Source organism: Kitasatospora sp. NPDC018619, from assembly GCF_044391605.1.
Lineage (GTDB): Bacteria > Actinomycetota > Actinomycetes > Streptomycetales > Streptomycetaceae > Kitasatospora.
In genome coordinates this window covers 418,995-474,886 of the sequence record NZ_JBISAI010000003.1, presented here as the reverse complement: position 1 = coordinate 474,886, position 55,892 = coordinate 418,995, and the positions used below count along the sequence as shown (strand labels likewise).

Annotated in this window: 49 protein-coding genes and 1 pseudogene (1 of these 50 only partly in view); 18 read left to right on the top strand and 32 right to left on the bottom strand. The window is 74.9% G+C overall.

The features are described 5' to 3' along the window. Positions 1-63 precede the first annotated feature (63 nt). Positions 64-516 carry a metallopeptidase family protein gene (locus ACH5AR_RS07170; protein WP_396300349.1) on the top strand — a complete coding sequence of 151 codons (453 nt, stop codon included), beginning with the start codon at positions 64-66 and terminating at the stop codon, positions 514-516. Positions 517-560: 44 nt separating this feature from the next. Here ACH5AR_RS07170 and ACH5AR_RS07165 read toward each other — a convergent pair whose 3' ends face one another. The 3 genes from ACH5AR_RS07165 to ACH5AR_RS07155 all read right to left on the bottom strand — a co-directional run bounded on the left by ACH5AR_RS07165 (position 561) and on the right by ACH5AR_RS07155 (position 6,654). Continuing rightward, entirely contained in the window at positions 561-2,294 is a 1,734-nt protein-coding gene (locus ACH5AR_RS07165) for a DUF5719 family protein (RefSeq protein ID WP_396300348.1), read from the bottom strand. Positions 2,295-2,300: 6 nt separating this feature from the next. Continuing rightward, positions 2,301-6,158: a glycosyltransferase gene (locus ACH5AR_RS07160; protein WP_396300347.1), complete on the bottom strand. Its 3,858-nt coding sequence runs from the start codon at positions 6,156-6,158 to the stop codon at positions 2,301-2,303. 223 nt (positions 6,159-6,381) lie between these two features. Then, complete coding sequence (locus tag ACH5AR_RS07155; protein ID WP_030062195.1) at positions 6,382-6,654, bottom strand: WhiB family transcriptional regulator; 273 nt, start codon at positions 6,652-6,654, stop codon at positions 6,382-6,384. A gap of 621 nt (positions 6,655-7,275) precedes the next feature. Between ACH5AR_RS07155 and ACH5AR_RS07150 the strand changes: the two genes are divergently transcribed. Genes ACH5AR_RS07150 through ACH5AR_RS07140 form a run of 3 tightly spaced genes read left to right on the top strand, consistent with a single transcriptional unit; the run spans position 7,276 to position 10,208 of the window. Beyond that, positions 7,276-7,917: a cysteine dioxygenase gene (locus tag ACH5AR_RS07150; RefSeq protein WP_396300346.1), complete on the top strand. Its 642-nt coding sequence runs from the start codon at positions 7,276-7,278 to the stop codon at positions 7,915-7,917. A 42-nt stretch (positions 7,918-7,959) separates the two neighbouring features. Further along, complete coding sequence (gene cofD / locus ACH5AR_RS07145; protein ID WP_396300345.1) at positions 7,960-8,919, top strand: 2-phospho-L-lactate transferase; 960 nt, start codon at positions 7,960-7,962, stop codon at positions 8,917-8,919. Next, positions 8,916-10,208: a coenzyme F420-0:L-glutamate ligase gene (locus ACH5AR_RS07140; RefSeq protein ID WP_396300344.1), complete on the top strand. Its 1,293-nt coding sequence runs from the start codon at positions 8,916-8,918 to the stop codon at positions 10,206-10,208. Before cofD ends, ACH5AR_RS07140 begins: the two co-directional genes overlap by 4 nt. A gap of 87 nt (positions 10,209-10,295) precedes the next feature. Here ACH5AR_RS07140 and ACH5AR_RS07135 read toward each other — a convergent pair whose 3' ends face one another. Beyond that, positions 10,296-11,240: a DNA-3-methyladenine glycosylase family protein gene (locus ACH5AR_RS07135; protein WP_396300375.1), complete on the bottom strand. Its 945-nt coding sequence runs from the start codon at positions 11,238-11,240 to the stop codon at positions 10,296-10,298. Positions 11,241-11,294: 54 nt separating this feature from the next. Beyond that, positions 11,295-12,431 (bottom strand): peptidoglycan recognition protein, encoded by a 1,137-nt coding sequence (locus ACH5AR_RS07130; protein WP_396300343.1) that lies wholly within the window; start codon positions 12,429-12,431, stop codon positions 11,295-11,297. A gap of 104 nt (positions 12,432-12,535) precedes the next feature. On the opposite strand from ACH5AR_RS07130, the gene ACH5AR_RS07125 reads away from it, so the two are divergent. The 3 genes from ACH5AR_RS07125 (at position 12,536) to ACH5AR_RS07115 (ending at position 16,493) form a co-directional block, all read left to right on the top strand. Further along, positions 12,536-13,327, top strand: coding sequence for a TIGR03089 family protein (locus ACH5AR_RS07125; protein ID WP_396300342.1), 792 nt, complete (start codon positions 12,536-12,538; stop codon positions 13,325-13,327). A gap of 36 nt (positions 13,328-13,363) precedes the next feature. Then, the gene (locus ACH5AR_RS07120) at positions 13,364-14,638 is read left to right on the top strand and encodes an LCP family protein (protein ID WP_396300341.1); all 1,275 of its coding nucleotides are present in this window, start codon (positions 13,364-13,366) and stop codon (positions 14,636-14,638) included. A 217-nt stretch (positions 14,639-14,855) separates the two neighbouring features. Continuing rightward, entirely contained in the window at positions 14,856-16,493 is a 1,638-nt protein-coding gene (locus ACH5AR_RS07115; protein ID WP_396300340.1) for an LCP family protein, read from the top strand. Between the two features lie 19 nt (positions 16,494-16,512). Here the strand turns inward: ACH5AR_RS07115 and ACH5AR_RS07110 are convergent, their stop codons facing one another. The 6 genes from ACH5AR_RS07110 to ssuE all read right to left on the bottom strand — a co-directional run bounded on the left by ACH5AR_RS07110 (position 16,513) and on the right by ssuE (position 23,377). Continuing rightward, on the bottom strand, positions 16,513-17,127 hold the full coding sequence (locus tag ACH5AR_RS07110; RefSeq protein ID WP_396300339.1) for an acyltransferase: 615 nt from the start codon (positions 17,125-17,127) through the stop codon (positions 16,513-16,515). A 103-nt stretch (positions 17,128-17,230) separates the two neighbouring features. After that, positions 17,231-18,271, bottom strand: a complete 1,041-nt coding sequence (locus ACH5AR_RS07105) for a glycosyltransferase family 2 protein (protein WP_396300338.1) — start codon at positions 18,269-18,271, stop codon at positions 17,231-17,233. Between the two features lie 161 nt (positions 18,272-18,432). After that, positions 18,433-20,481, bottom strand: a complete 2,049-nt coding sequence (locus tag ACH5AR_RS07100) for a hypothetical protein (RefSeq protein ID WP_396300337.1) — start codon at positions 20,479-20,481, stop codon at positions 18,433-18,435. Positions 20,482-20,710: 229 nt separating this feature from the next. Continuing rightward, on the bottom strand, positions 20,711-21,685 hold the full coding sequence (locus tag ACH5AR_RS07095; protein ID WP_396300336.1) for an ABC transporter permease: 975 nt from the start codon (positions 21,683-21,685) through the stop codon (positions 20,711-20,713). A 24-nt stretch (positions 21,686-21,709) separates the two neighbouring features. Then, positions 21,710-22,477, bottom strand: coding sequence for an ABC transporter ATP-binding protein (locus ACH5AR_RS07090; protein WP_396300374.1), 768 nt, complete (start codon positions 22,475-22,477; stop codon positions 21,710-21,712). 345 nt (positions 22,478-22,822) lie between these two features. After that, positions 22,823-23,377: an NADPH-dependent FMN reductase gene (gene ssuE / locus ACH5AR_RS07085; protein WP_396300335.1), complete on the bottom strand. Its 555-nt coding sequence runs from the start codon at positions 23,375-23,377 to the stop codon at positions 22,823-22,825. A gap of 415 nt (positions 23,378-23,792) precedes the next feature. On the opposite strand from ssuE, the gene ACH5AR_RS07080 reads away from it, so the two are divergent. Further along, positions 23,793-25,088 carry an LCP family protein gene (locus tag ACH5AR_RS07080; RefSeq protein ID WP_396300334.1) on the top strand — a complete coding sequence of 432 codons (1,296 nt, stop codon included), beginning with the start codon at positions 23,793-23,795 and terminating at the stop codon, positions 25,086-25,088. A gap of 37 nt (positions 25,089-25,125) precedes the next feature. Beyond that, positions 25,126-25,596, top strand: a complete 471-nt coding sequence (locus ACH5AR_RS07075; protein ID WP_396300333.1) for a hypothetical protein — start codon at positions 25,126-25,128, stop codon at positions 25,594-25,596. A gap of 21 nt (positions 25,597-25,617) precedes the next feature. Here the strand turns inward: ACH5AR_RS07075 and ACH5AR_RS07070 are convergent, their stop codons facing one another. Together ACH5AR_RS07070 and ACH5AR_RS07065 are read right to left on the bottom strand one after the other, a co-directional pair. After that, positions 25,618-26,202, bottom strand: a complete 585-nt coding sequence (locus tag ACH5AR_RS07070) for a hypothetical protein (protein WP_396300332.1) — start codon at positions 26,200-26,202, stop codon at positions 25,618-25,620. Between the two features lie 280 nt (positions 26,203-26,482). Continuing rightward, positions 26,483-26,977 carry a peptidylprolyl isomerase gene (locus ACH5AR_RS07065; RefSeq protein WP_396300331.1) on the bottom strand — a complete coding sequence of 165 codons (495 nt, stop codon included), beginning with the start codon at positions 26,975-26,977 and terminating at the stop codon, positions 26,483-26,485. A gap of 231 nt (positions 26,978-27,208) precedes the next feature. Between ACH5AR_RS07065 and ACH5AR_RS07060 the strand changes: the two genes are divergently transcribed. After that, the gene (locus tag ACH5AR_RS07060; RefSeq protein WP_396300373.1) at positions 27,209-27,592 is read left to right on the top strand and encodes a MerR family transcriptional regulator; all 384 of its coding nucleotides are present in this window, start codon (positions 27,209-27,211) and stop codon (positions 27,590-27,592) included. An 89-nt stretch (positions 27,593-27,681) separates the two neighbouring features. Here the strand turns inward: ACH5AR_RS07060 and ACH5AR_RS07055 are convergent, their stop codons facing one another. The 3 genes from ACH5AR_RS07055 to ACH5AR_RS07045 all read right to left on the bottom strand — a co-directional run bounded on the left by ACH5AR_RS07055 (position 27,682) and on the right by ACH5AR_RS07045 (position 30,219). Then, complete coding sequence (locus ACH5AR_RS07055; protein ID WP_396300330.1) at positions 27,682-28,338, bottom strand: class I SAM-dependent DNA methyltransferase; 657 nt, start codon at positions 28,336-28,338, stop codon at positions 27,682-27,684. Positions 28,339-28,443: 105 nt separating this feature from the next. After that, the gene (locus ACH5AR_RS07050) at positions 28,444-28,989 is read right to left on the bottom strand and encodes a GNAT family N-acetyltransferase (protein WP_396300329.1); all 546 of its coding nucleotides are present in this window, start codon (positions 28,987-28,989) and stop codon (positions 28,444-28,446) included. Between the two features lie 63 nt (positions 28,990-29,052). Continuing rightward, a complete protein-coding gene (locus ACH5AR_RS07045) occupies positions 29,053-30,219 on the bottom strand; it encodes an acyl-CoA dehydrogenase family protein (protein ID WP_396300328.1) in 1,167 nt (388 codons plus the stop codon). A 229-nt stretch (positions 30,220-30,448) separates the two neighbouring features. On the opposite strand from ACH5AR_RS07045, the gene ACH5AR_RS07040 reads away from it, so the two are divergent. The 3 genes from ACH5AR_RS07040 to ACH5AR_RS07030 all read left to right on the top strand — a co-directional run bounded on the left by ACH5AR_RS07040 (position 30,449) and on the right by ACH5AR_RS07030 (position 33,443). Then, a complete protein-coding gene (locus tag ACH5AR_RS07040) occupies positions 30,449-31,786 on the top strand; it encodes a UDP-glucose dehydrogenase family protein (protein WP_396300327.1) in 1,338 nt (445 codons plus the stop codon). 106 nt (positions 31,787-31,892) lie between these two features. Further along, positions 31,893-32,918, top strand: coding sequence for an HNH endonuclease (locus ACH5AR_RS07035; RefSeq protein ID WP_396300326.1), 1,026 nt, complete (start codon positions 31,893-31,895; stop codon positions 32,916-32,918). A gap of 57 nt (positions 32,919-32,975) precedes the next feature. Next, complete coding sequence (locus tag ACH5AR_RS07030) at positions 32,976-33,443, top strand: CoA-binding protein (protein ID WP_396300325.1); 468 nt, start codon at positions 32,976-32,978, stop codon at positions 33,441-33,443. Here ACH5AR_RS07030 and ACH5AR_RS07025 read toward each other — a convergent pair whose 3' ends face one another. From ACH5AR_RS07025 to ACH5AR_RS07015, 3 genes are read right to left on the bottom strand one after another with little or no spacing between them, the layout of a single operon-like run. Further along, entirely contained in the window at positions 33,444-34,658 is a 1,215-nt protein-coding gene (locus tag ACH5AR_RS07025; protein ID WP_396300324.1) for a dipeptidase, read from the bottom strand. 33 nt (positions 34,659-34,691) lie between these two features. Continuing rightward, positions 34,692-35,267, bottom strand: a complete 576-nt coding sequence (gene purE, locus ACH5AR_RS07020) for a 5-(carboxyamino)imidazole ribonucleotide mutase (RefSeq protein ID WP_396300323.1) — start codon at positions 35,265-35,267, stop codon at positions 34,692-34,694. Then, entirely contained in the window at positions 35,264-36,403 is a 1,140-nt protein-coding gene (locus ACH5AR_RS07015; RefSeq protein WP_396300322.1) for a 5-(carboxyamino)imidazole ribonucleotide synthase, read from the bottom strand. The genes purE and ACH5AR_RS07015 overlap by 4 nt, the downstream gene beginning before the upstream one ends. Positions 36,404-36,704: 301 nt before the next feature. Between ACH5AR_RS07015 and ACH5AR_RS07010 the strand changes: the two genes are divergently transcribed. Further along, a complete protein-coding gene (locus ACH5AR_RS07010; RefSeq protein WP_396300321.1) occupies positions 36,705-37,223 on the top strand; it encodes a GtrA family protein in 519 nt (172 codons plus the stop codon). Positions 37,224-37,353: 130 nt separating this feature from the next. Here the strand turns inward: ACH5AR_RS07010 and ACH5AR_RS07005 are convergent, their stop codons facing one another. Together ACH5AR_RS07005 and ACH5AR_RS07000 are read right to left on the bottom strand one after the other, a co-directional pair. Continuing rightward, positions 37,354-38,598: an ATP-binding protein gene (locus ACH5AR_RS07005; protein WP_396300320.1), complete on the bottom strand. Its 1,245-nt coding sequence runs from the start codon at positions 38,596-38,598 to the stop codon at positions 37,354-37,356. Between the two features lie 59 nt (positions 38,599-38,657). Then, the gene (locus tag ACH5AR_RS07000) at positions 38,658-39,332 is read right to left on the bottom strand and encodes a response regulator transcription factor (protein ID WP_030058577.1); all 675 of its coding nucleotides are present in this window, start codon (positions 39,330-39,332) and stop codon (positions 38,658-38,660) included. 329 nt (positions 39,333-39,661) lie between these two features. On the opposite strand from ACH5AR_RS07000, the gene ACH5AR_RS06995 reads away from it, so the two are divergent. Beyond that, positions 39,662-41,185, top strand: coding sequence for a peptide MFS transporter (locus ACH5AR_RS06995; protein ID WP_396300319.1), 1,524 nt, complete (start codon positions 39,662-39,664; stop codon positions 41,183-41,185). A gap of 118 nt (positions 41,186-41,303) precedes the next feature. Here the strand turns inward: ACH5AR_RS06995 and hutI are convergent, their stop codons facing one another. From hutI to hutU, 4 genes are read right to left on the bottom strand one after another with little or no spacing between them, the layout of a single operon-like run. Further along, complete coding sequence (gene hutI / locus ACH5AR_RS06990; RefSeq protein ID WP_396300318.1) at positions 41,304-42,470, bottom strand: imidazolonepropionase; 1,167 nt, start codon at positions 42,468-42,470, stop codon at positions 41,304-41,306. Positions 42,471-42,504: 34 nt separating this feature from the next. Further along, a complete protein-coding gene (locus tag ACH5AR_RS06985; RefSeq protein ID WP_396300317.1) occupies positions 42,505-43,863 on the bottom strand; it encodes a formimidoylglutamate deiminase in 1,359 nt (452 codons plus the stop codon). Then, complete coding sequence (locus ACH5AR_RS06980) at positions 43,854-45,035, bottom strand: allantoate amidohydrolase (protein WP_396300372.1); 1,182 nt, start codon at positions 45,033-45,035, stop codon at positions 43,854-43,856. Before ACH5AR_RS06980 ends, ACH5AR_RS06985 begins: the two co-directional genes overlap by 10 nt. Positions 45,036-45,055: 20 nt before the next feature. After that, positions 45,056-46,723 (bottom strand): urocanate hydratase, encoded by a 1,668-nt coding sequence (gene hutU / locus ACH5AR_RS06975; protein WP_396300316.1) that lies wholly within the window; start codon positions 46,721-46,723, stop codon positions 45,056-45,058. Positions 46,724-46,812: 89 nt separating this feature from the next. Between hutU and ACH5AR_RS06970 the strand changes: the two genes are divergently transcribed. After that, the gene (locus ACH5AR_RS06970; RefSeq protein WP_396300315.1) at positions 46,813-46,971 is read left to right on the top strand and encodes a hypothetical protein; all 159 of its coding nucleotides are present in this window, start codon (positions 46,813-46,815) and stop codon (positions 46,969-46,971) included. Between the two features lie 142 nt (positions 46,972-47,113). Here ACH5AR_RS06970 and ACH5AR_RS06965 read toward each other — a convergent pair whose 3' ends face one another. Further along, entirely contained in the window at positions 47,114-47,437 is a 324-nt protein-coding gene (locus ACH5AR_RS06965) for a hypothetical protein (RefSeq protein ID WP_396300314.1), read from the bottom strand. A gap of 88 nt (positions 47,438-47,525) precedes the next feature. Then, positions 47,526-48,395, bottom strand: a complete 870-nt coding sequence (locus ACH5AR_RS06960) for a MurR/RpiR family transcriptional regulator (RefSeq protein WP_396300313.1) — start codon at positions 48,393-48,395, stop codon at positions 47,526-47,528. Positions 48,396-48,634: 239 nt separating this feature from the next. Between ACH5AR_RS06960 and ACH5AR_RS06955 the strand changes: the two genes are divergently transcribed. Further along, positions 48,635-49,051 carry a hypothetical protein gene (locus tag ACH5AR_RS06955; protein WP_396300312.1) on the top strand — a complete coding sequence of 139 codons (417 nt, stop codon included), beginning with the start codon at positions 48,635-48,637 and terminating at the stop codon, positions 49,049-49,051. A 31-nt stretch (positions 49,052-49,082) separates the two neighbouring features. Here the strand turns inward: ACH5AR_RS06955 and hutH are convergent, their stop codons facing one another. Together hutH and ACH5AR_RS06945 are read right to left on the bottom strand one after the other, a co-directional pair. Beyond that, positions 49,083-50,660, bottom strand: coding sequence for a histidine ammonia-lyase (gene hutH, locus ACH5AR_RS06950; RefSeq protein ID WP_396300311.1), 1,578 nt, complete (start codon positions 50,658-50,660; stop codon positions 49,083-49,085). Positions 50,661-50,774: 114 nt separating this feature from the next. Further along, positions 50,775-51,941 (bottom strand): macrolide family glycosyltransferase, encoded by a 1,167-nt coding sequence (locus ACH5AR_RS06945; protein WP_396300371.1) that lies wholly within the window; start codon positions 51,939-51,941, stop codon positions 50,775-50,777. 139 nt (positions 51,942-52,080) lie between these two features. On the opposite strand from ACH5AR_RS06945, the gene ACH5AR_RS06940 reads away from it, so the two are divergent. Continuing rightward, entirely contained in the window at positions 52,081-52,692 is a 612-nt protein-coding gene (locus ACH5AR_RS06940; RefSeq protein ID WP_396300310.1) for a TetR/AcrR family transcriptional regulator, read from the top strand. On the opposite strand, the gene ACH5AR_RS06935 is transcribed toward ACH5AR_RS06940, so the two are convergent. The 3 genes and pseudogenes from ACH5AR_RS06935 to ACH5AR_RS06925 form a co-directional block, all read right to left on the bottom strand. After that, the gene (locus ACH5AR_RS06935) at positions 52,664-52,909 is read right to left on the bottom strand and encodes a hypothetical protein (protein WP_396300309.1); all 246 of its coding nucleotides are present in this window, start codon (positions 52,907-52,909) and stop codon (positions 52,664-52,666) included. The genes ACH5AR_RS06940 and ACH5AR_RS06935 overlap by 29 nt on opposite strands. 899 nt (positions 52,910-53,808) lie before the next feature. Then, positions 53,809-54,942: pseudogene (locus tag ACH5AR_RS06930) on the bottom strand (diguanylate cyclase domain-containing protein); the annotation flags it as partial. Between the two features lie 385 nt (positions 54,943-55,327). Next, positions 55,328-55,892: the 3' portion of an adenylate/guanylate cyclase domain-containing protein gene (locus tag ACH5AR_RS06925; RefSeq protein WP_396300308.1), read on the bottom strand. The gene runs 560 nt beyond the window's last position; 565 of the gene's 1,125 nt are visible here — the last part of the coding sequence; its start codon lies beyond the right edge, outside the window; its stop codon occupies positions 55,328-55,330.

Here is a 55,892-nt window from a genome sequence, read left to right as displayed (position 1 = left end):
CCGCGCGATTCCCCGTCGGAGTGGTCCACTTCCGACCGTCCAAGGACTACCCTCGGCAGTGATATGGACAGCTCCGCACCGCAGTCATCGACAGGCCCGGCGCGCCGCCCCCGGCACCGCGACCGGCACGGGCGGGGCCTGCGCGGCCCGCTGGCGCCGCCCCAGGTGCCGATCTCGCTCACCCGATCCGAACTGTTCGACGACTACGTCCGCGAGTCGGTGGAGCGCCTCGAACGGCGCTGGCCGCAGTTGATCGAGGTGGAGTTCGCCGTCCAGGAGGTGCCGCTGCACGAGCCGGACGGCGCCGCCGCCGACGACGGCGTGCCGCTGGGGCGGGTGTCGCCGGGCGCGCAGGGGCGCAAGAGCCAGATCGTGGTCTACCGGCGGCCGGTGGAGATCCGGGCGAAGACCCGGGAGGACCGCGCGGCGCTGGTGCACGAGATCCTGATCGAGCAGGTCGCCGAGCTGCTCGGGCTGTCCCCGGACGCCATCGACCCGCGCTACGACGAGGACTGAGCCCGCCGGGGCGCCACCACCGGGGTGGCGCCCAGGCCGGCCGCTCAGCGCAGGACCACGCCCGGGTCCTGCCCGGCCTGCGGGACCTTCACGGTGCTGCGGTCGTCGCGCAGCGCCTGGACGGTGAACATCGGCACGTCCTTGGCCGGCAGCGAGAGCATCCGGGCGGCGACCACCGGGCCGCCGGAGAGGGTCTCCACGGTGAGCGCGAAGACGCCGTTCAGCCCGGCGGGCTCCGGCGCCGGCAGGGCGACCGTGCCGCCGGCCGGGAGCTGGACCTCCTTGGTGGCCGGGGTGCCGCCGCCGCTGCCGGCCGAGGCGGTGACCCGGACGGTGGCCGCCTCGCCGGCGGAGGTCAGGTAGAGGGTGGAGGCCCCGGCCCGGTTGTCGGCGACGGTGGCGCGGGCGCCGACCGGGTCGCTGCCGGTCAGCCAGGCCGCGTCGGTCTTGCCGTTGGCCGCCGCCCGGTCGACCCGCAGGCCGGCCACGACCGGGGTGCGGTGCTTGTCGTCGCTGGGCGACAGCCGCAGCCCGGCGACCTCGTCCCGGGTGACCTTGCCGAGGTCGACGGCGGCCACCATGCCCGCCTTGACGTGGATCGACTCGTTGCCGGCCGGGCTGAACCAGCCGTTCTTGCCGGACAGCTGGATCTTGAGGTCGGCGTCGTCCTCCGGCGGCGCCCAGACCACCAGGCGGGCGGAGGCGGTGTCGGCGGGCAGGCCGGGCATCACCTGGACGGGGGCCGGGGCGGCCGAGGCCGGGACCCAGTCGGCGCCCTTGCCGGCGTCGGCGGCGTGCAGCGCGGCGCCGACCCGCCCGGAGCGCACCACCACGTGCACCGCGAGGTCGGTGACCGCGCCCTTGCTGAGGGTGGAGAGCAGGACGGCCTGCGAGCTGCCGGGCGAGACGGTGATGCCGTTGGCGGCGTCGTTGTCGATCAGGCCCTTGTCGCCGTACAGCTTGATGTCCACCACCGCGGCGGAGGACTCGGTGTTGACCAGGCTGAGGTAGTCGACCCGGTCGGCGGCAGTACTGGCCCCGGCGAACCAGAAGCTCGTCCCGGCCGGGGTGCAGGTGAGGCCGGACAGGCCGATGCCGCGCTGCTCGGTGACCACCGTGGTCTGGGTGACGGTGAAGCCGGGGGCGAGGGCGCCGGTGGCGACGCCCCCGGTGCCGGGTGCGGCGTCGCCGTTGCCGGCCGGGCCGGTGGCCGGGGTGCCGGGCTTGGGCACGGTCAGCCGGGCGTCGGCGGGCGCCGCGTTCCTGTCCTGGACGGGCGTGCTCGGGGCGGCCGGGCCGGTCGGGGCCGGGGGGGCGGGCGCCGCCGGGGCGGTGGCCGGCTGGGCGGCGGGGGCCGCGGGCGCGGCCGCGTCGGAGAGCCAGCCGGCCCCGCCGGTGGCGGAACCCGTCCCGGGCGGGGTGTAGGCGGTGAGCGTGGTCGAGCCGGTGAGGCCCTGGATCGGCTGCGGGCAGACCGCCGAGGTCCGCTCGACCTGCGCGGTGGTCGGGGCGGCTGCGGCCCCGGCCCTGGCCGGAGCGGCCGGCGGGCGCAGCTCGGCGATCCCGAACACCGCCGCGAGCACCACGGCCGCGGCGAGCAGGGACGGGGTGGTCTTCGCGGCTCCGCCGCCCCCGGCCCCGGCGGCCTTCCCGGCGAACCGGCCGCGGCCGGCGCGGGCGGCCGGGGCAGGCCCGGACGGCTGCGCCGCGGCGGCGGGCACGGTCGGCTCGGCGGCCTCGCCGGCGCCGGACTTCTTCCTGAATGCGGGCTTCTTCATCGCGGGTCAGCTCCCCGATCCGTGCTGGTGCGGGTACCGGCCGGGGCCGTTGGGGTCGTTCGGGTCGTCGTACGGCTCGCCCTGCGGCCGGCCCGGCAGCCACGGCTGCTGCTGCCCGCCGTCGTACCCGTGGGCGTCGTAGCCGTACGGCTGCTGCCCGGTCTGGTACGGCTGCTCGTAGCCCTGGTGCTGCTGCTGGTGGCCGTCGTACCCGTGAGCGTCGTACCCCTGGCCGCCGTACGGCGCGGCGACCGGCTGCTGGGCCGGGTACTGGTCGTAGCTGTACGGGTCGGCCTGCTGGTACGCCTGGTACGGGTCGGTGTACTGCTCGGCCTCCTGGATCGCGGCGGCCGCCTGGACGGCACCGGTGGCCGGCTCGCCGGTCTGCTGCGCCGGGATCGCGCCCGCCCGGTCGTACACCCCGGTCTCGTCGGCACCGGCACCGGTGCCGTCCGCGCCCTCGGCGCCCTCGCCGCGCTCGGCCATCCTGCGGGCCCGGCGGCTGCCGGGGGCGGGGGCCTGCGCCTGGGCGGCGGCGGCCAGCGCGGCGGCGGCGACGGCCTCCTCGGGCAGGTCGTCGTCCTTGTGGCTGCGGCGGCCGGGCAGGGCCAGCACCAGGACGGTGAGGCCGAGCAGCACCTGGGCCCAGATCCAGCCGGTGTGGGCGGCGCTGCCCTCGCGGGTGACGGCCAGCCTGCCGCCGGCGGCGGGGAGCTTGAAGCCCTGCGCCCAGCCGTCGACGGTGGTGGGCTCCAGCGCGGTGCCGTCCACGGTGGCCTTCCACTCCGGGGCGGCGGACTCGGCGAGCCGCAGCACCCGGCCCTCCGGACCGGCCGGGACGGTGGCGGACAGGTCGCGCACCCCGGACGGGACGGCCACCGGGTTGGCGCCCGGGGCGGTGATCACCGCGCGGACGGCGGGGGCGCCGTTGACCTGCCAGAGCGCGGCGGCGCCGTCCTGGTTGGCCTTGACCAGGCCGGGGGTGGTGTCGAGGACGTCCTTGAAGGCGTCGATCACCGGCTGCTGGACCAGCACGTAGGCGATGCCGTAGCCGGCCAGGGCACTGGCCTGGTCGGCGCCGGAGCCGGCCAGCAGGCTGCCGACCGCCTTGTTGAGCCCGTCCTGGGTGCCGGTCGCCGGGTCGACGGTGGACTCGGCCTGGCCGAGCGTCAGACCGGCGCCGCGCAGCACGGTGTAGCGGACCGCGCCGCCGCCCTTCTCCCCGGTGACGACCAGGGTGCGGGAGCGGTCGGTGGTCCCGGCCTCCTCGGCGATGAACGCGGGGACCTGGTCGGCCTGGCCGCGGTGCAACGGCTTGCCCGCGCCGGTCAGCGCCCACCACAGGCCGGTGCCCAGCGGGGCCAGCACGGCGGCGGCCACCACCAGGGCGGCCACCGGCTGGCGCCAGCCGAAGGCGATCCCGGCGACGCGGGCGTTGGCGCCGTCGGCACCGATCGCTGCGGCGGCCAGCAGGGCGATCCCGGCGATCAGGGTGGCCGGGCCGGCCCAGGCGGGCACCGCCGGCCCGCCGGAGGCCGGGGTGACGGAGGTGCCCGCGACCACGACCGCGAAGACCAGGCTCGCGCCGGCCGCGCCCCAGGCGACGAGCACCGCGCGGCGGCGGTCGGCGCGCAGCAGGGCGGCCAGGGCGGCCAGCACGACGCCGGCCGAGAGCCAGACCGGCGGCACCCCGGCGCCGCCCGGGTTGACCAGCAGCAGGCCGGCCGCGCTCGCGCCGCTGCCGTGCAGACCGGGCAACCCGGCCTCCAGCAGCAGCCACTGCGGATGCGACAGCACCGTGAGCGACCACGGGGCGAGCACCGCGACCGGCACCGCCAGGATCACCAGGACGCGCAGGCCGAGCGGCCGCAGCGCCGCGCCGCCGGAGCCGAAGGCGCTGCCGCGCAGCACCCCGACGACCAGCATCGCCAGGCAGAGCGGCACCGCGAGGGCCCACGTTATCGGGACGAAGGCGGTGGCCAGGGTGAGCAGCAGGACGGTCATCCAGACCGGGCGCCAGCCCGGGCGGGCGCCCTTGGCGGCGCTCTCGGCGCGGATGCCGAGGCCGGCCGCGATGGCGGCGGCGCGGGCCAGCGGCGGCAGCAGCACGGCGAGCACGGCGGTGCCGATCCGGCCCTGGGCGAGGGCGCCGGTCGCGGCGGGCAGCAGGGCGTAGGTGGCACTCGCCCACGCGCGGACCAGCTTGGAGTCCAGCAGCGGGCGGGACACCAGGTAGGCGCTGACCGCGGACAGCGGGACGGCGAGCACCACGATCAGGGTGAGCGCGAGGTCGGCGTGGTCGAACAGCAGCCAGGAGAGCACCGCGAGCACGCCGAGGTACGGCGGTGCGGCGGCGGTGGAGCCGGTGCCGACCGGGTGCCAGGCGTCCGCGTACATCGACCAGAGGCCGCCGGCCCCGTCGGCCGCGGGCAGCAGGGCGCCGCCGAACAGGCCGCCGCTGCCGAGCAGGGCGCGGCAGGCGACCAGGGCGAACACCAGCAGGGCCGCGAACAGCACCGGCGCCGGGCGCCGGGCGAGCTTCCTGATCAGCGCGAACTGCTCGACGACCAGGTCCTCGGCGTCCTCGTCGCCGCCGGCCTCGACCGAGCCGTGCCGGCCGCCGGTGTCGTCGCCGCCCCCTATCCCGAGCGAGCCGATGACGCCCTCGACCGCCAGCCGGGTGGTGGCGCCGGGGGCCGGGAAGAGCGTGCGGTCGTCCAGGGCGTCCGCCGACCGGGACCGGGCACGGCGCTTGCGCGCGGCCAACAGCCGTGGGAAGCGGACGAGTTCCTGGCCGAGGCCGGCGAGTTCGTCGAAGGCCTGGCGCGGGTCCTTGCCGAGCAGGTTGGTGACGGCCCGCACCAGGGTGCCGAGCACCAGCCGCAGCAGCACGTAGGGGAAGAGCGCGCCCCGGCAGTTGGCGAGCAGGGTGTAGACGGCGCCGGCCTTGTCCACCCGGTGGGGGTGGGAGGGGCCGCAGTCGATCGCGCGGCGCTCGCGGGCGGACGCCTCGGCGTGCCGCAGCACGGCGTCGGGGGCGACCACCACGCGGTGCCCGGCGGCGTTGACCCGCCAGCAGAAGTCGGTGTCGTCCCGCATCAGCGGCAGGGCCCGGTCGAAGCCGCCGAGCTCCTCGAAGACGTCGCGGCGCACCAGCATGCCGGCGCTGGAGACGGCGAGCACCGGGCGGACCTGGTCGTGCTGGCCCTGGTCCTGCTCGCGGCGGTCGAGGCCGGTCCAGCGCCGCCCGGAGCGGGCGATGGTCACGCCGACCTCCAGGAGCTGGCGGCGGTCGTACCAGCTGCGCAGCTTGGGGCCGACCACGGCGGCGCTGGGGGTGGAGTCGGCGACCTGCAGCAGCCGGCGCAGCGCGTCGGTCTGCGGCTCGCAGTCGTCGTGCAGCAGCCAGAGCCACTCGACCGGCTGGGTCTCGCGCGGGCCGCCGCGGCCGAGGTCGTCCTCCTGGGCGAGGGGGTCGCCGAAGTCGTCCCAGCCGCCGGTGACCGGGTCGTAGCCGGAGGGGTCGAGCCGGTACGGGAGGTCCTCGGGGCGCAGCGGGGCGCTGCCCGCCACGGCCTCGGCGACGGCGGTGCCGAAGCCGGCCCGGCGGCCGAGGACCAGCGGTCCGCTGTCGGGCAGCCAGTCGCCGAGGGTGTCCGCGAGCAGGCGCGGGGAGTTGTCGGTGGAGCCGGTGTCGACCGCGAGGATCCGCTGGACCTGGCGGTCCTGACCGAGCAGGCCGGCCAGGGCCTGCGGGAGCCATCGGGCGCCGTCGTGCGAGACGACCACGGCGGTGACCAGGTGGCGCGGGTAGGCGGGCGGCCGGGAAGCGGTGAGGCCGCTCTGGTGGCTGTAGACGGTCATCGCGTGCGCGGGCCCCAGTTCTCGGTGGACACAGCCGGTGAACGGCAACCGGATGGCGCACCACACTAACGGCTCCGGGTGGCCGGTTCGTCCGGGGTGTGCGTGCGGAGACGGTGAAGGGGGCTCCGGGAACACGAAAGCGCCCCACCACCACGGTGAGGCGCCCGTACGGCTGTGCGGTTGTCCGTCGCTGTCGAAGGGTCAGCCGCGGGGGCCCGCCCGGTCAGACCGCGCTCTTCTTGAGCCGGCGGCGCTCGCGCTCGGAGAGGCCGCCCCAGATGCCGAAGCGCTCGTCATTGGCGAGGGCGTACTCCAGGCACTCCGAGCGGACCTCGCAGGCGAGGCAGACCTTCTTGGCCTCGCGCGTCGAGCCGCCTTTCTCGGGGAAGAAGGACTCGGGGTCGGTCTGGGCACACAACGCGCGCTCCTGCCAACCGAGTTCCTCCTCATCCTCCGCGATGCCGTCCCCGATCAACAGCTCAAAGAGCTCGCTCATGTGGCGCGCCTCCTCTGCCCCTACTTGGCGTCCCCGTGGTTGCCGTTGCCTCGTGCGGCTGACGACACGAGTGAAATTACAGTTGCGTCACTCTGGCTCAGTCAAGCCGAGCTCTGGTATTGGGGCCGGGATTCACTCCCTGGCACCAAGCCGTTACGAATAGTGTACATATCCGGACACATCGGACCTTCTGCCTCAAGGTCCCGAACGGCGACGAACCCTCCGCAACCCAGCACCGGATGACACTCGGTCACCGCCACAGGCCGGTCATCGGCCTCCCTTCCCGGCGATCTTCCCATCGAAACATAGAGAGTGATGAATCACCCCATCAGGGAAAGATCCGGACCTAACCCACTCGAATGCCGCATCCTTCCGTTTGACACCGCCGCTGCGGATGCGGTCTCCTTTCTCCTATGTCAGAGTTCGCCAGCCCCCGGAGCGGTTCCGCCCTCCGCCGTGCCGTGAACTTCTGTTGTCGCCTCTGTTCCTGCTGTATCTAGGCGCCCGCGTCCCACCGCGCGCCGCCCCCAGGAAGCACAGAGGCCGCCCGCGATTCCCGCCCCAGGACATCCCGGATCCGGCTGATCCCGACGCCAGCCGACTCCTCCGAGGACGACTCCCGTGCGCATGATCCGCATCCGCAAGCGGAACCGCGACCGCAACAAGGCCTCCCGCCGTGGCCCCGCCGCCGTCCGCCCCGCCACCCCCGCCGACGCCCGGACCCACCCGTGGGCCGACGGCCTCAGCGACGTCTCCATCGCGGGGGACCCGCTCGCCTTCCCGCACCTGGCGCGCACCGACCTGCCCGCCCACCCCACCACCGTCGCCGGGTACGCCCGACTGGTGCGCGAGATCGCCGACGACCGCGCCCGCTGGGAGCCGCTGGTCCGCTACGACGCGCTGACCCGCTGGTACGCCCGGCTGGAGACCGGCCCCGGCTACGAGGTCTGGCTGCTCAGCTGGCTGCCCGGGCAGTCCAGCGGCTTCCACGACCACGGCGAGTCCTCCGGCGTGATGAGCGTCGTCCGGGGCGAGCTGATCGAGCGCTCCCTCACCCGCGCCGGCGAGGGCGCCCGCACCCTGCGGCCCGGCGGGCAGCGGGTGTTCTCCCCCGGCTACCTGCACGAGGTCGTCAACGGCGCGCTCGAACCCGCCGTCTCCATCCACCTCTACGCCCCCGGGTTGACCGAGATGAACCAGTACGGCGCGGCCGCCGTCCCCGAGCAGCACCCGGAGCAGCAGGCCCAGGCCGGATCGCACTGATCCCGGGCTGACGGCCGGTCCGACCGTGGCAGGATGAGGCCCATGCGCATCGTGGCACTGGCAGGCGGAATCGGCGGAGCGCGCTTCCTGCGCGGGCTCCGCGCGGCGGTCGGACCGCAGGACGAGATCACCGTCATCGGCAACACCGGCGACGACATCCACCTCTACGGCCTCAAGGTCTGTCCCGACCTCGACACCGTGATGTACACCCTCGGCGGCGGCATCCACGAGGAACAGGGCTGGGGCCGGACCGACGAGACGTGGTCCATCAAGGCCGAGATGAAGGAGTACGGCGTCGGCCCCGAGTGGTTCGGGCTCGGCGACCGGGACTTCGCCACCCACCTGGTGCGCAGCCAGATGCTCACCGCCGGGTACAGCCTCAGCCAGGTCACCGAGGCGCTGTGCGCGCGCTGGCAGCCCGGCGTGCGGCTGCTGCCGATGAGCGACGACCGGGTCGAGACCCACGTGCGGATCACCGACGAGCAGGGCAGCCGGGCGGTCCACTTCCAGGAGTACTGGGTCAGGCTGCGCGCCTCGGTGGACGCGGAGGCGGTCGTCCCGGTCGGCGCGGACACCGCCAAGCCCGCGCCCGGCGTGCTGGAGGCGATCGCCGAGGCGGACGTCATCCTCTTCCCGCCGTCCAACCCGGTGGTCTCGATCGGCACCATCCTCGCCGTCCCCGGCATCCGGGAGGCCGTCGCCGCCGCGTCCGCGCCGGTGGTCGGGCTCTCCCCGATCATCGGCGGGGCGCCGGTGCGCGGCATGGCCGACAAGGTGCTCGCCGCCGTCGGCGTCGAGACCGCGGCGGACGCCGTCGCGCTGCACTACGGCCCCGACCTCCTGGACGGCTGGCTGGTGGACACCGCGGACGAGGGCGCCGTGGCCGCCGTCGAGGCCGCCGGGATCGCCTGCCGGGCCGTCCCGCTGCTGATGACCGACGTCGAGGCCACCGCGCGGATGGCGCGCACGGCGCTGGCGCTCGCGGAGCAGGTGCGGAAGTGACGCTGGAGATCCTCGGAGTCGAGGGGCTGCCGGAGGTCGGGGCCGGGGCGGACCTGGGCGAGCTCCTCGCCAAGGCCGGCAGCTACCGGGACGGCGACATCCTGCTGGTCACCTCGAAGGTCGTCAGCAAGGCCGAGGGCCGGCTGCTGCACGCCGCCGACCGCGAGGCCGCGATCGACGCCGAGACCGTCCGGGTGGTCGCCCGGCGCGGCCCCGTCCGGATCGTGGAGAACCGCAACGGCCTGGTGATGGCCGCCGCCGGGGTGGACGCCTCCAACACCGCCCCCGGCACCGTGCTGCTGCTGCCCGAGGACCCGGACGCCTCGGCCCGCGCGCTGCGGGCCCGGCTCCAGCAGCTCACCGGGCGCCGGCTCGCCGTCGTCCTCACCGACACCTTCGGCCGGCCCTGGCGCAACGGGCTGACCGACGTCGCGATCGGCGCCGCGGGCCTGTCCGTCCTGGAGGACCACCGGGGCCGCACCGACAGCCACGGCAACGAGCTCCAGCAGACCGTCACCGCGACGGCCGACGAACTCGCCGCCGCCGCCGACCTGGTGAAGGGCAAGGCCACCGGCGTCCCGGTGGCGGTGGTGCGCGGCCTCGGGCACCTCGTCACCGCCGAGGACGGCGAGGGCGTCCGGCCGCTGGTCCGGCCGGCCGTGGACGACATGTTCCGGCTCGGCACCTCCGAGGCGCTGCGGCAGGCCGTCACCCTGCGGCGCACCGTCCGCTCCTTCACCGCCGAGCCGGTCGACCCGGCCGCCGTCCGGCGCGCCGTCGCCGCCGCCGTCACCGCGCCCGCCCCGCACCACACCACGCCCTGGCGGTTCGTGCTGCTGGAGTCCGCGGACACCCGGGTGCGGCTGCTCGACGCGATGCTCGCCGCCTGGCAGCGCGACCTGCGCGAGCTCGACGGCTGGGACGAGGAGCGGATCGCCCGGCGCACGGCCCGCGGCGACGTCCTGCGCGACGCCCCGTACCTGGTGGTGCCCTGCCTGGTGGCGGAGGGCGCGCACGGCTACCCCGATGCGCGCCGGGCCGCGGCCGAACGGGAGATGTTCACCGTCGCCGCCGGCGCCGCCGTGCAGAACCTGCTGGTCGCGCTCACCGGCGAGGGCTACGGCTCCGCCTGGGTCTCGTCCACCATGTTCTGCCGCGACACGGTGCGCGAGGTGCTGGACCTTCCGGCCGGGTGGGACCCGATGGGGGCCGTCGCCGTCGGGCGGCCCGCGCAGCCGCCGCGCGAACGGCCGGAACGGAGCGCCGACGCCTTCGTCGAGGTGCGCTAGGACGTCCTCCTGGGCCCGGTACGCCACGCGGTGGGCGCCGCCTCGACGAGCGTGCGCGGCGGGGTGCGCCCGGCGCGGGGTTGCGGCTCAGCGGTGGCGGTGGTCGTTGGGGGCCAGGCGGGGGCCGTAGCGGGGGGCGTGGGTGCCGGTGGCCAGCAGGAGGCGGCAGAGGCGGTGGCGCTGGGGGCGGTAGGGCTCCAGCAGCGCGAGCATCTGGGCGTCGTCGCTGCGGGGGCGGCCGGCCAGCGCCCAGCCGACCAGGTTCGGCAGGTGGTAGTCGCCGACGGAGACCGCGTCCGGGTCGCCGTTGCTGCGCTGGAGGGTCTCGGCGGCCGTCCAGACGCCGATGCCCGGCACGGCGGTGAGGCGGGCGAAGGCCTCCTGGTGGCCCATCGCGGACGCCTCCTCCAGGCGGGGCGCCAGCCGGACGGCCCGCATGACGGTGGCGGAGCGCTTCGGGTCCACGCCGGCCCGGTGCCACTCCCAGCTGGGGACCAGGGCCCACTCGCGGGCGGACGGCGCCACCCGCATGCCCTCGGCCGGGCCCGGCGCCGGGGTGCCGAAGTCCCGCAGCAGGGTGCGCCAGGCACGGTAGGCCTCGTCGGTGGTGACCTTCTGCTCCAGGATCGCCGGGACGAGCGACTCCAGCACCAGGCCCGTCCTGGTCAGCCGGACCCCGGCGGTACGGCGCTGGGCGTCCCGCAGCGGGCCGGGCGGCAGGACCAGCGCCTCCGGGGCGTCCTCGGCGCCGAGCAGGGCCGGCAGGCGGTCGAGGAGCCACTGGGCGCCCGGGCCCCAGGCGCTCGCCTCGACCTCGCCGGCGGCGGGACGCGGCAGCACCCGCAGGGTGCCGACGCCGGCCGGGGTGCGGGAGGCGCGCCAGACGGCGCCGTCGCCGGTGCGGCGGTAGGCCGGGTCGGCGGGGCCGCGGCGCAGCGGGAGCAGGGTGCGGGCGACGTCCAGCGGGACGCCCGGGCGCCAGCGCCGTACTGCCTCCACTGCCGTCGCCTCCCGGATCGTGCTTCCGCTTATGAACGATACGCGGCGGGTCGGACAGGCCCGGGGGGCGACGGCGGCGGACGGCGGTCAGCGGGCCTGGAGGCGGGCCGCGGCGGCGCGCAGGGCGGGCAGGCGGGCGTACAGGGCGTTGCCGGGGCACTCGGTGTCGACGGCGTCGCGGTGGCCGGAGACGGCGTCGAACGGGACGGCGCTGCCCGCGGGGTAGCGGCTGCCGCCCGAGGTGGAGGTGAGCACGGTGCGGCCGTCGGCGGGCTGGGAGGCCAGGCCGAGCTTCCAGGCGGCGAGGGCGGCCAGGCCGTCCAGCAGTGGGCCGGGCGGCTGGTCCTCGACGTAGGTGCCGATCGCGGCCACACCGGCGGAGTCGGTGTTGAAGCCGAGGGTGTGGGCGCCGTGGACGGGCCGCTCGACGCCGCCGGCCCGGCCCTCGTAGACGGTGCCGCAGCGGTCGACCAGGAAGTTGTAGCCGATGTCCCGCCAGCCGTTGGACCGCACGTGGTACTGGTAGATCGCCCGGATCACCCGGGGCGCGTCCGCGCAGGCGTAGTCGGTGGCGGTGGCGGTGTGGTGGACGAAGACCGCGCGGACCGGGCCGGTGTACTCGACGTCCCCGTCGCGCAGCGACTCGTCGGCTCCCCAGCCGGCCCGGGTGACGACGGCCGGGCGCGGGGCCTGGCCCTGGACCGGGCCGAGGGGCTGAGCGGGCGGCTGAGCGGGCGGCTCCGCGGGCAGGGTCCGGGCGCCCGCCGCGGGGGTGCCGCGCCCCGGGTCGACCAGGTCGAGCCGCAGCCCGGGCGGCGCCCCGGCGGGCCCGGGGCGGAGCTCGACCGCGACGCCGTCGCTGCGGCCGGTCCAGAGCGGGGCGGTGGCGCCGTGCGCCGGGTGGTCGGGGCCGTCCCCGTCCTCGGCCTCCAGCCGGTGCCAGCCGCTCCAGCGGCCGGTGCCCGCGTCCCGGGTGCGGACCCGGACCACGGCGCCGGCGAGGGCGTCCGCCGGGCCGTCCCAGCCCAGGCCGAGGAGTTCGAACGGTGCGGTGCCGCGCGGGGCGAGGCCGGCCCCGGCGGGCAGCCGGAGCGTGGTGGTCGAAGCGCCGCCGGCGAAGTCGCGGCGCTGCGGGGCGGGTGCGGAGGTGGCGTCGGCGGCGGACTGGAGCAGGAGGGCGGCGGTGCAGCCGGCCAGCAGGGCGGCCGGGAGTGAGAGGCGCATGGAACGGATCGTCGCCGCTGGCCGGGCCCCCCGCCACGCCACCCCGCGCCCGTTCGGCCACCCCTCCCGACCTGCCACCCGAAGGCCGTAGGCTGGGGCGCACCATGACTGCGCCTTTCGCTGCCGATGCCCGCACCCCCGTCGAGCTGCTGCACGCATTCCTGCGCGGCGGCACCCCTTCGGTCGATCCCGCGGCCCCGCTGGTCACCTTCTACGACGACGCCACCGGCGAACGGGTGGAGCTGTCCGCCCGCACCTTCGACAACTGGGTGGCCAAGACGGCCAACCTCCTCCAGGACGAGCTGAACGCCGGCCCCGACGACCGGGCGGCGCTGCTGCTGCCCGCCCACTGGCAGAGCGCCGTCTGGCTGCTGGCCTGCTGGTCGGTCGGGGTCACGGCGGTGCCGGGCGGCGACCCGGCCGCCGCCGACCTGGTGGTCAGCGGCCCGGACGGGCTGGAGGCCGCCCAGGCCTGCGAGGGCGAGCGGGTCGCGCTCGCCCTGCGCCCGCTCGGCGGCCGCTTCCCCCAGCGGCCGGACGGCTTCCTCGACTACGCCGCCGAGGTGCCCGGCCAGGGCGACCGCTTCGCGCCGTACTCCCCCGTCGCCCCGGACGGGCCGGCCCTGGAGACCGCGGTGGACGGGCTGCCGCTGAAGCTGACGGGCGAGCAGACCGTGGCGCTGGCCCGGGAGGGAGCGGTGCGGCTCGGCCTGAAGCCCGGCGACCGCGTGCTCTCCACCCTCTCCTTCGACGACTGGGCCGGCCTGGAGGCCGGTCTGCTGGCCCCGCTGGCGGCCGGCGCCTCGGTGGTGCTGTGCCGCAACTCGCAGGCGCTGGACGCCGGGCAGTGGCAGAAGCGGATGGAATCCGAACGGGTGACACTGCGCCTCGGCTAACCCCCGGCCCGGGCCCGGCGGGTAGGGATCGCTGCCATGGCCGAGGACGACACCGAGCACCCCCCGACCGCCCCTCCCCCGACGAACGGCGCCCCGCCGGACGGTCCGCCGACGGACACCCCGGCGGCCGGGAGCGGACGCCCGCGCAGGCGCCGGCGGTGGCTGATGGTCACCGCCGGCGCCGTCGCGTTCCTGCTGGTCGCCACCGGGGCGGTGCTCTGGATCGCCTACCGCGCGCTGGACCGCAACATCCGCACCGACTCGGCCACCGACCGGCTGCTCGCCGAGCTGGAGGCCGAGCGGCCGAGCCGCACCGCCGGGGCGCGCGGCGCCGAGAACATCCTGCTGATCGGCAGCGACGACCGCTCCGGCGCGAACGGCTCGTACGGCGGCGAGGCCGGCACCGAGCGCTCGGACAGCACGATCCTGCTGCACCTGGCCGCCGACCGGAAGCACGCGACGGCGGTCTCCGTGCCGCGGGACGTCATGGTCGCCGTCCCGGCCTGCGAGAAGCCGGACGGCACCCGCAGCAGGCCCGGGGTGACGCAGTTCAACCGGGCCTTCGAGACGGGCGGTGCGGCCTGCTCGATCCGGACCGTCGAGCAGCTGAGCGGCATCCGGATCGACCACTACGTGATCCTGGACTTCAGCGGCTTCAAGACGGTCGTGGACGCGGTCGGCGGGGTCGAGGTGTGCGTGCCGCAGCCGATCCACGACAAGGACGCCAGGCTGGACCTGCCCTCCGGCCGGCAGACCCTGCACGGCGAGCAGGCGCTCGGCTACGTCCGGGCCCGGGAGAGCCTGGGGGACGGCAGCGACACCCAGCGCATGGGCCGTCAGCAGCAGTTCCTGGCCGCGCTGATCCGCAAGGTGCAGTCGCAGGGCGTGCTGCTCAACCCGGCGAAGCTGTGGCCGGTGCTGGACGCCGCGACCTCCTCCGTCCGGGCGGACGGCGGGCTGTCCTCACTCGGCGCCCTGTACGACCTGACCCAGGACCTGCGCGGCATCCCCTCGGCGGACGTGGTCTTCCTGACCGCGCCGCGCCGCCCGTACCGCTACGACTCGGACCGGGACGAGTTCGTGCAGCCGCAGACCGGCCAGCTGTTCGCGGCGCTGCGGGACGACCGGCCGGTCGCCGTCCGGGCGCCCGGGTCCGCGCCCTCCCCGGGGGCCGGCCCCACCCGGGCGGCGGGCCCGGGAGCCGGGCCGGGGGCGGCGGTGGAGGCGGCGGCCGAGGCGTCACCCTCGGCGGGCGCCTCGCCCACCTTCGAGGGACGCACCGCCGACGTGGACACCTGCGCCCAGCGCTGAGCGCCGCGCTCCCGCGCCCGGCCCGGGCCCGGGCCCCGGCGTTCGGACGGTTCCGCAATTGCTCGGGCACGTACGGTATTTACCTCCGCATTGCCGGAACATGGCAGGGATCACACCGGGAACGACTGCCCCGTCAGGCTCGTCTAGTGTGTCCGGATCGGCCCGTCCGTACGGGCGGTCCTCCACAGCCGTGACCGGTCGAAGGTAGGGAACCCCCGTGCACGAGGAGCAACCGGACACCGGCCGGTACCGGGTGGATCCGGCCCCCGGCGTCCCCCGGCAGCGCCACCGGGCCGCCGAGGGCCCCGCCGCACCGGACGGGCCCGCCGCACCCGCCGCCGCACCGGCCGGGGAGGGGCGCCGGGAGAGCCGGCGCCGGGCCGCCGCGCTCGCCAAGCGCAGCCGGCGCCGACGGGTCCTCAAGTGGACGGCCGGGGCGGGCGCCCTGGTGATGGTGGCGGGCTGCGGCGGGGCGTACTACCTGTACCGGCACTTCAACGACAACCTGACCTCCGTCAAGGTCCGGCTGGGCGACGACTCCGAGCGCCCCGCGGCCGCCGGGGACGCGCTGAACATCCTGGTGATCGGCACGGACAGCCGGGAGGGCCTGGGCCGGGAGTACGGCGACGAGGGCAGTTCCGGGCACGCCGACACCACGCTGCTGTTCCACGTCGCCAAGGACCGCTCCAACGCGACGGTGATCAGCCTCCCGCGCGACCTGATGGTGCCCGTCCCCGAGTGCCAGAACGCCCAGGGGAAGCGGATCCCCGGGGCGGCACGGACCGAGTTCAACAACAGCCTCGGCCAGGAGGGGCGCGACGCGGGCTGCACCTGGAAGACCGTCGAGAAGACCACCGGCATCCGGGTCGACCACTTCGTGCAGGTCAACTTCGAGGCGGTGAAGACCCTCTCCACCGCCGTCGGCGGGGTCGAGGTCTGCGCGGCCAAGGACATCAACGACTCCGGCTCCCACCTCAGGATGGCCAAGGGCCGGCACGTGGTGCAGGGCGACGAGGCGCTGGCCTTCGTGCGCACCCGGCACGCCGTCGGCCAGGGCGGCGACCTCACCCGGATCCCGCTCCAGCAGCAGTTCGTCAGCTCGATGATCCGCAAGATCAAGAGCGACGACACCCTGACCAGCCCCACCAAGCTCTACCGGCTCGCGGACGCCGCCACCAAGGCGCTCACCGTGGACTCCGGCATCGGCAGCGTGGACAAGCTGAAGGACCTCGCGCTGGACATCAGCAAGGTGGACACCAAGAACATCACCTTCACCACCGCGCCCGTCCTGGACGACCCCAGGAACGAGAACCGGGTGATCCTCAAGCAGCCGGACGCCGGGCAGCTGTTCGCGATGGTCGCGGCCGACCGCTCGCTGACCGAGACCGCCGCCCCGCCCGCCCCCGAGGCCCCGGCCACCGGGGAGGCGGCCGCACCGGCCGCGCCGTCCGGCACGCCTGCGGCCGCCACCGCGCCCCCCGTCCGGACCAGGACCGTCCCGCTGACGGTGCGCAACGGCAGCGGCACCCGCGGGCAGTCCGGGCCGACCGTGGAGAAGCTCCGGGCGAAGGGCTTCGACCGGGCCGCGGTGGGCAGTGACGCCCCGCTCGCCGAGACCACCACGGTGACCCACCCGGCCGGCCTGGAGGCGGAGGCCGCCGCCCTGGCCGCCGCCCTCGGGCTGCCCGCCGACGCCGTCCGGCCGGCCGCGAAGAACGATCCGAAGAGCGGGCTGCTGCTGGTGCTCGGCAAGGACGCGCTGGCCGCCTCCGCCGCCCCGGCGGCGGTGCCCACCGAGGCGCCCGAGGACCTCCAGCGGGTGCAGGCGGACGACACCGACGTCTGCGCCAAGTAGCGTCCTCCGCGCCGGGCGGTCAGAGCGGCCGCAGGGCCCCGTCCTCCTCGCGGTACCGCTCGGCGGTCCGGGGGCACTGCCAGCCGCCGTCCCCGGCGGGCCGCAGCGGCTCGCCGGCCCGTCCCACCCAGCCGATCCGGCGGGCCGGGACACCGGCGACCAGGGCGAAGTCCGGCACGTCCCGGTGCACCACCGCACCGGCCGCGACCAGCGCCCAGCGGCCGACCGTCACCCCGGCGACCAGCACCGCCCGGCCGCCGACCGAGCAGCCCTGACGGAGCGTCACACCCTCGGCGTGCCAGTCGAGTCGGCCCTTGGGGCGCCCCTCGGGGGTGACCGCCCGCGGGTACCGGTCATTGGTCAGGACGGCGGCCGGGCCGATGAACACCCCGTCCTCGACCACCGCCGGCTCGTACACCAGCGCGTGGTTCTGCACCTTGACCCGGTCCCCGATCCGCACGCCCGGGCCCACGTACGCGCCCCGGCCGATCACGCAGTCCGCGCCGACCACCGCGTCCTCGCGGACCTGGGCGAGGTGCCAGACCACCGTCCCGGCGCCGATCGCGGCCCGCTCGTCGACGTCCGCACCCGGCTCGATCCGGGCCGCGCCCGGCCCGTCCTCCACTGTCGCCATGCGCACCGACGATAGCGGTGCCGCCTGGCGCGGCGCCGTGGGCCGCGCGGGAGCCGGTGCGGGCGGCGGCCCGGCGCAACGCGTCCGCGGGTGCCCGGCTCGGTCAGCCGGTCTTCGAGAGGACGTCCTTGGCGGACGGGCCGACGCTGGCGATCACTCTTCGGGCCAGTGAGCGCGGCGAGGTCAGGAAGCCGAAGCCCCAGCTGAGGTGCATGGTCGCGAAGGCCACCGGCAGCAGCGCCCGGGCCTTGAACGACAGGCCGCGCCCCTCGACCGCCGCACCGCCGAGGATGCCCAGCAGGTACGCGCCGGGCACCGCGAGGAAGGCCGGGTGGACGGCCGCACCGAGCACCAGCCCGAGCAGGACCGCCGCCAGCGCGGCCGGCGGGGCGAGGTAGCGCATGTTGACCGAGCCCCGGTGGTAGCGGGTGACCACCCGGCGCCAGCGGCCGTAGTCCTTGTACTGCTTGGCCAGCGCCCGCACCGAGGGGCGGGGCCGGTACGTCACCTTCAGCTGCGGGGTGAACCAGACCAGGCCGCCGTCCTGGCGGATCCGGTAGTTCAGCTCCCAGTCCTGGGCGCGGATGAACTCCTCGTTGTAGCCGCCGAGCCGCTCCAGCACCTCGCGCCGGAACACCCCGAGGTAGACGGTGTCCGCAGGGCCGGCCAGGCCGCCGGTGTGGAAGGCCGCGTTGCCGACGCCGATCCTGGAGGTCATCGCGGCGGCGACGGCGTTCTCCCACTCGGTCTCGCCCTCGGCGTGCATGATGCCGCCGACGTTGGCCGCCTCCATCTCGCCGAGCAGCCGGACCGCCGTGGTGATGTAGCCGGGGGTGAGCAGGCCGTGGCCGTCGACGCGTACGACTATCGGGTGCCGGGAGCCCCGGATCGCGGCGTTCAGCCCGGCCGGCGTCCGGCCGGTGGGGTTCGCCACTGTGCGTACCCGCGGGTCCTCCGCCACCAGCTCGGCGGCGATCTCCGCGGTGCGGTCGGTGGAGGGCCCGAGGGCGATCACCACCTCCATCGGCCCGGGGTACTCCTGGTCCAGGATGCGCCGGACCGCCGTGCGCAGGTGACGTTCCTCGTTGAGCACCGGCATGATCACGGAAACAGCCGGCAGCTCCTCAGCAGCCTTGGTGTTCATCGGGGCCAACCGTACCGGTGCGGACGCGTCCCCGTCTCGTCCCGGTCCGGGCGGCCGGGGGCGCCCCGCGGCGCGGCGGCCGTGCTGTGATCAAGAACACCGTACCCCTGCTGACGCCCAGGCCGGAGGCGGTGTGGATCCCGTGCCGGTCCGGGGCGGGTTCAGAGGGCGGAGTGGACGACGGTGAACACCGCGTAGCCGGTCAGCGCGAGCCGGTTCGCCAGGTGCTGGGGCCTGCCCAGGCGGTCCGGCAGGGCCCGGGACGGGCGCAGGTCGGGGCGGTGGGCGGCGGTGGCGACCGTCCGGGCCACCGCCGCCGGGTCGTACCGGCTGCCGGACAGGCCGGCCAGCCAGACCGCGGGACGGCTGAGGAAGGACAGCTCCCGGCCCCCGCGCAGCCGGACGGTGAGCAGCCCCTGGTGCACCGCCGCCGCGGAGATCTCCGCCCACCGGTAGCTGCGGACGCGCAGCGCGGTGGCCACCCGCAGGCCGTCGCGGTCGGCCACCAGCTGCCAGGACAGCGTCTGGGCGCAGGCGTGGATCGCCAGCGAGCCGATCCACAGCGGGCGCAGCAGCCCCTCCCACCAGCCGTCGTCGCCGAGCAGCACGACGGCGGCGCCGACCAGCAGCGCCGCCACCGGTCCGGCCGCCGCGCGCAGCGGCAGCGGCATCTCCCAGCGGTGGGCGGCCAGCGGTTCGGCGCCCGGCCCGGGCGCGGGGGCGGCGGCGACGGTCTCGGCGGTCAGCCAGGCGACGGCCAGGTCGCGCTCGCGGTAGCGACCGGCGCGCCGGCCCAACCGCGGGGCCCGGGCACCGGGGGCGACCACGGCCGCCACCCGGTGCGGGTCGCCGTCCAGCAGGGCCGGGCGGAGCAGGAGCTGCGGGTCGGCGCCGTCCGGGCCGCGGTACAGCACGGCCGGGACGGTGCGCCCGGCCCTGGCCAGCCGGGCGGCGGCCTCCTCCGGGGTGGCGCGGTCGCCGGGCTCGCCGTCCTCGGCCGGGTCGTGCCACGGGTCCGGGTCCGGGTCCGCGTCCGGGTCCGGGTAGTCCTCCTCGTCGCCCTCGACGTCCGGGTGATCGGGCAGCCAGCCCGGGACGGGGTGGTCCGGCAGGGCGGGGTGGGGCTCCCGGGCCCAGTAGTAGCGCTCCCGCTCCTTCAGCCGCCACAGCGCGGGCCCGTCCTCCGGGCCGTCCACCGGCAGCACCAGCAGGTCGCCCTGGGCGTCGGCCCTGACCCGGACGGCCAGGGCGGGGGCGGCGCCCTCGAAGGGGCGCCGGGTGCGGCGGGCGTCGTGGGCCAGGGCGGAGCCGAGCAGCAGCAGGCCGGGCAGGGCGAGCAGGCCGCCGAGCAGCGCCTGGCCGGACGGGTCGTAGTCGTCGCCCAGCGCGCGCACCCGCCCGTCGCCGTCCACCAGCAGCGGGACCGCCTGCCCCGGCTGCGGGCGCTCGGCCCACCACACGTCCAGCCGGGCGGTCGGCCCGCCGGCGCTGCCGGACGCGGCGCCCGGGGCCTCGCCGTGCCGCGGGTCCCGGTACCGGACGGTCAGCCGGCCGTCCCGGTCGAAGCCCTCCGCCGTCCCGGTGACCCGCACGGCCGCGGCGTCCCGCTCCACCTGCCGGTGCTGCGCCCACAGGCCGTACAGGGGCAGCGCGGCAGCGGCGGCGAGGAACAGGACGCCGAGCACCCGCCGCCCGACCGGCCGGTGCGGCGGCTGGACGGGCGAGGGCACCCCGGCGGCCGTCCAGGGGAAGGGGACGGGCGGGGCCATCAGTTCGTCGAGCTGCTGGCGGGCCCGGCGGCGGCCGAGGTCGGCGCCGATCAGGACGGCGGCCAGCAGCAGGTGCAGCAGCACCACGGACCAGCGGGCGAGCGGCGTGACCAGCCCGTTCGGGAGGTACCAGAACAGGGCCAGCGCGGCGACCGGGACGAGCGGCAGGACGCGGGGCCTGGCGGCCAGCAGGACGGCCTCGGCCAGCAGCGTCCACAGGGCGAAGGTCTCGCCCCAGGTCTCCCGGCAGACGCCCTGGGCGTTGCAGGCCCCTGCGGTGTCCGGCTCCACGGCGCCGGCCAGGGCCAGGAAGGCGATCGGCAGCAGCGCGAGCCACCGGCAGTCCAGCCGCCAGGCGGTCCGGGCGGCGCGCCAGCGGGCGGCGGCGGCACGGGTGAGGGGCGCGGCGCTGGGCAGTGGCGGAGCGTCCGAGGAGAACATCGGACGATCATCCCAGCGCCGGGGCAACGGACCGCACGCCGGGCGCGGGCGTCCGGCGCCGGTTGGGGCGGGGCGGGGCGGGCGACGGCACCGGGGCCGGGTGCGCGCAGCACCCGGCCCCGGTGTCCCGGTCCCGGCGGGTCCCCCGTTCCCGCCGGCGCCGTCCCCCGCCCGTCGTCCCCCCACCCCCTGGCCCCGTGGCCCGGGCCCGGCGCCCCCCGGCGCCGGGTCAGTCCGTCGCGATGGCCGTGAGGACGTTCATGCGTCCGGCCCGGAAGGCCGGGACGAGCGCGGCGAACAGGCCGATCAGCACCGAGGCGCCCAGCGTGACCGCCACCGCGGCGGTCGGCACGGAGAGCGTCCCGAGGCCCTGGTCCCGCAGCACCCGCTGGACGGCGACGCCCCAGCCGAGGCCCAGCCCGGTGCCGAGGACGGCGCCGAACAGCGCGATCACCACGGACTCCAGCCGGATCATCCGGCGCAGCTGGCGGCGGGAGAGCCCGATCGCCCGCAGCAGGCCGATCTCGCGGGTCCGCTCGACCACCGACAGCGCCAGGGTGTTGACCACGCCGAGCACCGCGACGGTGATCGACAGGGCGACCAGCCCGTATACCAGGTACAGCAGGGTGTCGACCTGGGACCGCACCAGCTCCTTGTAGCCGGCCTGGTCCTTGACGGTCAGCTGCGGGTACTCCCTGAGCCCGTCCTCCAGGGCGGCCAGCGTCCGGGCGACGTCGGCGCCCGGGGAGGCCTTGGCGAAGAAGGTGTCCACCGGCGGCTGCTCCGCGGCGGGGACGGCCCCGGCCATGGTGTCCAGGTCCACGAAGGAGCCGTTGCCGAACAGCCCGCCCTTGGCGAGGACCGCCCCGACCGGCAGCACCTGGGTGCGGCCCCGGCCGTAGTCGACGGTCACCTGGTCGCCGACCTTCAGGCCGTGCTCCGTCGCGAAGGCCTCGCCGACCGCCAGCGAGCCGCGTGCGACGGACTCCACCGTGCCGGAGGTGACGGCCGGGTGGAAGTCGGTGCCGAAGAACGCGGGCGGCACGGCGTCCAGGCCGGTCCTCGCCTGCCGTCCGTCCGGCAGCCGGAGCCGGGCGTGGAAGCCCTTCTGCACGGTGACGTGGTCGATGCCCGGGGTGCGGCGCACGATGTCCGTCATCTCGGTGGTGATCCCGGCTCGGCCGCCGCCGACGATGTAGTCCACGCCCACCGGTGTCGTCCCCGCCGCTCAGCTGGTGCGCTTGCCGTCGAAGCGGCGCATGCGTCCGAGGACGGAGTCGGCGGTGGGCGCGTGCATCTCGTCCACGATCACGCCGTCGGCGAGGAAGAGCACCCGGTCCGCGTAGCCGGCGGCGACCGGGTCGTGGGTGACCATCACGATGGTCTGGCCCAGCTCGTCCACCGAGCGGCGCAGGAAGGTCAGCACCTCGGCGCCGGAGCGGGAGTCCAGGTTCCCGGTGGGCTCGTCGCCGAAGATGATCTCGGGGCGCGCGGCCAGCGCCCGGGCCACCGCGACGCGCTGCTGCTGGCCGCCGGAGAGCTGGGCGGGCCGGTGCCTGAGCCGGCCGGACAGGCCGACCGTCTCCACCACCTGGTCCAGCCAGGCCTGGTCGGGTCTGCGCCCGGCGATGTCCATCGGGAGCGTGATGTTCTCCAGCGCGTTCAGGGTCGGGAGCAGGTTGAAGGCCTGGAAGATGAACCCGACCTTGTCCCGCCGGAGCCTGGTGAGCTGCTTGTCCCGCAGGCCGGTGATCTCGGTGTCGCCGATGCGGATCCGCCCGGAGGTGACGGTGTCGAGGCCGGCCAGGCAGTGCATCAGGGTGGACTTGCCGGAGCCGGAGGGGCCCATGATCGCGGTGAACCGGCCGCGCCGGATGTCGACGTCCACCGCGTCGAGGGCGACGACCCTGGTCTCGCCCGAGCCGTACGCCTTGGTGACCTGACGGGCCGAGGCGGCGACGGCGGACGCTCCGCCGGGAAGCTGGGGGTCGTACACGGCTGCTGGTGCCGTCGTCACTGGACTCTCCTAGGGAAGTTGCGCTCACCCGTCGGCCCCCAGCCTCGCGGGCCCGACCGCCGCGCGACATGGCGCAGGCAGTAGTCCTCGACCGGGAGTTGCCCCCACCCTCCCGGTGGACCTGGCCACCGGACCCGACTCGGCCGGGCCCTCTCCTGGCGGGCGGGGATGTGTGCAACACGTTAGGAGCCGTCGGCGCGGCACTCGTCATCCGCCGGAATGAAGCCGCTCAACCAGGGTTCTGCGGGCCGTGGCCCGGCTCCCCCTAGGGGTCGCCGCGGCCCGTGTCGGGGACGCCCCGTACGGGCCGCGGCCGCCCGTCCGTCAGCCCGTCAGCACGGGTGCGGCCAGGCGTTCCAGGGCCGTGGCGAAGCCCTCCACGACCGGGCCCAGCATCGCTTCGGTCCCGGGCTCCACCAGGGTCGTCCCGTCCTCCCGGGCGGTGACGTGGCGGTCGAGCACGAACCAGCCCTGGGTGATGTGCTCGGCGCCCATCGAGCTGAGCACCGGGCGCAGCGCGTAGTCCACCGCGAGGACGTGCGCGGGCGAGCCGCCGGTGGCGAGCGGCAGGACGGCCTTGCCCGCCAGGGCGTACTGCGGGAGCACGTCCAGCAGGGCCTTCAGCAGGCCCGAGTAGGCGGCCTTGTAGACGGGGGTGCCGACGACCACGCCGTCGGCACGGGCGAACAGCTCGGTGACGGCGACGATCTCGGGGTGGTCGAAGTCGCCCGCCAGCAGGGCGTGCGCGGGCAGGCTGCGGGCCTCGAAGGGGACGACCCGGTGGCCGCGCTCCACCAGCCGCGCGTCGACGTGGCGCAGCAGGCGGGTGGTGCGGGACGTGGCGGACGGGGAGCCGGAAACGGACAGGACGACGGCCATGGGGTCACCTCTGGCTGGAAGCGGGGGCGGCACGGTGCGGCGGCGGGAGGGCGCTGCGATGAGGCGCTGCGGGGAGGGTGCCGGTGCCGGCAACGGCGTGCGGGGCACCGGGGGCCACGCCGGCGGACGGGCGGGGGCGGGTTCCGACGGGCGCGCGTCAGCCGCGACAGAGCGAACAGGCCACACCGCGCCGCAGGTCGACGTGCCGCCGACGCGTGAGTGCCCAACACTGGTCCATGCCCGAAATGCAAACACGCTGTGTTCGAGCCGGTCAAGAAACGTTTCGGCAGCCGGAACGCCGGGTGTCCGGACGTTTCGGCGGAACCATTCGGGGCGTGCATCAAAACTGCTACAAGAGGCCCGGCAGGCCCCCCGGGTGGAGTCAGCCCGGCCGGGGTCGGGCATCCTCGTCGGCATGAACACGTGGCAGGAGGGCCGCCCGGGGGGCGGCGGGAACCCGTACGGCGGCAGCGGCGGAGGCGGCGCGGCCGAGCCGCCGCTGCCGTCCTCGCTGAACCCGCGCGGGCCGGGGGCGGCCGCGCCACGGCAGCCGCGCCAGCCGGGGCAGCCCGGGCAGCCCCGGATCGGCGGCGTCCCGCCGCAGGGGGCCGGCGGGCCCGGCGGCCGTCCCCCCGGCCCGGGGCGGCCGGGGGGCCCCGGGGGCTCCGGCGGCCAGAGCGGGCCCGGCGGCCCGGGCCGGCCCGGCGGGGCCCAGGCCCGGCGCTGGCCGCGCCGGCGGATCGTGAAGTGGTCGGTCTTCGGCGTGCTGATCGCCGTCATGGCGACCGCCGTCTCCACCTGGTTCTGGGCGGACTCCAAGCTCAACCACGAGAACGTGCTCGCCGACTACCCCGGCCGCCCCGCCGCGGGCAAGGGCACCAACTGGCTGATCGTCGGCTCCGACAGCCGCCAGGGCCTCACCGACGCCGAGCAGGACGACCTGCACACCGGGCACGACACCGAGGGCAAGCGCAGCGACTCGATGATGGTCCTGCACGTCGGGGACAACGGGAACACCCTGATGAGCATCCCGCGCGACTCCTGGGTGCCGATCCCCGAGCACCCGGGCAGCAACGGCAAGCCGGTCAAGGCCACCACCGCCAAGATCAACTCCGCCTTCGGCAACGGCGGCGGCCGCCTGCTGGTCCAGACCGTCGAGCAGAACACGGGCCTGCGGATCGACCACTACGCCGAGATCGGCTTCGCCGGCTTCGTCGGCATCGTCGACTCGATCGGCGGCGTGGAGATGAAGATCGACCAGGACATCAAGGACAAGGACTCCGGGCTCGACCTCAAGGCCGGCGACCAGACCCTCAGCGGCAAGCAGGCCCTGGCCTTCGTCCGCCAGCGCCACCAGATGGCCGACCAGGACCTCGGCCGGATGCGCAACCAGCAGAAGTTCCTCGGCGCCCTCGCCCACCAGGCCGCCTCCCCCGGCAACCTGGTGAACCCGTTCACCTTCTACCCGCTGGTCGACTCCGCGCTCGGCACCCTGATCGTCGACGAGGACTGCGGGCTGACGGACCTCGGCTCGCTCTTCCTCGCCATGAAGGACGTCAACGGCGGCAGCGGCGCGTCGGTGACCGTCCCGATCGGCAACCCGGACTACCGGACCAAGACCGGCGAGTCCGCCGTGCTGTGGGACAGCGCCAAGTCCAAGCAGCTCTTCGACGCCTTCAGGAACGACACCGCGGTGCCGGAGTCCAAGTGACCGCGACTTCCCGTCACGACTCCCTCACACTGGGTGGATGCCACTCGTCACCGCGCTGATCCGCCGCCGTCGCCACCGCCTCCTGGGCCGCCTGGTCCAGGAGGCGCTCGCGCTCTACGGGATGGAGGTGCCCGCCGCCTGTGAGATCGGGCCCGGGCTGGTCGTCTTCCACCGCGGCTTCGGCACCGTGCTGCACCCGTACACCACCCTCGGCGCCGGCGTGACGCTCTACAACGGCGTGACCATCGGCCGGGCCGACCCCTGGGTGCCGCAGGAGCAGAGCGCGATGCGGCGGGTGGTGGTCGAGGACGGGGCGGTGCTGTGCGCGGGCGCCAAGGTGGTGTGCAAGGAGGGCGTGCTGACCGTCGGCGCGGGCACCGTCGTCGGGGCCAACGCGGTGCTCACCCGCTCCACCGGGCGCGGGGAGGTGTGGGCCGGCGCGCCGGCCCGCAAGGTGGGGATGCGGGCGGACCGCCGGGAGCCCGCGCCGCACACCGTCGCGAGCTGACCGACGAGGCCCGGGCACCCGCTAGACGTAGGGCAGCAGACCGGTGCCGCACTCCGGGAAGCGGACCAGCCACTCCCCCTCGCCGCCCGTCCCGGCCGCCTCCGTCGCCCCCGAGAAGCCGTAGTGGATCGGCTGGCGGGCGCCGCCCAGCCACCGCGCGTGGGTCAGCTGCGCCGACAGCGAGGCCGGGCGGTGCGGGGCGCCGGCGGCCGGGGCGGCCGGGGCGGGCTGCTCCAGCACCAGCTCGTGCTCGGTCTCGCCCGGCCGGAAGGTCACCACGGTCTCGGTGCCGGGGCGGCGCGCCGGCGCACCCGCCGGGTCCGTCCAGTACGCGGCGACCATCACCGCGAGGGTGCCGTCCAGGCTGCCGCTGTCCGGCCGCACGTACTCCTCGTCCGGGACCCAGCGGGAGTGGTGGCGGACCTCCTCCGGGCCCCACCGCTCGTCCCAGCGGACCCAGTAGCCCGCCACCCGCTTGACGGTCATGCCCTCGCGGACGACCCGGACCGCGAACCGCGCCGGGCCGACCGGCTCGCAGCCCACCAGGGAGACCACCGTCACCTGTTCGTAGGTCACCTCGCCGTCACCGGCGCGCTGCTCCATCATCCGTCAACCACCTTGCCCCGGAGTCGAGTTCGGACGCGACCGGGAGAGCGTCCGGATTCGAGCGTAGGGCCCCGGCGGGGGCGGACCGCCCGATTGCCCGGTTCCGGCCCGGACGGCGCCGCTCCGGGCTACCCTGCCCGCCGCGCCCCGGGCGGCCGGGGCGCCGGGGGGCGGGCACCGGGGGCGGGCCGGGCACCGGGGTACGAAACCGCCCCGGAGCGGGAGGTCGGGTGGTCCGACGTCCCGCTCCGGGGCGGTGCGTGCCAGGTGGTGGCGGTACTTACGCCACCACGCCGGACTTGGCGATGGTGATCTTGGCCGAGGTGCGGCCGCTCTGCGAGCCGAGGCCCTCGATCTTCTTGACCAGGTCCATGCCCTCGACGACCTCGCCGAAGACGACGTGCTTGCCGTCCAGCCAGTCGGTGACGATGGTGGTGATGAAGAACTGCGAGCCGTTGGTGTTGCGGCCGGCGTTGGCCATCGACAGCAGGCCCGGGCGGTCGTGCTTGAGCTGGAAGTTCTCGTCCGCGAACTTCTCGCCGTAGATGCTCTTGCCGCCGGTGCCGTTGTGGTTGGTGAAGTCACCGCCCTGGAGCATGAAGGACGGGATCACGCGGTGGAAGCCGGAGCCCTCGTAGCCGAAGCCGTGCTGGCCGGTGGCCAGCTCGCGGAAGTTCTGGGCGGTCTTGGGGACGACCTCGTCGAACAGCTTGAAGACGATCCGGCCGGCCGGCTCGTCGTTGATCGTGATGTCGAAGAAAACGTTGGAAGACATGCAGGGATCATGGCACGAGAGCCTGTTCGGCGCGCGGCACCCCCGTCGGGCCCGGCCGGGCGCCGCTGTGTTATCCCGCTCCGGCCGTCGGTCCGTACCGGCCGTCGGTCCGCTCCGGCCGCCGGTCCGGTTCCGGCCCGGGGCGCGGGTCGGAAAGCTACCATGCGTGTCAGGTTCCGGTCCCGGTGCGGGACGGCCATGGCGACGGCGACGACGACGGGGGTGGACGGCATGCGGATCGGCGAGCTGGCCCGGCGGACGGGCGTGAGCGAGCGCTCACTGCGCTACTACGAGCAGCAGGGCCTGCTGGCCGCCCGCCGCACCGAGGGCGGCCACCGGGAGTACCCGGAGGCCGCCGTCGACCGGGTGGTGCACATCCAGGAGCTCTTCGCGGCCGGGCTGCACAGCCGGACCATCTACAAGATCCTCCCCTGCATGCGGGACTCCGACGGCGGGCCGAACGAGATCGCCACCCCGCTGCTGGTCGAGGAGCTCACCGCGGAGCGCGAGCGGATCGACCGGACGATCACCGACCTGCTCCGCTCCCGCGAGGTGCTGGACGACGTGATCGCCACCGCCTCCGGGCAGCCGCCGTCGCCGTCCGAAGCCGCCTGAGGCGGGCGCGCGGACGGACGAACGGCCGGGCACGGGGAACAGGCGCCCGGCGGGCGCCCGGCGGGCGTTCTGCGGGCGTTCGGCCGGGCTCAGGCCCGCTTCGGCCGGCGGGCGAGCAGGTACGCCTGCGGGGTCCGCTCCTCGCCCTCCGGCTCGCGGACCGTCCGGGAGGTCACCGGCAGCCCGGCCTCCCGGGCCAGTTCCTCGACCCGCTCCGGCAGCAGCCGGCGGAAGTCCAGCGACACCGGCCGCCCGTACGGCTGCTCCAGGTGCAGCGGCCGGTCGCCGACCTGGAAGGCGAGCATCAGGTGGCCGCCCGGGGCGAGCACCCGGGCGAACTCGGCGAACACCTCGGGCAGTCGCTCGGCCGGGGTGTGGATGATCGAGTACCAGGCCACCACCCCGGTCAGCTCCCCGTCCCGGAACGGGAGGTCGAACATCGAGCCGACGCTGAACGGCACCTCGGGGTGGGCCTGCCGGGCCAGCTCGACCATCCGCGGCGAGAGGTCGATCCCGTGCACGTCCACGCCGAGCCGGTGCAGCGGGCCGGTCATCCGGCCCGGACCGCAGCCGATCTCGGCCACCCTGCCGTCCGGCCGCTCGGCGCGGACCAGGTCGGCGAAGAGCCCCAGCATCGCCCGGTCCACCGGCATGCTGTCCAGCGCGTTCCGGAAGGCGTCGGCGTACTCGGTCGCGATGGCGTCGTAGAACGCCCTGGTCTCGGCGAGGAAGTCCGGCTCGGTCATGGCCCGGACCCTACCCGGGGCAGCCGGCAGCCGTGGCCCCGGTAGCGCCCACCAGCCAAAGGGGGAGGGAGGACGGGCACGGCCGGGCGCGGGCGGCCGCGCCGCTCAGCCCGGCTGCGGGAGGTCCAGCTCGGCGACGGCCTGCTCGCCGCTGGTCTCGCCGGTCGGGCGGAAGCCGAGGCGGGCGTAGAACTCCGCCGGACCGTCCGGGCCCGGGTGGTAGGTGACCGTCGCCCGGGTGCCCCCGCGCCGGCGGATCTCGGCGCAGACCTGCTCGACGGCGAACCGGCCGTAGCCGCCGCGCTGCCGTCCGGCGTCGACCAGCAGCCGCCACAGGCCGGAGCGGGGGCGGTCGCCGGGGCGGTCGGGGTGGAAGGCGATGTCGAAGAAGGCCATCACGAAGCCGACCGGCCGGCCGTCGTCCAGGATCAGCCGGGGCCAGGCCGTCTCCCCGTACGCGTACGCCTCGGCCAGCGAGGTCGCCACCGGCGCCACCAGGTGCTCCTGGTCGGGGCGGACCCGCAGGGCGAGGGCGGCGTCGACGTTGCCGGGGGTGATCGCGGCGAGGGAGAGCGCGGACGGCCGGGGCGGCCGGGACAGCCCGGAGGGCGGGGACGGCGGTGCGGAGGGCGGAGGCGGTGCGGTGGGCATGACGGGCAGCCTAGGGAGCGCGGCCGCCCGCCGTCGCACGGTTTTCCGCCCGCCCCGTGCGGGTTACGGGAGGTTGCGGGCCATCACGATCCGCTGGACCTGGTTGGTCCCCTCGTAGATCTGCGTGATCTTCGCGTCCCGCATCATCCGCTCCACCGGATAGTCCCGCGTGTACCCGTAACCACCCAGCAACTGCACCGCGTCCGTGGTCACCTCCATCGCCACGTCCGACGCGAAGCACTTCGCCGCCGCCCCGAAGAACGTCAGGTCCGCGTCCCCCCGCTGCGACTTCGCCGCCGCGACATACGTCATCTGCCGCGCCGCCTCCAGCTTCATCGCCATGTCCGCCAGCATGAACTGCACACCCTGGAACTCCGCGACCGCCTTCCCGAACTGCCGGCGCTCCTTCACGTACCCCTTCGCGTAGTCCAACGCCCCCTGCGCGATCCCCACCGCCTGCGCCGCGATCGTCACCCGCGTGTGGTCCAGAGTCCGCATCGCCGTCGCGAACCCCGTCCCCTCCGCACCGATCATCCGGTCCGCCGGAACCCGCACATTGTCGAAGTACACCTCACGCGTCGGCGACCCCTTGATCCCCAGCTTCCGCTCCGGCGCACCGAACGACACCCCCGCGTCGCCCTTCTCCACCACGAACGCCGAGATCCCCTTCGAACGCTTCTCCGGATCGGTGACCGCCATCACCGTGTAGAACTCCGACACCCCCGCGTTGGTGATCCAGCGCTTCACCCCGTTCAGCACCCAGAAGTCACCGTCACGCACCGCACGCGTCCTCATCCCCGCCGCGTCACTGCCCGCCTCCGGCTCCGACAGGCAGTACGAGAACATCCCCTCGCCCCGCGCCAGCGCCCCCAGGTACCGCGCCTTCAACTCCTCCGAACCCGACAGCTGCACCGGCAGCGACCCCAGCTTGTTCACCGCCGGGATCAACGACGACGAGCCGCACACCCGCGCGACCTCCTCGATCACGATCACCGTCGCCAGCGCGTCCGCCCCCGCACCCCCGTACTCCTCCGGCACGTGCACCGCGTGCAGCTCGTTGCCCCGCAACGCCTCCAACGCCTCCTGCGGGAACCGCCCCTGCTCGTCCACCTCCGCCGCGAACGGAGCGATCTTCGCCTCGGCCAGCGAACGCACCGCCTCACGGAGCATCTCGTGCTCCTCGGAGACCCGGAAGAGATCGAAGTCAGCCGCCCCTGCGCTGCCCGCCATGATGCCTGCCTCGTCGTTCAGTGACCGCCGCCCGGTCGGCGCCCGATCGGGGGCCGGCCGACGCCCGGTGCGAGTCGAATCCGCGGTTAACTACCGTTCAGTAGAGATCCTAGGGCGCCGCCCTCCGGCTGCCTAGCTTCCCCGGCGTGCGGGCGAGCCCGGAACCGCCCGGGCGGACGGATAGCATCAGGGCATCCGTACTGGTCGCGTCCGCATCCAAGGAGAACCCGTGACCCTCCGCATCTCCGTGATCGGCACCGGCTACCTCGGCGCCACGCACGCCGCCGCGATGGCCGAGTTCGGCTTCGAGGTGCTGGGCCTGGACATCGACCCGGACAAGATCGCCATGCTGACGGCCGGCCGGGTCCCGATGTACGAGCCGGGGTTGTCCGAACTGCTGCTCAAGCACGTGGCCGGGCACGAGGGTTCGACCGGACGGCTGCGCTTCACCAGCTCCGCCCGGGAGGCCGCGGAGTTCGGCGACGTCCACTTCATCTGCGTCAACACCCCGCAGCGCAAGGGTGAGTTCGCGGCCGACATGTCGTACGTCGACGCCGCGGTGGACCAGCTCGCACCGCACCTGACCCGCCCCGCCCTGGTGGTCGGCAAGTCGACCGTCCCGGTCGGCTCGGCGGCCCGGCTGGCCGAGCGGCTGGCCGCGCTGGCGCCGGTCGGCGCGGACGCCGAACTCGCCTGGAACCCGGAGTTCCTGCGCGAGGGCTTCGCCGTGCAGGACACCCTGCGGCCGGACCGGATCGTGGTCGGCGCCCAGAGCGAGCGCGCCGAGCGGCTGCTGCGCGAGGTGTACGCGGAGCCGATCGCGGCCGGCGTGCCGTTCATGGTCACCGACTACGCGACCGCCGAACTGGTCAAGGCCGCCGCCAACTCCTTCCTGGCCACCAAGATCTCCTTCATCAACGCGATGGCCGAGGTCTGCGAGGCGGCCGGCGCGGACGTCACCCAGCTCAGCAAGGCCCTCGCCTACGACGAGCGGATCGGCGGCAGGTTCCTCAACTCCGGCCTCGGCTTCGGTGGCGGCTGCCTGCCCAAGGACATCCGCGCGTTCATGGCCCGGGCCGGCGAGCTCGGCGCCGACCAGGCGCTGACCTTCCTGCGCGAGGTCGACTCGATCAACATGCGGCGCCGCTCGCGGATGGTCGAGCTGGCCCGCGAGCAGTGCGGCGGCGGCTTCCTGGGCCGCCGGGTCGCCGTCCTCGGCGCCGCCTTCAAGCCGAACTCGGACGACATCCGGGACTCCCCCGCCCTCAACGTCGCCGCCCAGATCCAGCTCCAGGGCGCCCAGGTCACCGTCTACGACCCGAAGGCCGTGGACAACGCCCGCAAGATGTTCCCCTCCCTCGCCTACGCCCACTGCGCCCTGGAGGCCGCCGAGGGCGCCCACGTCGTCCTCCACCTCACCGAGTGGTCCGAGTTCCGCGAGCTGGACCCGGCCGAACTCGGCGCCGTCGTCGCCGAACGCCGCCTCCTCGACGGCCGCAACGTCCTCGACGCCGACGCCTGGCGCGCCGCCGGCTGGACCTACCGCGCCCTGGGCCGCCCCAGCTGACCCCTCCGCGGCCCCGTGCCTCCCGGGCCCGGGGGCGCCGGGCAGGTCCGGAACGCCGTCGCGCGCCGAGCCGTTCCAGTCCTCACCCGAAGACCTGGAGCGCACGATGACGACGCAGACGACGGCCGAGTTCTACCGGCGGGAGCCCGTCCCCCGCACCGCCTGGCGGCAGGCCGTCCTGATGGGCCGCAACAGCCGTACCTACAAGTTCGCCCTGGGCGCCGCCCTCCTGGAGTGCGCCGCCACCGGTCGCACCGAGATCCCGCTGGGCGAGCTGGCCGGACCGTACGCCCTGGCCCTGGCCACCCGGCTCGGCGGGGCCCCGCAGGCCCCCGCCACCGGCGGGGCGGACGACTTCCTCACCGTCGCGGCCCGGGAGGCCGAGGAGACGCTGGCCGCCGGGCGGCCCACCGAGCGGCTGGTCGAGGCCGCCCGCCGGTCGATGCCGGGCATGGTCATGGACCGCTTCCACAACCTCGGGGGCGGCACCGAGGTCGAGCACCGCTTCTACGAGCTGGTCGGCCGGGGCCGCGGCCGCACCGTCGTGCTGACGCCCGCCCTGCGGCAGCTCGCCGCCTCCGAGCAGGCGCCCGGCCTGCGCACCGAGCTGGAGGCCCGCTGGAGCATCGTGGAGTCCTCCTTCGCCCTGGGCGTCAGCCGCGGCCTGCTCACCGAGGACCTCGACGTGGACCTGGAACGGTCGGTGCTCGTGGACCGCCACCGCCGCCGGCCCGTCACCGGGATCGCCGACGCCGTGATCGGCTTCCAGTACGGGCGCTGCCTGCTCTGCGACGAGCCGATCACCGCCGAGGACAAGGTCGTCGTCGACCACGTCTTCCCGTTCTCGCTGATGAAGCGCTACGACTTCCTGCCGGGCGGACCGCAGCCGGACCTGGACCGTCCGTGGAACCTCGCCCCGGCCCACGAGGCGTGCAACAGCGCCAAGAGCGACCGCCTGCCCACCCCGGAGGAGCTCGACCGGCTGGCCCGCCGCAACGAGGCCGTCATGGAGTCGCCGGTCCGGCTGAAGGACAACCTGCGGGCGAGCCTGAACCGCGCGAAGCTCGGCGGCCGGCCGCCCGGCCACCGCTGGCCCGCGTTCATCCGGCACGTACAGGACCACTTCGGCTGACGCGGCCCGCCGCGCCGGGGCGGGAATCCCCCCGCGGGTCGGGCCGTTGGCACCGGCATGACGAGCTACGGCGACGAAGCGACGGTCCGCGACATCCTCACCCGCGCCGGGGACACCTGGGCGGTGGTGGGCCTGTCCACCAACACCTCCCGGGCCGCGTACCGGGTGGCCCGGGTGCTCCAGGAGTACGGCAAGCGGATCGTGCCCGTGCACCCGAAGGCGGAGACGGTCCTCGGCGAGCAGGGCTACGCCTCGCTCGCCGAGGTGCCGTTCCCGGTGGACGTGGTGGACGTGTTCGTGAACAGCGCGCTGGCCGGGGAGGTGGCCGACCAGGCGGTGGCGGTCGGCGCGAAGGCGGTCTGGTTCCAGCTGGGCGTGGTGGACGAGGCCGCGTACGGGCGGACGACGGCGGCCGGGACGGCCATGGTGATGGACCGCTGCCCGGCCGTCGAGATCCCGCGGCTGGGCCAGGGCGTGTCTGACAATTCTCGCCGGGTGCGCGGCGAATTGTCAGACACGCCCTAGCTAGGCGCCCACGCCGTCCAGCTGGGCGATGGTGGCGATGGACGGCCCGCGGCGCGCCCGCAGCCCGGTGGCCACGGACTCGGCCTCGCGCAGGACGCGGACGGCGTTGTGCCAGGTGAGCTTGGCCAGGTCGGCCTCCGACCAGTGCCGGCCGAGGAGTTCGGCGACCAGGTTGGGGTAGCCCGCCACCGAGTCCAGGCCGTCGGGCAGGAAGGCCGTGCCGTCGAAGTCGCCGCCGATGCCGATGTGGTCGATGCCGGCCACCTCGCGCATGTGGTCGAGGTGGTCGGCGACGGTGGCCGGGGTGGCGGTCGGGCGCGGGTTGGCGGCCTCGAAGGCGCGCTGGCGCTCCATGGCCGGCGGGGTGGTGTCCAGCGGGTGGAAGCCGTGGGCGCGCATGTTCTCGTCGGCGGCGTGGGTCCACTCGATGGCGGCGGGCAGGATGAACTTCGGCACGAAGGTCGCCATCGCCACGCCGCCGTTGGCGGGCAGCTGGGCGAGCACGTCGTCCGGGATGTTGCGCGGGTGGTCGCAGACCGCGCGCGCGGAGGAGTGCGAGAAGACCACCGGCGCCTCGGTCACCCGCAGGGCGTCGCGCATGGTGTCGGCGGAGACGTGCGAGAGGTCGACCAGCATCCCGAGCCGGTTCATCTCCCGGACGACCTCCTCGCCGAACCGGGTGAGCCCGCCGGCCGCCGGCTTGTCGGTCGCGGAGTCCGCCCACGGCACGTTGTCGTTGTGGGTGAGCGTCAGGTACCGCACGCCGAGCTCGTACAGGGCGCGCAGGGTGGCCAGCGAGCAGTCGATGGAGTGGCCGCCCTCGGCGCCCATCAGGGAGGCGATCCGGCCCTCGGCGCGGGCGGCCTCCATGTCGGCGGCGGTGCGGGCCAGGCGCAGCCGGTCCGGGTAGCGCCCGACCAGGGCGTGGACGAAGTCGACCTGCTCCAGCGTGGCGCTCACCGCGTGGTCGCCGGCCAGCGAGGAGGGCACGTAGACGGACCAGAACTGCGCACCGACCCCGCCCTGCGCGAGGCGGGCGAGGTCGGTGTGCAGGCGCTCGCTCTGGTCGGCGGCGAGGTCGAGCGCGCCGAGGTCGTACCCGGCCTGCTCGCGCATCGCCCAGGGGAGGTCGTTGTGGCCGTCCACCACGGGAGCGGTGCGCAGCAGGGCGCGGGCGCGGTCCAGGGGGGTGGGGGAGTCCGTCCGATCAGTCATACGAGCTGTTCTACCCCACCCCCACCGGCGGGATCACTTGCCGAATCCGAAGGAGGACGAACCGGCCACCTTCGCGCGCAGCTTCCTGCCCTTCTCGGTGGCCTGGTTGTTCAGCTCGGCCTGGAACTCGGTCATCCGCTCGGCGAGTTCGGGGTCGAAGGCGGCGAGCATCCGGACCGCGAGCAGGCCGGCGTTGCGGGCCCCGGCCACCGAGACGGTGGCCACCGGCACCCCGGCCGGCATCTGGACGATCGACAGCAGGCTGTCCATGCCGTCCAGGTAGCGCAGCGGCACCGGCACGCCGATGACCGGCAGCGGGGTGACGGAGGCGAGCATGCCCGGCAGGTGGGCCGCGCCGCCGGCGCCGGCGATGATCGCCTTCAGCCCGCGCCGGTGGGCCTCCTCGCCGTACGCGACCATCTCGCGGGGCATCCGGTGCGCCGAGACGACGTCCACCTCATAGGGGATCTCGAACTCGTCGAGCGCCTGGGCCGCGGCCTCCATGACCGGCCAGTCGGAGTCCGAGCCCATCACGATGCCCACGAGAGGGTGCACGTCAGCGCCCGGAGCGGCGTGGTGGCCGGGCGACGGGTGGGCGGGGTTCGTCATTCGGTGATCGTCCCTCGCAGGTAGGCGGCCGCGTGGCGGGCGCGCTCGCGGACGTCTTCGAGGTCGTCCCCGAAGACGTTGACGTGGCCGACCTTGCGGCCGGGCTTCACGTCCTTCCCGTACATGTGGATCCTCAGCCCGGGGTCGCGGGCCATGCAGTGCAGGAAGGGGTGGTACATGTCCGGGTAGTCGCCGCCGAGGACGTTGACCATGACGGTCCATCCGGCGCGCGGGCGGGGGTCGCCCAGCGGGAGGTCGAGGACGGCCCGCAGGTGGTTCTCGAACTGCGAGGTGACGGCACCGTCCTGGGTCCAGTGCCCGGAGTTGTGCGGGCGCATGGCCAGCTCGTTGACGAGGATGCGGCCGTCGCGGGTCTGGAACAGCTCGACGGCGAGGTGGCCAACGATGCCGAGGTCGCCGGCGATCCGCAGGGCGAGCTGCTGGGCCTCGTCGGACAGGGCCGGGTCGAGGTCCGGCGCGGGGGCGGTGACCTCGGCGCAGACGCCGTTCTCCTGGACGCTCTCCACGACCGGGTAGGCCACGGCCTGGCCGCTGGGCGAGCGCACGACGTTGGCGGCCAGCTCGCGGACGAAGTCGACCTTCTCCTCGGCGAGCACGGCGACGCCGGCCAGGAACGGGGCCCGCGCCTGCTCCTCGTCCTCGACGACCCAGACGCCCTTGCCGTCGTAGCCGCCGCGGACGGTCTTCAGGACGACCGGGTAGCCGGCGCCCTCGTTCGCGAAGGCGGTGACGTCGGCCGGGTCGGCGACGATCCGGTGCCGGGGGCAGGGGACGCCGGCGGAGTCCAGCCTGGCCCGCATCACGCCCTTGTCCTGGGCGTTGACGAGCGCGTCCGGGCCGGGGCGGACGGCGATGCCGTCGGCCTCCAGGGCCCGCAGGTGCTCGGTGGGGACGTGCTCGTGGTCGAAGGTGATCACGTCGCAGCCGGCGGCGAAGGCGCGCAGCGTGTCGAGGTCGCGGTAGTCACCGAGGACGACGTCGGAGACCACCTGCGCGGCGGAGTCCTGGGGCGTGTCGGCGAGGAGTTTGAACCTGACCCCGAGCGGGATACCCGCCTGGTGTGCCATGCGGGCCAGCTGCCCGCCACCGATCATGCCCACCACTGGAAAATTCACATTGCCCGGGGAAGTCACGCGGCCCAGGATATCCGGGCCGGTGGGGGTGGGTGGAGGCGCCGGTGGGGCTTCCGGAGCGGACGCGCGTAGATGTCAACCTGCCGCCCTGGGGGCTGAGCCGTTCGATGGAAGCGGGTAGCCTGGACGGCTAGGTCCTGGTCTGCGCGGTCCGATCATGTGCGTGCACGCAGGACTCAAGGGGTCGCCGCGCCGTCGTGGCCGGCCCTTTCGTCCCGCAGGCACATGGAGGCACTCCGGTATGGCGACGACCGCAGCTTCGAAACCCCCGCTCACGCAGAAGATGCGTGGGATCACGGGCGAAGTCGTGAAGTTCGGCATCGTCGGCCTGAGCGGCGTGGTGGTCAACTTCGCCGTCTTCTGGGTCTGCATCAACGGCATGGGCCTGGCCTCGGTGCGGTCGAACATCGTCGCGACGGTGATCGCGATCGCCACCAACTACCTGGGCTACCGGTACTGGCTGTACCGGGACCGCGACGCCGCCTCCCGCAAGCGCGAGATCACGCTCTTCCTGGTCTACAGCGGCATCGGCATGCTGATCGAGACCGGCGTCCTCGGCTTCTCGGTGTACGTGCTCGACCTGCGCTCGCACTACGAGCAGATCGGCGCCAAGGTGATCGGCCTCGCGGTGGCCACGGTGTTCCGCTTCATCTCGTACCGCACCTGGGTGTTCAAGGCCGTGCCGGAGCCGGTCGACCTGCCCGCCCAGCAGGCGGCGACGGCCGCCACCGGCCAGGAGCTGGCCGCCCAGGCCGAGCTGATGCTGGCCACCGAGCGGATCCGCCTGGCGAAGGCCGAGTAGGGCCCCGTACTCCCCCCGCGAACCCCGGCAGGCCGGCCAGGCCGCCGGGGTTCGCCGTGTCCAGGGCCGTGTCCACGGCCGGGCCGCGCCACGCCGACGGCGGCACCGGCCCCCGCCGCACCGGGGCGCCTCAGTCCTGGTGGCTGCGCCCGAGGAAGAGCGCGAACACCGCCGGCTTCAGCGAGAGCAGTTCGAGCCGCCCGCCGTCCGCCTCCGCGAGGTCGCGGGCGACGGCCAGCCCGATGCCGGTGGAGTTGCGCCCGCTGACCGCGCGTTCGAACACCCGGTTGCCGAGGTCCGCCGGCACGCCGGCGCCCTGGTCCTGCACCTCGACCACCACCGAGGTGCCGGAGGGCCGGACCCGCAGGGTGATCGTCCCGGCGCCGTGCATCAGCGAGTTCTCGATCAGGGTGGCCAGCACCTGGGCCACCGTCCCCGGGGTGCCGACGGCCGTGACCCCGTGCAGCCCCTCCAGGGAGAGCACCCGGCCCTGCTCCCGCAGCGTCGGGCCCCACTCCTCCACCTGCTGCTTGATCACCTCGTCCAGGTCGAAGGCGACGGCGGTGGGGCTGCGCGGGTCGCGCTGGGTGGTGAGCAGCCGCTGGACGACGTCGGTGAGCCGCTCGACCTGCTGGAGGGCGATGGTCGCCTCCTCCTTGACCGTCTCCGGTTCCTCGGCGAGGGCGGTGATCTCCTCCAACCGCATGGAGAGCGCGGTGAGCGGGGTGCGCAGCTGGTGGGAGGCGTCGGCGGCGAGCCGGCGCTCGGCGGTGAGCATCCGGGCGATCCGCTCGGCGCTGGTGTCCAGCACCTCGGCGACCCGGTCGAGCTCGGGCACCCCGTAGCGGCGGTCGCGCGGGCGCGGATCCCCCGAGCCGAGCCGCTCGGCGGTCTCGGCGAGGTCGGTGAGCGGCCGGGCGAGCCGCTTGGCCTGCCAGACGGCGAGCGCCACCGCGGCCTGGACGGCCAGCAGGGCGACCACCCCGAGCAGCAGCAGGTTGTTGGCGATCTCGTGGTCGACGTCCTCGCGGGACTGCTCGACCGTGACGGTCTCGCCGCTGTTGCCGCGCTCGACGGCCTTCAGCAGGTGGTTCCCGGCCGGGCGCGCGCCGGCGGAGACCACCGGCTGGCCGGGCACCTGCACCTCGACGTAGCTGCCCTCGGTGACCTGGCTCTCGAAGGCCCGCCCGGTGACCGGCTCCCCGGCGGCGAGCCGGCTCTCGACCAGGGCGAGCACCCGGACGGCGGCGGCGTCCACCCGGTCCTGGGCCGAGTTGACGATGGTCCGCTTCTCGACCAGCGCGAGCGGCACGCAGAACACCACGACGACCACCAGGACCACGCCCAGCAGCGAGTTGATCATCCTGCGTTTCACGCTGCCGCTCCCCGGGGTGTGCCACTGCCGCGGGCCCAGGGCCCGACCGTCGTCAGGGGCTAATTCTTCTCGAACCGGAACCCGACGCCGCGCACGGTGGCGATGTAGCGCGGGTTGGCCGCATCGTCGCCGAGCTTCTTGCGGAGCCAGGAGATGTGCATGTCGAGGGTCTTGGTGGAGGTCCACCAGGTGGTGTCCCAGACCTGGCGCATGATCTCCTCGCGGGTGACGACCCGGCCGGCGTCCCGGACCAGGACCCGCAGCAGCTCGAACTCCTTGGCGGAGAGCGTGAGCTCCTCGTCGCCGAGCCAGGCGCGGTGGGACTCGATGTCGATCTTCACCCCGTGCGCGCCGGTGGTGAGCTGGTCGACGTTGCCGCGCCGGAGCAGGGCCCGGACGCGGGCGAGCAGTTCGGCGAGGCGGAAGGGCTTGGTGACGTAGTCGTCGGCACCGGCGTCCAGGCCGACCACGGTGTCCACCTCGTCCGCGCGGGCGGTGAGCACCAGGACGGGGCAGCTCTTGCCGTCGGCGCGCAGGCGGCGGCAGACCTCCAGGCCGTCCATCTCGGGCAGGCCGAGGTCGAGGACGACGAGGTCGACCTCCTCGGTGAGGCCGGCGGCGAGCGCGGTCGGGCCGTCCTCGCGCACGAGCACCTCGTAGCCCTCGCGTCGAAGGGCCCGGGCGAGGGGTTCAGAGATCGCCGGATCGTCCTCGGCGAGCAGCACACAGGTCATGTGGTGATGGTAGTCCGCCGGGGTATCCCCGTACGCCCTGTGAGGTAGTTCACAGAGCGTGATCGTTATACAGGGCCGCGATCGGCCCCAATCCGGCGCGGGGGGCCGTCCGTTCGGCGAAGAATCTGCGTTTGGATCTTGAAACTGAAGGAAGACACGCCGGTCTACCATCGATAGATCGGGCAGATCTGCTGCCGACTTTGCCATTCCCGTACCTCATTCAAGGCTTTTGTCATCTGATAGAGCCAAATGTCGCCACGTAGAGTGGTTTCGTCCACGTCCGCCGCCACCCCCCTAGGCGGACGCTGTCAGGCAAGGAACCCCTACTCATGGCGTCTAAGACCCTGGACGCCGACACCACGTCGGCCTCTCCCAGCGGCAAGACCTTCCTCGGTCACCCCCGAGGTCTCGCCACCCTGTTCATGACCGAGATGTGGGAGCGCTTCTCCTACTACGGCATGCGCGCCCTGCTCATCTACTACCTGGTCTCCGGTGGCGCCGACGCTGCCCTCGGCAGCCAGGGCGGCGGCCTCGCCATGAAGGCGACGACGGCGACGGCGATCTACTCCGTCTACGTCTCGATGGTCTACCTCATGGCCTACCCGGGCGGTTGGTTCGGCGACCGGGTCTGGGGCGCCCGCAAGACCGTCGCCATCGCCGGGTTCGTGATCATGTCCGGCCACATCGCGCTGGCCGTCCCGGGCCAGGCGGCGTTCTTCGTCGGCCTGCTCCTGGTCGCGCTCGGCTCCGGGCTGCTGAAGGCCAACATCTCCACGATGGTCGGCCAGCTCTACAACGGCCCCGACGACCCGCGCCGCGACGGTGGCTTCACCGTCTTCTACATGAGCATCAACCTCGGTGCCTTCGTCGCCCCGTTCGTCATCGGGACGATCGGCAAGGAGTACAACTGGCACCTGGGCTTCGGCCTGGCCGCGATCGGCATGGCCTTCGGGCTGACCCAGTTCCTGCTGGGCAGCCGCCACCTGAGCGCCCAGAGCAGCGAGGTCCCCAACCCGCTGCTCTCGGAGGAGCGCAGGCGCCTGCTGGTCAAGGGCGGCGTGGTCCTGCTGGGCGTCGTCGCCTTCTACGGCGCCGTGGTCGGCCTGGGCTTCTACACCCTGAACTGGGTCCTCGTCCCGCTGACCGTCGCCGGCCTGCTGATCCCGGTCACCGTGCTGGTCCGGATCAAGCGCGACAAGGACCTGAGCGCCGGCGAGCAGTCCAGGATGTCCGCCTACATCTGGTTCTTCGCCGCGGCCGCCATCTTCTGGATGATCTACGACCAGGGCGGCTCGACGCTCTCCCTGTTCGCGGACAAGAAGACCGCCGACAACCTGTTCGGCCTCGGCTTCTCGGCCACCTGGTACCAGTCGCTGAACCCGCTGTTCGTGATGGCGCTCGCGCCGGTCTTCGCCTGGCTGTGGCTCTGGCTGTCCCGCCGGGACAAGGAGCCGAACACCATCGTGAAGTTCTCGATCGGCCTGCTGCTGGTCGGCGCCTCGTTCTTCATCTTCATCGTCCCGATGACCATGGCGGACGGCGGCGCGCTGGTCTCGCCGCTGTGGCTGGTCTCGATCTACCTGATCCAGACCGTCGGCGAGCTGTGCCTCTCCCCGGTCGGCCTCTCGGTCACCACCAAGATGGCGCCGCGCAAGTACGCCTCCCAGATGATGGGCGTCTGGTTCCTCGCCGTCACCGCCGGCGACTGCACCACCAGCCTGCTCTCGCTGGCCGGCGTCAGCCTGAACGGCACCGGGATCATCGCGACCCAGGCCGCGCTCGCGGCGCTCGCCGGGTTCGCCGTCTTCACGTACCGCAGGAAGGTCCAGGCCCTGATGGGCGGCGTGCACTGACGCGCCGGGCCTGAGGCCGCCGCTCCGGGCCGCCGTGGATCCCCCGGATCCACGGCGGCCCGGTCGCTTCTCCCCCGTCCTGCGCGCTGGTCGCCCCGGGCGCGGGCGAGGGCGGTCCTCAGAGCTCGCGGACGCCCGAGCGCCAGACCGCCGCCGTCAGCGGCACGCCCGGCCGGTACGCCAGGTGCACGTGCGAGGGCGCGTCCAGCACCAGCAGGTCCGCGCGGGCGCCGGGCGCGACCACGCCGACGTCCGTGCGCCGCAGCGCCCGGGCGCCGCCCGCGGTGGCCGCCCAGAGCGCCTCGTCCGGGGTCATGCCCATCTCCCGCACCGCGACCGCGATGCAGAACGCCATCGAGCTCGTGAAGCTGGAGCCCGGGTTGCAGTCGGTGGACAGCGCCACCACCGCGCCCGCGTCCAGCAGCCGGCGCCCGCTCGGGTACGCGGCCCGGGTGGAGAACTCCGCCCCCGGCAGCAGGGTGGCCACCGTCGCCGAGCCGGCCAGCGCCGCCACGTCCTCGTCCGTCAGGTGGGTGCAGTGGTCCGCCGAGGCGGCCCCCAGCTCCACCGCCAGCTGCACGCCGGGGCCGTACGACAGCTGGTTGGCGTGCACCCGGGGGGTCAGGCCGCGCCCGATGCCGGCCGTCAGCACCGCCCGGGCCTGGTCCCCGTCGAAGGCGCCCTGCTCGCAGAACACGTCCACCCAGCGGGCGTGCGGGGCGCAGGCGTCCAGCATCTCCCCGGTGACCAGCCCGACGTACCCGGCCGGGTCCTCGGCGTACTCGGGGGCCACCACGTGGGCGCCCAGGTAGGTGGTCTCCGGGGTGTGCGCGGCGGCGATCCGCAGGGCGCGCGCCTCGTCCTCGACCGTCAGCCCGTAGCCGGACTTGCACTCGATCGTGGTGGTGCCCTGGCGCAGCGCCTCGCGGACGAACCGGGCCAGGTTGGCGTCCAGTTCGGCGTCGCTCGCCGCCCGGGTGGCCGCCACCGTGGTGCGGATGCCGCCCGCCGAGTACGACTGCCCGGACATCCGGGCGTTGAACTCGGCGGTGCGGTCGCCCGCGAACACCAGGTGGGCGTGCGAGTCGACGAAGCCGGGCAGCACCGCCCGGCCCCCGGCGTCGAAGCGCTCGTCCGCCGCCGGGGCGCCGGCCGCCGGGCCGACCCAGGCGACGGTGGCGCCGTCGACCACCACGGCCGCGTCGGCCAGCAGGCCGAGCGGCCCGGCGCCCTGCCCGGGGTCGTTGGTGACCAGGCTGCCGATGCCCGTGATCAAGGTGCTCAAGACAAGGCCTTCCGAAGGGGGGTTGGACGGGGGATCAGGTGCCCAGCGCGGCGATCGCGGAGCGCAGCGCGCCCGGCACGTCGGACACCAGCCGGTGCACGCCGTCCCGGACGACGTGCCGACCGCCGACCACCAGGTGCCGCACGTCCGCCGCCGAGGCCGCGAAGACGGCGATCTCGGCGCCGAGCCGCGGCGGCGGGCCCGCCGTGCGGACGGTGTCCAGCGCGACCACCGTGAAGTCGGCGAGCGCCCCGGCCTCGATCCGCCCGGCCTCCGGCCAGCCGAGCGAGGCGTGCCCGTCCTCGGTGCCCGCCCGCAGCAGGGCGTTCGCCGTCCAGTGGCCGCGGGTGCGGGTGCGCAGCCGCTCGTCCAGCTCCAGCGCCCGAGCCTCCTCGAAGGGGTCGATCACCGCGTGGCTGTCGCTGCCCAGGGTGATCGGGGAGCCCCCGGAAGCGAGCCGACGGGCCGGGCCGATGCCGTCCGCGAGGTCCCGCTCGGTGGTGGGGCACATGCAGACCGTGGTGGAGGAGTCGGTGAGCAGCCGGACGTCCTCGTCGGTCAGGTGGGTGGCGTGCACGGCCGAGGTGCGCGGGCCGAGCACCCCGTGGTCGGCGAGCAGCCGGGTCGGGGTGACGCCGTGGGCGGCCAGGCAGGCGTCGTTCTCGGCGGTCTGCTCGGACAGGTGGACGTGCAACGGCGCCCCGCGCACCGCCGCCCAGTGCGCCACGGTGCCCAGCTGCTCGGCCGGGACGGCCCGCACCGAGTGCACCGCGGCACCGATCCGGGCGTGCTCGCGCGGCTCGAGCGCGTCCGCCCGCACGGCCCAGGCCTCGGCGTCGCCGTCGCTGAACCGCTGCTGCGGCCTGGTCGGCTCGGTGCCGAAGCCGGCCGAGAGGTAGCAGGTGTCCAGCAGGGTGATCCGGATGCCGGCCCGGGCCGCGGCCTCGATCAGCGCCTCGCCCATCGCGTTGGGGTCGTCGTACCGGGCGCCGCCGGGCGCGTGGTGCAGGTAGTGGAACTCCCCGACGGCGGTGATGCCGGCCAGTGCCATCTCGGCGTAGACGGCGGTGGCGAGCTCCAGGTAGCGGTCCGGGTCCAGCGCGCCGGCGAACCGGTACATGGTGTCGCGCCAGGTCCAGAAGGTGCCGGAGCCGACCTGGACGTGCCCGCGCAGCGCCCGGTGGAAGGCGTGCGAGTGGGCGTTCGCCTGGCCGGGCAGCAGCAGCCCGTCGAGCCGGACGGCGTCCGGCGGGCAGGGGCCGCTGTCCGGGGCGACGGCGGCGACCGTCCCGCCGGGGCCGGTGGTGATCAGCACGTCCCGCTCGACCACCGGCCCGTTGTCGTGCGGCAGCCAGGCGTACTGCGCCCAGTAGGTCGTCGCGGTCACTGGCACGCCAGGTCCTCCAGTACGTCGGCGAGGGCGGCGACCCCGGCCAGGCAGTCGGCCCGCTCGGCGTGTTCGGCCGGGGAGTGCGAGACGCCGGTGGGGTTGCGCACGAACAGCATGGCGGTCGGGACGGCGCAGGCCAGGATGCCGGCGTCGTGTCCCGCGCCGGTGGGCAGCACCGGGGCGTCCAGCAGCCGGGCCAGCCGGTCGCGCAGCGGCCCGTCGAACTCCACCACCGGGGTGTAGGACTCGCGGGTCAGCTCGACCCGGACGCCGTCGCGCCCGCCGCGCTCGGCGGCGGCCTGCCCGATCGCGGCGACCAGCGCGGTGAGGGTGGCCTCGTCGGCCGCCCGGGAGTCCAGCCAGCCGCGCACCAGCGAGGCGATCGCGTTGGTGCCGTTGGGCTCGACGGCGACCTTGCCGAAGGTCGCCAGGGCGCCCGCCTGCTTCGCCTTCTTGCGGGCCGCCAGCACGGTGTTGGCGTAGGTCAGCATCGGGTCGCGGCGGTCCTCGATCCGGGTGGTACCGGCGTGGTTGGCCTCGCCGTGGAAGTCGAACCGCCAGCGGCCGTGCGGCCAGATCGCACCGGCGACGCCGACCGGCTGCCCCTCGGCGAGGTACCGGCCCTGCTCGACGTGGAGCTCGACGAAGGCGCCGATCCGGGCCAGCCGCTCGTCGTCCGCGCCGATCGCGGTCGGGTCGTAGCCGGCCTTCTCCATCGCGTCGGGCAGCCGGACGCCGTCCGCGTCGCGCAGCTCGTAGGCCTGCTCGCGGCCGAGCACGCCGGCGGCCAGCCGGGAGCCGATGCAGGCCACGCCGAACCGGGCGCCCTCCTCGTCGCCGAAGTTGACGATCGCCAGGGGCTTGTCGAACTCGGCGCCGCGGGCCCGCAGTTCGTCCAGTGCGGCGAAGGAGGAGACCACGCCGAGCGGGCCGTCGAAGGCGCCGCCGTCCGGGACGGAGTCCAGGTGCGAGCCGGTGACGACCGCCCCCTGCCCGTTCGGGTCCCCCAGCCAGGCCCACTGGTTGCCGTTGCGGTCCAGCTCGTAGGCCAGGCCGCGGCCGCGGGCCTGCTGCTCGAACCAGGCGCGGCACTCGGCGTCGGCGGAGTTCCAGGCGAAGCGGCGGTAGCCGCCGGAGGAGGCGGAGCGGCCCACGGGGAGCAGCTCCGCCCACATCTCCTCGAACGAAGAGACCGTCACAGCTCGCCCATCGGGACGCGCACGCCGCGCTCGGCGGCGACCTCGGCGGCCCGGTCGTACCCGGCGTCCACGTGCCGGATGACGCCCATGCCCGGGTCGTTGGTGAGCACCCGGCGGATCTTCTCCCCGGCCAGCGCGGTGCCGTCGGCGACGGTGACCTGCCCGGCGTGGATCGAGCGGCCGATGCCGACGCCGCCGCCGTGGTGGATGGAGACCCAGGAGGCGCCGGAGGCGACGTTGACCATGGCGTTGAGCAGCGGCCAGTCGGCGATCGCGTCGGAGCCGTCCAGCATCGCCTCGGTCTCCCGGTACGGCGAGGCGACGGAGCCGCAGTCCAGGTGGTCGCGGCCGATCACGATCGGGGCGGACAGCTCGCCGGAGGCGACCATGTCGTTGAAGCGCTCGCCGGCCTTGTCGCGCTCGCCGTATCCGAGCCAGCAGATGCGCGCGGGCAGGCCCTGGAAGTGCACCTTCTCCTGGGCCATCCTGATCCAGCGGTGCAGCGACTCGTTCTCCGGGAAGAGGTCGAGGACGGCCCGGTCCGTCCGGTGGATGTCCTGCGGGTCCCCGGACAGTGCCGCCCAGCGGAACGGGCCCTTGCCCTCGCAGAACAGCGGACGGATGTAGGCGGGGACGAAGCCCGGGAAGGCGAACGCGCGGTCGTAGCCGGCGAGCTGGGCCTCGCCGCGGATCGAGTTGCCGTAGTCGAAGACCTCGGCGCCGCGGTCCAGGAAGCCGACCATCGCCTCGACGTGCCGGGCCATCGACTCGCGCGAGCGGGTGGTGAACTCGGCGGGCTTCTCGGCCGCGTAGGCGGCCATGTCGTCGAAGTCGACGCCGACCGGCAGGTAGCTGAGCGGGTCGTGGGCGCTGGTCTGGTCGGTGACGACGTCGATCGGCGCGTCCATCGCGAGCAGCTGCGGGAAGACCTCGGCGGCGTTGCCCAGCAGGCCGATGGAGAGCGGCCGGCGCTGGTCGCGGGCGGCGGTGGCGAGCTCCAGCGCGTGGGAGAGGTCCTTCGCCTCGACGTCCAGGTAGCGGTGCTCGATCCGGCGGGCGATCCGGGACGGGTCGCAGTCGACGCAGATCGCCACGCCGCCGTTCATGGTGACGGCCAGCGGCTGGGCGCCGCCCATGCCGCCGAGGCCGGCGGTGAGGGTGATGGTGCCCTCCAGGGTGCCGCCGAAGCGCTTGTTGGCAACGGCGGCGAAGGTCTCGTAGGTGCCCTGGAGGATGCCCTGGGTGCCGATGTAGATCCAGGAGCCGGCGGTCATCTGCCCGTACATGGTGAGCCCGAGGCTCTCCAGCCGGCGGAACTCCTCCCAGTTGGCCCAGTCGCCGACCAGGTTGGAGTTGGCGATCAGCACCCGCGGCGCCCACTCGTGGGTCTGCATCACACCGACCGGGCGGCCGGACTGGACCAGCATGGTCTCGTCCTGCTTCAGCCCCTCCAGGGTGCGCACCATGGCGTCGAAGGAGCGCCAGTCCCGCGCCGCCTTGCCCGTCCCGCCGTACACCACCAGCTTCGACGGGTGCTCCGCGACCTCGGGGTCGAGGTTGTTCATCAGCATCCGCAGGGCCGCCTCCTGCTGCCACCCCTGCGCCGTCAGCCCCGTCCCGCGCGCCGCGCGCACCTCACGCGGCCCGCTCGCCTGCTGCACCATAGTCCCGGCCTCTCTGCGGATGGATTCATTCAAGCTCGGTTCGATTGAATATAACTAAACAGTCGGCTTCCGACCAGAGGTCTGGCGAAGTGAGCCCGCTGGAGGGGAAGTCGTACAAGACCCCCGGCTCTGCCGTCAGGGCGATCATCGGCCACCACGACCCGGGGGTCTCGGGTTCTCGGAACGGCTGGTCCTTCTTCACCCTGTCCGACGGCAGCAGCCGCCCTCTTCGGAGCATCCGGCGCTGAGCGTCACGGGAAGGCGTCCGCAGAAAAGGCCGTGCCCCGGGCGGCATGCGAAGCAGAGGCGGACCCGGGGCGTACCTGTCGAAGCCACCAGAGGGGGCCGGCCGTCGGGCGCCACGGTTCTGCCCCCAGCGGCTGCCCGCCCTCACGCAGCCGCGTCACCGCCGTCCCAGTCGATGCCGATCTCGGCGAGCCAGCGGCGGTCGTCGGCGTCCGGGGCGGGCGGGGACGGCGGACGGGGGATGTTCTGGACGGGGCCGAGGCCGTACTTCTCGGCGGCCGCGGCGGCGCGGGCGTCGGGCTCGATGACGCCGACGTGGACGGCCGTCTCGTCGCCCGGGTCGAGGACGGTCAGTTCGGGCTCGGGCAGGCGCCGCAGGGTGACGCGGCGGCCGCAGGTGGGGCAGGACCATTCGTCGGCGCCGGAGGAGAGGCGGGCGACGAACTTCATCTCGTGGATCACGCGCATTGGGCGGCACCCCCTGTAGGAGGGGATGCCCGGCTTCGCGGCGGCTACTCCCCCGCCGCCGCCGCGAACCCGCCCGCTCCGGGCGCGGTCACTCCAGGAACAGCCCGCGCGCCGCCGCGGACTGCTCGATCGCCTCCAACCGGGCCTCCGCGCCCGGGAGTTCGTCGCACATGGACTGCAACAGCACCCGGCCGAGCATCATCGGCGCGCACGCGGTGTCGAAGACCAGCCCGGTGCCGACGGCGGCCGGCAGCATCAGGTCGGACAGCTTGGCGACCGGCGCGAAGGCGCTGTCGGCCACCGTGAGCACCGTCAGCCCGCACTCGCGGGCCACCGTCAGCGCGTCCATCAGCTCCCGCGGGTAGCGCGGCAGGGCGAAGCAGAGCAGCGCGCTGGCCCCGGCCGCCCGGGCCTGCTCCAGCCGGTCGGCGAGCATGCTGCCGCCCTCGTCCAGCAGCCGGATGTCCGGGTGCACCTTGGCCGCGAAGTAGGCGAAGCCGCGCGCCTGCGCCGAGGCGGCCCGCAGCCCGAGCACCGGCAGCGGGCGGGAGGCGGCGAGCAGCCGGGCCGCCCGGGCGATCGGCTCCGGGTCGGCGAGGAGCTCGGCGAGGTGGCGCAGGTGCGCGATCTCGGCCAGCACGGCCTGCTGGTACTCGTTGCGCACCGCGTCGTCCGGGGACTCCGGCGCGGCCTGCTCGCCGCCGCCGAGTTCCCGCAGCTGCTTGCGCAGCGCGGGGTAGCCGTCGTACCCGAGCGCGACCGCGAAGCGGGTGACGGACGGCTGGCTGACGCCCGCGAGTTCGGCGACCTCCACGCTGGACAGGAACGGCGCCTCGGTGGCGTGCCGCACCAGCGAGTGGGCGATCCGGCGCTGGGTCGGCGTCAGCCGGTGCCCTTCGAACAGCTGGAGCAACCGGGCGGAGGGGCCGACGCTGCCGGCCTCGTCGGTGGCGGTCATCAGCGGGTACCTCCGGGTGGGAGCGGTTCGGACGACGACTGTGCAGCAGCGGGCCGCGGCTGGCAAAGACGTCTCGTACGGCGGGACGTCCGGTGGGACGGGCCCGCGGGCCGGGCGGCGGCGGTCCCGGGCCCGGCGGGGCCGGGTGGGCAGGGTCGACCCTGATTTCCCCCTGAGCCCACCCGGATTCCCCCCGCGAACGGATGGACCGGGCGCTGCGGCTGCCCCACGCTGGTTCCATGGACACTCGTCAGGACGACCTGAGGCGCGACCTCGACGCCACCCTCCAGGCCCGCAAGGAGCTCGGCAAGGACTACGAGGACGCCCTCGTCGACTCCTTCGTGAAGCGCCTCGACGCCCGGCTGGACGCCCGGGTGGACCGGTCGGCGGCCGAGCGGGAGGACGCCTACGAGCCGCGCTCCCCGTACCGGGGCCACCCCCGCCGCCGGGGCCCGGGCTGGCACTCCAACACCGGGCTCGCGGTGACCTCGCTGGTCCTCGGCATCCCGCTGTCGGGGATCGCGGGCAGCCCGGAGAGCGGCGGCTTCGCCGGCCTGGTGGTCTGCTGGGCGGGCATCGTCGGGGTCAACCTCGCCGCCGCGCTGGGCAGCCGCCGCGGCCGCGGGGAGCGCGCGCCGCGGCGCGACTGGGACTGATCCCCCGTCACCCCGCGGCGGCGCCACCGGCTCAGGCCAGCGGGCCGGTGACCTGCTCGACCGCCCGCACCAGCGCGCCGGAGGCGACCAGCTCGGCGGCCGCCTCCAGGTCCGGCGACAGGAAGCGGTCGCGGCCGGCGCCGCCGACCCCCGCCTCCCGGGCTGCGGCCAGCGCGGCCGCGGTGGCCGGGGCGAGCCGGCCGGCGCCGTCGGCCTGCTGACGGATCTCCAGCGCCCGCGCGGAGGCGGTGAGTTCGACGGCCAGGATGCGGCCGAGGTTGGCCACCGCCTGGCGCAGCTTGCGCGCCGCCGACCAGCCCATCGACACGTGGTCCTCCTGCATCGCGGAGGAGGGGATCGAGTCGACCGAGGCCGGGACGGCGAGCCGCTTGTTCTCGCTGACCAGCGCGGCCTGGGTGTACTGGGCGATCATCAGGCCGGAGTCCACGCCCGGGTCGTCGGCGAGGAAGGCCGGCAGGCCGTGCGAGCGGGCCTTGTCGAGCAGCCGGTCGGTGCGGCGTTCGGAGATCGAGCCGAGGTCGGCGGCGGCGATGGCGAGGAAGTCCAGCACGTACGCGACCGGCGCGCCGTGGAAGTTGCCATTGGACTCCACCCGGCCGTCCGGCAGCACCACCGGGTTGTCGACCGAGGCGGCCAGCTCGCGCGCGGCGACCAGCTGGGCGTGCGCCAGGGTGTCCCGGCCGGCGCCGGCCACCTGCGGGGCGCAGCGGATCGAGTAGGCGTCCTGGACGCGCGGGGCGTCGTCCTGGTGGTGGCCGGTGAGGCCGGAGTCCTTGAGGACGGCGAGCATGTTGGCGGCGCTCAGCGCCTGGCCCGGGTGCGGGCGGATCGGGGCGTGCAGCTCGGGGGCGAGCACCTTGTCGGTGCCGAGCAGCGCCTCCAGGCTCATCGCGGCGGTGATGTCGGCGGTGGTGAACAGCCGCTGGAGGTCGGCGACGGCCATCACCAGCATGCCGAGCATGCCGTCGGTGCCGTTGATGAGGGCCAGGCCCTCCTTCTCCAGCAGCTCGACCGGCTCGATCCCGGCGGCGGCGAGCAGTTCGGCGACGGGCTTCTCCACGCCGTCCGGGCCGGTGGCGGTGCCCTCGCCCATCAGGACCAGCGCGCAGTGCGAGAGCGGGGCGAGGTCGCCGGAGCAGCCGAGCGAGCCGAACTCCCGGACCACCGGGGTGATGCCCGCGTTGAGCAGGGCGGCCATGGTCCGCGCGACGACCGGCCGGACGCCGGTGCGGCCGGAGGCGAGCGTCTTCATCCGCAGGAACATCAGCGCGCGGACGACCTCGCGCTCGACCGCCGGCCCCATGCCGGCGGCGTGCGAGCGCACCAGCGACCGCTGCAGCTGGGCGCGCAGCTCGGGGCTGATGTGGCGCACGGCGAGCGCCCCGAAACCGGTCGACACGCCGTAGACGGGGCGCGGCTCGGCCGCGAGGGCGTCGATCCGCGCACGGGCGGCCGCCATCTCGGCCAGCGCGTCGGGACCGATCTCGACCCGGGCGTTGCCCCGGGCGACGGCCAGCACGTCCTCGGCGCTGACGTCGGCCTTGCCGACCAGGACCAGCGGAGCGTCGGGGGCCACAGCACTGTGCATATCCATATACACCATCACATCAGGTGAATGAAGATATGACAACAGGTGCCCGCCCTCCGGATTCTCCGCCTTCCGGGCCGGCGCCGCACACCGCGGCCCCCGCGCCGCCCCCGGTCACCTGCCCAGCTCGGCCTCGATCAGGTCCGCCGCGCGGGCGGTACCCCCCTCGGCGCGGACCTCGGCGGACAGTGCGCGCAGCCGCTCGGCCACCGCCGGATCGCCGACCAGCTCCAGCAGGGCGCGGCGCAGCGCCTCCGCCGTGGCCTGCCCGGTGTCCAGCCGGCGGGCGACCCCGTGGCCGACCAGGGCGTCCGCGTTGGCGAACTGGTCGGCGGCCTGCGGCACCGCGATCATCGGCAGCGCGTGGTACAGCCCCTCGCTGGAGCCGCCCATGCCCGCATGGGTGACGAAGGCGTCGGCCTGGGAGAGCACCGACAGCTGGGGCACCCACCGGTGCACCTCGACGGTGTCCGGCACCTCGCCGAGCTCGGCCAGGTCGGTGTGCCGGCCGACCTGGAGCACGGTGTGCCAGCCCGGCAGCTCGCCGAAGGCCCGGATGCAGGCCCGGTAGAAGGCGGGCTGGTGGGTGAAGGCCGAGCCCAGCGAGACCAGCAGCACCTTCTCGGCGCCGGCCGGGCGCTGCCAGTGCCCCTGGTGGGAGCGGTCGCCGAAGCAGGGCCCGACGAAGGTGTAGCGCCGCCCGTCGACCCGGTCGGCGTTGGGCTGGAGCGCCCGCGGGACGAGCGCGAGGCACCGCTGCGGGCGGCCCTTGAAGGCGTCCACGTCGCGCTCCACCGTGCCGGCCGCGGCCAGCCAGTCGGCGAACCGGCGGTAGTGCTCGGGGCCGCCCGGGCCGTTGCGGGTCGCCTCGAAGACGGCGGCCAGGTCCTCCTCGATGCCCTCCCAGCCGACGAAGCTGGACGACAGCTGCACCACCGGCACGCCCAGCCGCTCGCCGAGCGCCCGGCCGGCGAAGCCCGCGATGTCGTACAGCACCAGGTCGGGGCGGTCGTCCTCGAAGGCCTCCAGCATGGCGGCCCACATCGACAGGGTGTCGTCCAGGAAAAGGTCCTGGATCGCCACCGGGTCCTCCGGCCAGCCGCCCGGGTCGTCGGTGAGCGGCAGCTTGGCGGGGTACGGGACGAGCGTCGCACCGGTGGACTCGACGGTCTCCCGGAAGGACGGGTCGTTGACGTAGCTGACCCGGTGGCCCCGGGCGACCAGCTCGGCGATCACGGCGAGGCTGGGGTTGACGTGCCCGTGGGCCGGTACGGAGACCATCAGGATGTGTGCGGGGCGGTTCACGGGCACCTCCGGGGGAGAGCGGTCGAGGGGACGCGGCCAAGACGAGACGGATCGTCTCGCGAGGTCTTGAGAAGACAATACGTCTCGTCTCGCTGTTTCGCCTAGAATTTTTCCCATGGCCTCCAGAACCGCTCCCGACCCCGCCCGCCGCAGCGAACGCGCCCGCGCCGCCGTCCTCGCCGCCGCCGCCGAACTCGTCGCCGAAGTCGGCTACGGCAGGCTGACCGTCGAGGCGATCGCCGCCCGGGCCGGCGTCGGCAAGCAGACCATCTACCGGTGGTGGCCCTCCAAGGGCGCCGTCGTCTTCGACGCCTTCCTCGCCGCCGGCGAGCACGACGGCGGCCTCGCCCTGCCCGACACCGGCGACCTCGCCGCCGACCTGCGCGCCGTGCTGCGCCCCACCAGCGACGAGCTCGGCGACCCGGCCACCGACCGCACCTACCGGGCGCTGGTCGCCGAGATCCTCAACGACCCGGCGCTGCACGCCGAGTACCGCACCCGTCTGCTGGACCCCCTGCTGGAGGTCACCCGGGACCGCCTGCGCAGCGCCCGCGAGGCCGGCGGGCTCCCGCCCGACACCGACCTCGACCTGGCCGTCGAACTCCTCTACGGCCCGATCTACTACCGCTGGCAGTACCGGCTCGGCCCGCTCACCCACGAGCACGCCGACCGCCTGGTCGACGCCGCCCTGCGGGCCCTCAACCGCCCTGCCGCCCCCGGCGCCTGAGGCAGAGCACCGCCACCCAGGCGGCGAGCCCGCAGAGCAGGACGGCACCGGCCAGGACGAACGGCCCGCCGCCCCCGCCGTGCGAGCCGTGCCGCGCCCGGTGCTTCTTGGCCTTGGCGAGCACCGACTCCGTCACCCGGTGCGCCCCGGCGACGGCCCGCAGCCGGTCCGTCCGCTCAGGATCCGTGCGCTCGGGCTCCACACGTTGGGGCTCCACACGTTGGGGCTCCACACGTTGGGGCTCCGCCCGTGCCGCCGTCCCGGCCGCCCGCACCGGTGCCGGCGCCACCGCCGAGGCGGGTACGGCCCCCGCCGCCGCGCCCCCGAGCACCAGCACCGCGGCCGTCGCCGCCCCCGCCCACCGTCCGCCCACGGCCGAACCCCCGTCCACCGAAAGACCGTTGCCCCCACCATCCACCCGCCCGGCCCGCCGCCGGTACCCCCGGGATCCGACCGCGACCGGGCCGCGACACCCCCGTCACCGAATCCGCACACACGGCTCCGCGGCCGGGCTCCGCGGCGCGCTCAGACCACCGGCGGCGAGGCCGGCCCCGCCAGCGCGACCGAGACCAGCGCCCGCATGGCGCAGGCCGCCTGGCCCAGCGGCAGCGTGGCGTCGTCGGCGAAGAGCTCCACCAGCCAGCCCCCGGCCGGGTTCTGGCCGCCCGCGGCGACCATGCCCCGGTAGCCGGAGACCACGAGCATCGCCTCCTCCGCCGGGTCGTTGCCGGCCGCACCCGCCCGCAGCGCGAAGGCGCCGCCGCGGACGGCGCGGCGGGTCATCGGGTAGTGCCGCAGGTCGAACACCGCGTCGGGCGCCTCGATCTGGGCCCGCTGGGTCTCGGCACGGACGCTGCTGGGGCCGCTGGTCATCCGGTAGACGGCGTGCTGGGCGGTGCGCATGAGGTGGGAGCCGGGCGGGACGTACGAGACCCACCAGCCGACGGCGTCCAGCAGCCGGGCGGAGGCCTCGGCGACCACGACCAGCTTGCCCAGGGTGTCCGCGGGGTGGACGGCCCGGGCCGAGGCGGCCCGGTCGAGCGCGGCGAGCACCGAGGTGAGCAGCTGCCCCGGGTCGGCGCTGTGGGCGGCGCCGCGGAACCGCCGCCGGTCCCCCGCCCCGGCCCGGCCGTTCGACCCGCGCCGCCCGTCCGCCCGGTGGTGCGGGTCGGCGGCGTCGGCGAGCAGCACGGTCGGGTCGGGCGAGAAGCCGGGGCCGTGGCTGCGCCCGGCGACCACCGGGTGGGCGGCCCGGGCGGCCTTGGCCCGGTACTGGGCGGCGTCGGCGAGCCGGAACAGCCGGTCGGGGGTGGTGACGGGCCCGATCGAGTCCCCGGTGGAGGCGACCCCGCAGGCCACGCCCTCGCCCTCGGAGAGCGCGAGCGCCCGGGCGCACAGCTCCTCGGCGACGGCCACCACCTCGTCGGCCTTCTGGCCCTCCACCAGCAGGCAGAACTCGTCGCCGCCGAGCCGGGCGGCGAGGCTGCCGGGGAGCCTGGCGGCGGCCAGCGAGAGCTGGTGGGCGAACCGCTCCAGCAGCCGGTCGCCCATCTCGTGGCCGAGCTGGTCGTTGACCCGCTTCAGCCCGTTGACGTCGCAGACCACCAGCGAGACCACGGTGTCGTCCCGGTTGTGCGCCTCCAGGGCGCTCTCCAGCCGGGCGTCCACGGCCCGCCGGTTGGCCAGGCCGGTGAGCGGGTCGGAGAAGGCGAGCCTGCGCAGGTCGGCGAGGCGCTCGGTCTGCGCCAGCCCGGCCGAGACCTGGGCGGCGAGCAGCGTCGCGTAGTCGGCGTCGGCCTCGGTGAACTCGGGCATCCCGGCCGACCGGGCGAGGTACAGCTCGCCCCAGGCCTGGCCGTGCAGCACGATCGGTGCCACCACGCAGCAGGCCCGCCCGCGCCGGCGCAACGCCGCGGCGCGCTCCTGGCAGTAAGCGCCGGCGGTCGGGTGGGCGTGCCCGGCGTGCGTCTCGCTGTTCTCGGCGCTCTGCAGCCAGGCGCGCGGCAGTCGCCCGGTGGACCAGCGCTCCTCCAGGTACGTGACGATCTCGGGGAAGTCGGCGACGGGGTAGGACTCGTCCTCCGGCAGCTCCTCCTCCCCCGGGGCGAGTTCGCCGTGGTTCACCAGCACGCGCAGCCGGCCGGACTCGCGGTCCCAGACCGAGACGGCGGCCATGGTGGCGCCGAGCGCCTCGGTGGCCCGGGCGGCGGCGGCCCGGACGGCCTCCAGCGGGGTGAGCGCGGCGGCCATGTCCTGGGCCAGTTCGACCACGGACTGGAGCCGCAGGTCCGGCAGCGGGTCCGGGTGCCGCGGACCGCCGCAGTCGCAGCCGCGGTCCGTCATGATCGCCTCACTGCTCACCGGCTCGCCTCGCTCCCTGTGCTCGGTCCTGCCAGACCCCCGTCGACCGGCCGCACCCGACCGGCCGCTTGCACCAAGACTATGGCGGTTTCATTCGGTTATGCCCCGTTTGCCCGGACGGACCCGCAGGGGAACGTACGGGTTTCAACCGTTCGGCATCCGGAGGACCGCGTCCGCCACCGGGAAGACTGCCCGGGAACCGCCCCCGCACGCGTCGTCACCGCGCCCTGGGTGCCCGCCCGCGCTCCGGACCGGCACCGGCCGCGCGCCGGCCCTACTCGGCCTTCAGCCGCCGGGTGAGCAGCCACGGCTCGACCAGTCCGAGCCCCCGCACCGGCCGCCGCCACATCGGCTGGAGGTGGAAGCGGGCCCCGGCCTCCGGGCCCGGTATCGGCAGCCCGGAGGCGGGCATCCCCGCCGCGGCCGACAGCGCCTCGGCGAGGCCCGGCCCCTCCGCGTCGGCGGGGGCGACGCTGCCGTTCTGCTCCAGCGCGGCGGCGAACTCGCCGTCGATCAGCACCGCGTCCTTGGGGGCGATCGAGGTGAGCCGGCTGGCGAGGTTGACGGTGGTGCCGAAGACGTCGCCCATCCGCGAGGTGACCGTCCCGAAGGCCATGCCGACCCGCAGCGGCGGGATGCTGTCGTCCTCGGCCAGCGCCTCGATCAGGCTCAGCGCGATCTCGGCGGCGGTCGCCGGGTCCTCGGAGACGTAGAGGATCTCGTCGCCGAGCGTCTTGATCACCCGGCCGCCCTGCCCGGCGATCAGGTCAGAACAGGTGTTCTCGAAGGTCTCGACCAGCTCGCCGAGCTCCTCCTCCTCCAGCCGCCGGGACAGCCGG

Coding starts and splice junctions, on each gene's coding strand:
- ACH5AR_RS07170 (WP_396300349.1), top strand. CDS start 64: ATGGACAGCTCCGCACCGCAGTCATCGACAGGCCCGGCGCGCCGCCCC.
- ACH5AR_RS07165 (WP_396300348.1), bottom strand. CDS start 2,294: ATGAAGAAGCCCGCATTCAGGAAGAAGTCCGGCGCCGGCGAGGCCGCC.
- ACH5AR_RS07160 (WP_396300347.1), bottom strand. CDS start 6,158: ATGACCGTCTACAGCCACCAGAGCGGCCTCACCGCTTCCCGGCCGCCC.
- ACH5AR_RS07155 (WP_030062195.1), bottom strand. CDS start 6,654: ATGAGCGAGCTCTTTGAGCTGTTGATCGGGGACGGCATCGCGGAGGAT.
- cofD (WP_396300345.1), top strand. CDS start 7,960: ATGCGCATCGTGGCACTGGCAGGCGGAATCGGCGGAGCGCGCTTCCTG.
- ACH5AR_RS07130 (WP_396300343.1), bottom strand. CDS start 12,431: ATGCGCCTCTCACTCCCGGCCGCCCTGCTGGCCGGCTGCACCGCCGCC.
- ACH5AR_RS07125 (WP_396300342.1), top strand. CDS start 12,536: ATGACTGCGCCTTTCGCTGCCGATGCCCGCACCCCCGTCGAGCTGCTG.
- ACH5AR_RS07120 (WP_396300341.1), top strand. CDS start 13,364: ATGGCCGAGGACGACACCGAGCACCCCCCGACCGCCCCTCCCCCGACG.
- ACH5AR_RS07110 (WP_396300339.1), bottom strand. CDS start 17,127: ATGGCGACAGTGGAGGACGGGCCGGGCGCGGCCCGGATCGAGCCGGGT.
- ACH5AR_RS07105 (WP_396300338.1), bottom strand. CDS start 18,271: ATGAACACCAAGGCTGCTGAGGAGCTGCCGGCTGTTTCCGTGATCATG.
- ACH5AR_RS07100 (WP_396300337.1), bottom strand. CDS start 20,481: ATGTTCTCCTCGGACGCTCCGCCACTGCCCAGCGCCGCGCCCCTCACC.
- ssuE (WP_396300335.1), bottom strand. CDS start 23,377: ATGGCCGTCGTCCTGTCCGTTTCCGGCTCCCCGTCCGCCACGTCCCGC.
- ACH5AR_RS07080 (WP_396300334.1), top strand. CDS start 23,793: ATGAACACGTGGCAGGAGGGCCGCCCGGGGGGCGGCGGGAACCCGTAC.
- ACH5AR_RS07075 (WP_396300333.1), top strand. CDS start 25,126: ATGCCACTCGTCACCGCGCTGATCCGCCGCCGTCGCCACCGCCTCCTG.
- ACH5AR_RS07070 (WP_396300332.1), bottom strand. CDS start 26,202: ATGATGGAGCAGCGCGCCGGTGACGGCGAGGTGACCTACGAACAGGTG.
- ACH5AR_RS07065 (WP_396300331.1), bottom strand. CDS start 26,977: ATGTCTTCCAACGTTTTCTTCGACATCACGATCAACGACGAGCCGGCC.
- ACH5AR_RS07060 (WP_396300373.1), top strand. CDS start 27,209: ATGCGGATCGGCGAGCTGGCCCGGCGGACGGGCGTGAGCGAGCGCTCA.
- ACH5AR_RS07055 (WP_396300330.1), bottom strand. CDS start 28,338: ATGACCGAGCCGGACTTCCTCGCCGAGACCAGGGCGTTCTACGACGCC.
- ACH5AR_RS07050 (WP_396300329.1), bottom strand. CDS start 28,989: ATGCCCACCGCACCGCCTCCGCCCTCCGCACCGCCGTCCCCGCCCTCC.
- ACH5AR_RS07045 (WP_396300328.1), bottom strand. CDS start 30,219: ATGGCGGGCAGCGCAGGGGCGGCTGACTTCGATCTCTTCCGGGTCTCC.
- ACH5AR_RS07035 (WP_396300326.1), top strand. CDS start 31,893: ATGACGACGCAGACGACGGCCGAGTTCTACCGGCGGGAGCCCGTCCCC.
- ACH5AR_RS07030 (WP_396300325.1), top strand. CDS start 32,976: ATGACGAGCTACGGCGACGAAGCGACGGTCCGCGACATCCTCACCCGC.
- ACH5AR_RS07025 (WP_396300324.1), bottom strand. CDS start 34,658: ATGACTGATCGGACGGACTCCCCCACCCCCCTGGACCGCGCCCGCGCC.
- purE (WP_396300323.1), bottom strand. CDS start 35,267: ATGACGAACCCCGCCCACCCGTCGCCCGGCCACCACGCCGCTCCGGGC.
- ACH5AR_RS07010 (WP_396300321.1), top strand. CDS start 36,705: ATGCGTGGGATCACGGGCGAAGTCGTGAAGTTCGGCATCGTCGGCCTG.
- ACH5AR_RS07000 (WP_030058577.1), bottom strand. CDS start 39,332: ATGACCTGTGTGCTGCTCGCCGAGGACGATCCGGCGATCTCTGAACCC.
- ACH5AR_RS06995 (WP_396300319.1), top strand. CDS start 39,662: ATGGCGTCTAAGACCCTGGACGCCGACACCACGTCGGCCTCTCCCAGC.
- ACH5AR_RS06980 (WP_396300372.1), bottom strand. CDS start 45,035: ATGTGGGCGGAGCTGCTCCCCGTGGGCCGCTCCGCCTCCTCCGGCGGC.
- hutU (WP_396300316.1), bottom strand. CDS start 46,723: ATGGTGCAGCAGGCGAGCGGGCCGCGTGAGGTGCGCGCGGCGCGCGGG.
- ACH5AR_RS06965 (WP_396300314.1), bottom strand. CDS start 47,437: ATGCGCGTGATCCACGAGATGAAGTTCGTCGCCCGCCTCTCCTCCGGC.
- ACH5AR_RS06960 (WP_396300313.1), bottom strand. CDS start 48,395: ATGACCGCCACCGACGAGGCCGGCAGCGTCGGCCCCTCCGCCCGGTTG.
- ACH5AR_RS06955 (WP_396300312.1), top strand. CDS start 48,635: ATGGACACTCGTCAGGACGACCTGAGGCGCGACCTCGACGCCACCCTC.
- hutH (WP_396300311.1), bottom strand. CDS start 50,660: ATGCACAGTGCTGTGGCCCCCGACGCTCCGCTGGTCCTGGTCGGCAAG.
- ACH5AR_RS06945 (WP_396300371.1), bottom strand. CDS start 51,941: ATGGTCTCCGTACCGGCCCACGGGCACGTCAACCCCAGCCTCGCCGTG.
- ACH5AR_RS06940 (WP_396300310.1), top strand. CDS start 52,081: ATGGCCTCCAGAACCGCTCCCGACCCCGCCCGCCGCAGCGAACGCGCC.